General features: G+C 60.3%; 56 protein-coding genes, 1 tRNA gene and 1 pseudogene (2 of these 58 cut by a window edge). 29 read left to right on the top strand and 29 right to left on the bottom strand.

Annotation, left to right across the window (positions count from 1 at the left end; genetic code table 11):
• From NL123_RS07935 to sctC, 3 genes are all read right to left on the bottom strand, one after another.
• Nucleotides 1-24: the beginning of a winged helix-turn-helix domain-containing protein gene (locus NL123_RS07935; protein ID WP_248483652.1), read on the bottom strand. 381 nt of this gene lie to the left of the window's left edge; the window shows 24 of its 405 coding nt (coding positions 1-24); the start codon lies at nt 22-24; the stop codon falls past the left edge of the window.
• Nucleotides 25-179: 155 nt separating this feature from the next.
• Nucleotides 180-404, bottom strand: coding sequence for a FliM/FliN family flagellar motor switch protein (locus tag NL123_RS07930; RefSeq protein ID WP_248483654.1), 225 nt, complete (start codon nt 402-404; stop codon nt 180-182).
• A 15-nt stretch (nt 405-419) separates the two neighbouring features.
• On the bottom strand, nt 420-1,847 hold the full coding sequence (gene sctC, locus NL123_RS07925; protein ID WP_248483656.1) for a type III secretion system outer membrane ring subunit SctC: 1,428 nt from the start codon (nt 1,845-1,847) through the stop codon (nt 420-422).
• Between the two features lie 274 nt (nt 1,848-2,121).
• On the opposite strand from sctC, the gene NL123_RS07920 reads away from it, so the two are divergent.
• The 5 genes from NL123_RS07920 to cobA all read left to right on the top strand — a co-directional run bounded on the left by NL123_RS07920 (nt 2,122) and on the right by cobA (nt 7,746).
• On the top strand, nt 2,122-3,348 hold the full coding sequence (locus tag NL123_RS07920) for a CmpA/NrtA family ABC transporter substrate-binding protein (RefSeq protein ID WP_494357538.1): 1,227 nt from the start codon (nt 2,122-2,124) through the stop codon (nt 3,346-3,348).
• Between the two features lie 13 nt (nt 3,349-3,361).
• On the top strand, nt 3,362-3,937 hold the full coding sequence (locus tag NL123_RS07915) for an ANTAR domain-containing response regulator (protein ID WP_248483660.1): 576 nt from the start codon (nt 3,362-3,364) through the stop codon (nt 3,935-3,937).
• A 157-nt stretch (nt 3,938-4,094) separates the two neighbouring features.
• Nucleotides 4,095-5,306 carry a nitrate/nitrite transporter gene (locus NL123_RS07910; RefSeq protein ID WP_494357537.1) on the top strand — a complete coding sequence of 404 codons (1,212 nt, stop codon included), beginning with the start codon at nt 4,095-4,097 and terminating at the stop codon, nt 5,304-5,306.
• Nucleotides 5,306-6,976, top strand: coding sequence for a bifunctional protein-serine/threonine kinase/phosphatase (locus NL123_RS07905; RefSeq protein ID WP_494357536.1), 1,671 nt, complete (start codon nt 5,306-5,308; stop codon nt 6,974-6,976). The genes NL123_RS07910 and NL123_RS07905 overlap by 1 nt, the downstream gene beginning before the upstream one ends.
• A 26-nt stretch (nt 6,977-7,002) precedes the next feature.
• Nucleotides 7,003-7,746 carry a uroporphyrinogen-III C-methyltransferase gene (gene cobA / locus NL123_RS07900; RefSeq protein ID WP_494357535.1) on the top strand — a complete coding sequence of 248 codons (744 nt, stop codon included), beginning with the start codon at nt 7,003-7,005 and terminating at the stop codon, nt 7,744-7,746.
• A 61-nt stretch (nt 7,747-7,807) separates the two neighbouring features.
• Here the strand turns inward: cobA and NL123_RS07895 are convergent, their stop codons facing one another.
• The 8 genes from NL123_RS07895 to ppsA all read right to left on the bottom strand — a co-directional run bounded on the left by NL123_RS07895 (nt 7,808) and on the right by ppsA (nt 15,905).
• Nucleotides 7,808-8,788: an OmpA family protein gene (locus tag NL123_RS07895; protein WP_015885346.1), complete on the bottom strand. Its 981-nt coding sequence runs from the start codon at nt 8,786-8,788 to the stop codon at nt 7,808-7,810.
• A 107-nt stretch (nt 8,789-8,895) separates the two neighbouring features.
• Complete coding sequence (sigX, locus tag NL123_RS07890; RefSeq protein ID WP_010208495.1) at nt 8,896-9,486, bottom strand: RNA polymerase sigma factor SigX; 591 nt, start codon at nt 9,484-9,486, stop codon at nt 8,896-8,898.
• A gap of 87 nt (nt 9,487-9,573) precedes the next feature.
• Nucleotides 9,574-10,398 (bottom strand): mechanosensitive ion channel family protein, encoded by an 825-nt coding sequence (locus NL123_RS07885; protein ID WP_003175519.1) that lies wholly within the window; start codon nt 10,396-10,398, stop codon nt 9,574-9,576.
• Between the two features lie 2 nt (nt 10,399-10,400).
• Complete coding sequence (locus NL123_RS07880; RefSeq protein ID WP_494357534.1) at nt 10,401-10,646, bottom strand: CrfX protein; 246 nt, start codon at nt 10,644-10,646, stop codon at nt 10,401-10,403.
• Between the two features lie 86 nt (nt 10,647-10,732).
• Nucleotides 10,733-11,728: a zinc transporter ZntB gene (locus NL123_RS07875; RefSeq protein ID WP_248483666.1), complete on the bottom strand. Its 996-nt coding sequence runs from the start codon at nt 11,726-11,728 to the stop codon at nt 10,733-10,735.
• Between the two features lie 24 nt (nt 11,729-11,752).
• The gene (gene rraA, locus NL123_RS07870; protein WP_248483668.1) at nt 11,753-12,244 is read right to left on the bottom strand and encodes a ribonuclease E activity regulator RraA; all 492 of its coding nucleotides are present in this window, start codon (nt 12,242-12,244) and stop codon (nt 11,753-11,755) included.
• Nucleotides 12,245-12,433: 189 nt separating this feature from the next.
• Nucleotides 12,434-13,423, bottom strand: coding sequence for an alpha/beta fold hydrolase (locus tag NL123_RS07865; RefSeq protein ID WP_248483670.1), 990 nt, complete (start codon nt 13,421-13,423; stop codon nt 12,434-12,436).
• Between the two features lie 106 nt (nt 13,424-13,529).
• Nucleotides 13,530-15,905 carry a phosphoenolpyruvate synthase gene (gene ppsA, locus NL123_RS07860; protein ID WP_025854225.1) on the bottom strand — a complete coding sequence of 792 codons (2,376 nt, stop codon included), beginning with the start codon at nt 15,903-15,905 and terminating at the stop codon, nt 13,530-13,532.
• Between the two features lie 178 nt (nt 15,906-16,083).
• On the opposite strand from ppsA, the gene ppsR reads away from it, so the two are divergent.
• The gene (ppsR, locus tag NL123_RS07855) at nt 16,084-16,902 is read left to right on the top strand and encodes a posphoenolpyruvate synthetase regulatory kinase/phosphorylase PpsR (protein WP_003193298.1); all 819 of its coding nucleotides are present in this window, start codon (nt 16,084-16,086) and stop codon (nt 16,900-16,902) included.
• A gap of 128 nt (nt 16,903-17,030) precedes the next feature.
• Here ppsR and NL123_RS07850 read toward each other — a convergent pair whose 3' ends face one another.
• Nucleotides 17,031-18,455 (bottom strand): aminotransferase-like domain-containing protein, encoded by a 1,425-nt coding sequence (locus NL123_RS07850; RefSeq protein ID WP_248483672.1) that lies wholly within the window; start codon nt 18,453-18,455, stop codon nt 17,031-17,033.
• 160 nt (nt 18,456-18,615) lie between these two features.
• Between NL123_RS07850 and NL123_RS07845 the strand changes: the two genes are divergently transcribed.
• Genes NL123_RS07845 through NL123_RS07825 form a run of 5 tightly spaced genes read left to right on the top strand, consistent with a single transcriptional unit; the run spans nt 18,616 to nt 24,089 of the window.
• Nucleotides 18,616-19,509: a DMT family transporter gene (locus tag NL123_RS07845; RefSeq protein ID WP_166794313.1), complete on the top strand. Its 894-nt coding sequence runs from the start codon at nt 18,616-18,618 to the stop codon at nt 19,507-19,509.
• Between the two features lie 26 nt (nt 19,510-19,535).
• On the top strand, nt 19,536-21,398 hold the full coding sequence (gene moeB / locus NL123_RS07840) for a molybdopterin-synthase adenylyltransferase MoeB (RefSeq protein ID WP_494357533.1): 1,863 nt from the start codon (nt 19,536-19,538) through the stop codon (nt 21,396-21,398).
• 15 nt (nt 21,399-21,413) lie between these two features.
• Nucleotides 21,414-22,328, top strand: coding sequence for a PLP-dependent cysteine synthase family protein (locus tag NL123_RS07835; RefSeq protein ID WP_071491545.1), 915 nt, complete (start codon nt 21,414-21,416; stop codon nt 22,326-22,328).
• Between the two features lie 37 nt (nt 22,329-22,365).
• Complete coding sequence (locus NL123_RS07830; protein WP_248483676.1) at nt 22,366-23,358, top strand: serine O-acetyltransferase; 993 nt, start codon at nt 22,366-22,368, stop codon at nt 23,356-23,358.
• Nucleotides 23,359-23,360: 2 nt separating this feature from the next.
• Nucleotides 23,361-24,089: an alanyl-tRNA editing protein gene (locus NL123_RS07825; protein WP_494357532.1), complete on the top strand. Its 729-nt coding sequence runs from the start codon at nt 23,361-23,363 to the stop codon at nt 24,087-24,089.
• Nucleotides 24,090-24,159: 70 nt separating this feature from the next.
• Here NL123_RS07825 and prpD read toward each other — a convergent pair whose 3' ends face one another.
• The 6 genes from prpD to NL123_RS07795 all read right to left on the bottom strand — a co-directional run bounded on the left by prpD (nt 24,160) and on the right by NL123_RS07795 (nt 32,609).
• Nucleotides 24,160-25,644, bottom strand: coding sequence for a 2-methylcitrate dehydratase (prpD, locus tag NL123_RS07820; protein ID WP_248483678.1), 1,485 nt, complete (start codon nt 25,642-25,644; stop codon nt 24,160-24,162).
• Between the two features lie 199 nt (nt 25,645-25,843).
• Entirely contained in the window at nt 25,844-27,034 is a 1,191-nt protein-coding gene (gene prpF, locus NL123_RS07815; RefSeq protein ID WP_494357531.1) for a 2-methylaconitate cis-trans isomerase PrpF, read from the bottom strand.
• 9 nt (nt 27,035-27,043) lie between these two features.
• Nucleotides 27,044-29,638 carry a Fe/S-dependent 2-methylisocitrate dehydratase AcnD gene (gene acnD, locus NL123_RS07810; RefSeq protein ID WP_494357530.1) on the bottom strand — a complete coding sequence of 865 codons (2,595 nt, stop codon included), beginning with the start codon at nt 29,636-29,638 and terminating at the stop codon, nt 27,044-27,046.
• Between the two features lie 198 nt (nt 29,639-29,836).
• Nucleotides 29,837-30,964, bottom strand: coding sequence for a bifunctional 2-methylcitrate synthase/citrate synthase (gene prpC / locus NL123_RS07805; protein WP_310863377.1), 1,128 nt, complete (start codon nt 30,962-30,964; stop codon nt 29,837-29,839).
• 41 nt (nt 30,965-31,005) lie between these two features.
• Nucleotides 31,006-31,899, bottom strand: coding sequence for a methylisocitrate lyase (gene prpB / locus NL123_RS07800; protein ID WP_021491517.1), 894 nt, complete (start codon nt 31,897-31,899; stop codon nt 31,006-31,008).
• Nucleotides 31,899-32,609: a GntR family transcriptional regulator gene (locus NL123_RS07795; protein WP_058427390.1), complete on the bottom strand. Its 711-nt coding sequence runs from the start codon at nt 32,607-32,609 to the stop codon at nt 31,899-31,901. Before NL123_RS07795 ends, prpB begins: the two co-directional genes overlap by 1 nt.
• 270 nt (nt 32,610-32,879) lie before the next feature.
• On the opposite strand from NL123_RS07795, the gene rloA reads away from it, so the two are divergent.
• From rloA to pabB, 4 genes are read left to right on the top strand one after another with little or no spacing between them, the layout of a single operon-like run.
• Nucleotides 32,880-33,416 carry a retropepsin-like aspartic peptidase RloA gene (rloA, locus tag NL123_RS07790; protein ID WP_248483688.1) on the top strand — a complete coding sequence of 179 codons (537 nt, stop codon included), beginning with the start codon at nt 32,880-32,882 and terminating at the stop codon, nt 33,414-33,416.
• Nucleotides 33,417-33,421: 5 nt separating this feature from the next.
• On the top strand, nt 33,422-34,954 hold the full coding sequence (gene rloB, locus NL123_RS07785; protein ID WP_058427392.1) for an osmotic stress tolerance membrane protein RloB: 1,533 nt from the start codon (nt 33,422-33,424) through the stop codon (nt 34,952-34,954).
• Complete coding sequence (locus tag NL123_RS07780) at nt 34,954-35,940, top strand: alpha-L-glutamate ligase-like protein (protein ID WP_071493892.1); 987 nt, start codon at nt 34,954-34,956, stop codon at nt 35,938-35,940. Before rloB ends, NL123_RS07780 begins: the two co-directional genes overlap by 1 nt.
• The gene (gene pabB, locus NL123_RS07775) at nt 35,941-37,284 is read left to right on the top strand and encodes an aminodeoxychorismate synthase component I (RefSeq protein ID WP_494357529.1); all 1,344 of its coding nucleotides are present in this window, start codon (nt 35,941-35,943) and stop codon (nt 37,282-37,284) included.
• A 123-nt stretch (nt 37,285-37,407) separates the two neighbouring features.
• On the opposite strand, the gene thrH is transcribed toward pabB, so the two are convergent.
• Nucleotides 37,408-38,025, bottom strand: a complete 618-nt coding sequence (gene thrH, locus NL123_RS07770) for a bifunctional phosphoserine phosphatase/homoserine phosphotransferase ThrH (RefSeq protein ID WP_102592290.1) — start codon at nt 38,023-38,025, stop codon at nt 37,408-37,410.
• 152 nt (nt 38,026-38,177) lie between these two features.
• Between thrH and NL123_RS07765 the strand changes: the two genes are divergently transcribed.
• The 3 genes from NL123_RS07765 (at nt 38,178) to NL123_RS07755 (ending at nt 41,636) form a co-directional block, all read left to right on the top strand.
• A complete protein-coding gene (locus NL123_RS07765; RefSeq protein ID WP_494357528.1) occupies nt 38,178-38,912 on the top strand; it encodes a phosphoadenylyl-sulfate reductase in 735 nt (244 codons plus the stop codon).
• Between the two features lie 467 nt (nt 38,913-39,379).
• Nucleotides 39,380-40,906: an NCS1 family nucleobase:cation symporter-1 gene (locus tag NL123_RS07760; protein ID WP_248483692.1), complete on the top strand. Its 1,527-nt coding sequence runs from the start codon at nt 39,380-39,382 to the stop codon at nt 40,904-40,906.
• A 13-nt stretch (nt 40,907-40,919) separates the two neighbouring features.
• Nucleotides 40,920-41,636: an aspartate/glutamate racemase family protein gene (locus NL123_RS07755; RefSeq protein WP_248483694.1), complete on the top strand. Its 717-nt coding sequence runs from the start codon at nt 40,920-40,922 to the stop codon at nt 41,634-41,636.
• Here NL123_RS07755 and NL123_RS07750 read toward each other — a convergent pair.
• Nucleotides 41,617-42,546: a LysR family transcriptional regulator gene (locus NL123_RS07750; RefSeq protein WP_058427399.1), complete on the bottom strand. Its 930-nt coding sequence runs from the start codon at nt 42,544-42,546 to the stop codon at nt 41,617-41,619. The two genes, NL123_RS07755 and NL123_RS07750, sit on opposite strands and share 20 nt — an antisense overlap.
• Nucleotides 42,547-42,671: 125 nt before the next feature.
• Between NL123_RS07750 and NL123_RS07745 the strand changes: the two genes are divergently transcribed.
• Nucleotides 42,672-43,418 carry a 3-oxoacyl-ACP reductase family protein gene (locus NL123_RS07745; RefSeq protein ID WP_058427505.1) on the top strand — a complete coding sequence of 249 codons (747 nt, stop codon included), beginning with the start codon at nt 42,672-42,674 and terminating at the stop codon, nt 43,416-43,418.
• 84 nt (nt 43,419-43,502) lie between these two features.
• Here the strand turns inward: NL123_RS07745 and NL123_RS07740 are convergent, their stop codons facing one another.
• Nucleotides 43,503-44,192 (bottom strand): HAD-IA family hydrolase, encoded by a 690-nt coding sequence (locus NL123_RS07740; protein ID WP_248483696.1) that lies wholly within the window; start codon nt 44,190-44,192, stop codon nt 43,503-43,505.
• A gap of 257 nt (nt 44,193-44,449) precedes the next feature.
• Here NL123_RS07740 and NL123_RS07735 point away from each other — a divergent pair.
• Nucleotides 44,450-44,701 (top strand): annotated as a pseudogene (locus NL123_RS07735) (type II toxin-antitoxin system RelE family toxin); the annotation flags it as partial.
• Nucleotides 44,655-45,011: a helix-turn-helix domain-containing protein gene (locus NL123_RS07730; protein WP_071491428.1), complete on the top strand. Its 357-nt coding sequence runs from the start codon at nt 44,655-44,657 to the stop codon at nt 45,009-45,011. The pseudogene NL123_RS07735 and the gene NL123_RS07730, both read left to right, overlap by 47 nt.
• A 114-nt stretch (nt 45,012-45,125) precedes the next feature.
• On the opposite strand, the gene NL123_RS07725 is transcribed toward NL123_RS07730, so the two are convergent.
• Entirely contained in the window at nt 45,126-46,094 is a 969-nt protein-coding gene (locus NL123_RS07725; protein WP_494357527.1) for an NAD(P)H-binding protein, read from the bottom strand.
• A gap of 93 nt (nt 46,095-46,187) precedes the next feature.
• Between NL123_RS07725 and NL123_RS07720 the strand changes: the two genes are divergently transcribed.
• The 4 genes from NL123_RS07720 (at nt 46,188) to NL123_RS07705 (ending at nt 48,798) form a co-directional block, all read left to right on the top strand.
• The gene (locus tag NL123_RS07720) at nt 46,188-47,072 is read left to right on the top strand and encodes a LysR family transcriptional regulator (protein ID WP_248483700.1); all 885 of its coding nucleotides are present in this window, start codon (nt 46,188-46,190) and stop codon (nt 47,070-47,072) included.
• Nucleotides 47,073-47,126: 54 nt separating this feature from the next.
• Nucleotides 47,127-47,705, top strand: coding sequence for a DUF4337 domain-containing protein (locus NL123_RS07715; RefSeq protein ID WP_071493905.1), 579 nt, complete (start codon nt 47,127-47,129; stop codon nt 47,703-47,705).
• Between the two features lie 70 nt (nt 47,706-47,775).
• A complete protein-coding gene (locus NL123_RS07710; RefSeq protein WP_179040733.1) occupies nt 47,776-48,435 on the top strand; it encodes a M24 family metallopeptidase in 660 nt (219 codons plus the stop codon).
• Between the two features lie 9 nt (nt 48,436-48,444).
• On the top strand, nt 48,445-48,798 hold the full coding sequence (locus NL123_RS07705) for a gamma-glutamylcyclotransferase family protein (protein ID WP_494357526.1): 354 nt from the start codon (nt 48,445-48,447) through the stop codon (nt 48,796-48,798).
• A gap of 49 nt (nt 48,799-48,847) precedes the next feature.
• Here NL123_RS07705 and NL123_RS07700 read toward each other — a convergent pair whose 3' ends face one another.
• Entirely contained in the window at nt 48,848-49,309 is a 462-nt protein-coding gene (locus NL123_RS07700; RefSeq protein ID WP_494357525.1) for a DUF2442 domain-containing protein, read from the bottom strand.
• Nucleotides 49,310-49,312: 3 nt separating this feature from the next.
• Nucleotides 49,313-49,546, bottom strand: coding sequence for a DUF4160 domain-containing protein (locus tag NL123_RS07695; RefSeq protein WP_248483709.1), 234 nt, complete (start codon nt 49,544-49,546; stop codon nt 49,313-49,315).
• A gap of 437 nt (nt 49,547-49,983) precedes the next feature.
• Between NL123_RS07695 and NL123_RS07690 the strand changes: the two genes are divergently transcribed.
• Nucleotides 49,984-50,253: a short-chain dehydrogenase gene (locus NL123_RS07690; protein WP_248483711.1), complete on the top strand. Its 270-nt coding sequence runs from the start codon at nt 49,984-49,986 to the stop codon at nt 50,251-50,253.
• 155 nt (nt 50,254-50,408) lie between these two features.
• Here NL123_RS07690 and NL123_RS07685 read toward each other — a convergent pair whose 3' ends face one another.
• The 3 genes from NL123_RS07685 to NL123_RS07675 all read right to left on the bottom strand — a co-directional run bounded on the left by NL123_RS07685 (nt 50,409) and on the right by NL123_RS07675 (nt 51,562).
• Nucleotides 50,409-50,660, bottom strand: a complete 252-nt coding sequence (locus tag NL123_RS07685; protein WP_494357524.1) for a hypothetical protein — start codon at nt 50,658-50,660, stop codon at nt 50,409-50,411.
• A 29-nt stretch (nt 50,661-50,689) separates the two neighbouring features.
• Nucleotides 50,690-51,220, bottom strand: a complete 531-nt coding sequence (locus NL123_RS07680) for a hypothetical protein (protein WP_494357523.1) — start codon at nt 51,218-51,220, stop codon at nt 50,690-50,692.
• Between the two features lie 252 nt (nt 51,221-51,472).
• A tRNA-Ser gene (locus NL123_RS07675) sits at nt 51,473-51,562 on the bottom strand.
• A gap of 320 nt (nt 51,563-51,882) precedes the next feature.
• On the opposite strand from NL123_RS07675, the gene NL123_RS07670 reads away from it, so the two are divergent.
• From NL123_RS07670 to NL123_RS07660, 3 genes are all read left to right on the top strand, one after another.
• Nucleotides 51,883-52,575, top strand: coding sequence for a crotonase/enoyl-CoA hydratase family protein (locus tag NL123_RS07670; protein ID WP_071493919.1), 693 nt, complete (start codon nt 51,883-51,885; stop codon nt 52,573-52,575).
• Between the two features lie 212 nt (nt 52,576-52,787).
• The gene (locus NL123_RS07665; RefSeq protein WP_248483717.1) at nt 52,788-53,510 is read left to right on the top strand and encodes a lysophospholipid acyltransferase family protein; all 723 of its coding nucleotides are present in this window, start codon (nt 52,788-52,790) and stop codon (nt 53,508-53,510) included.
• A 132-nt stretch (nt 53,511-53,642) separates the two neighbouring features.
• Nucleotides 53,643-54,614 carry a magnesium and cobalt transport protein CorA gene (locus NL123_RS07660; RefSeq protein WP_071493921.1) on the top strand — a complete coding sequence of 324 codons (972 nt, stop codon included), beginning with the start codon at nt 53,643-53,645 and terminating at the stop codon, nt 54,612-54,614.
• Here NL123_RS07660 and NL123_RS07655 read toward each other — a convergent pair.
• Both NL123_RS07655 and NL123_RS07650 read right to left on the bottom strand, forming a co-directional pair.
• On the bottom strand, nt 54,611-55,336 hold the full coding sequence (locus tag NL123_RS07655; protein WP_248483721.1) for an amidotransferase: 726 nt from the start codon (nt 55,334-55,336) through the stop codon (nt 54,611-54,613). The genes NL123_RS07660 and NL123_RS07655 overlap by 4 nt on opposite strands.
• A gap of 83 nt (nt 55,337-55,419) precedes the next feature.
• Nucleotides 55,420-55,486, bottom strand: partial view of a 3-hydroxyacyl-CoA dehydrogenase NAD-binding domain-containing protein gene (locus tag NL123_RS07650; RefSeq protein WP_494357522.1) — the final stretch only. The gene runs 2,081 nt beyond the window's last position; 67 of the gene's 2,148 nt are visible here — the last part of the coding sequence; its start codon lies beyond the right edge, outside the window; it ends in the stop codon at nt 55,420-55,422.

Raw genomic sequence — 55,486 nt, 5'->3', positions numbered from 1 at the left:
CCCTCCATCATCCATGACAGCCATGATTACCTCGGCATCCGACTACTGACATTGAAGTCCTCATTTGCATTACGGGTTCAAGTGCCCCTGTCACGACTATAAAAACCTGCCTCAGGGCTCACGCTAGGACAAAGCGCAGACATCCCGCGTTTTTTGGAACCACGCTGTAAGACGTTTCTCTACCCATCAGCATCAGGTAGCCATGCGTGGTAAACCTCGTGCAGCTCAACCCCCAACCGGTCTTCCAACTGCACCAACTCACCCAAGGCCAGTAATTGCCCGTTAACCCGAACCTCCACGCAATGGATTATCTCCGGCATCAACGGCAACACCTTGCCGGGCGCAAACGCTGCCAGGCGCCGGCGGCTGATCAATTGTTCCTGAAGAAGAATTTCCAGATGCATCGGCTAACACCTTGTTCACGGTGAGACATCGCGCTCAGGCCGTACAAACGCACGTTGAACGCGCTCGTATTGTGCTGCTGTCAAAGGCGGCGGCCCTGCCCCCCCACCCGGCCCCAGCGCCTCGCTGCCCACGGCCCTGGCCTGAATCACAAACAGACGCACTTGATCCGGGCGAGCAGCCGCCCGCCCTTCTGCCTCTCGTTGAAACGCGCCCAGCCACAGACGCCTGCCCTGGGGCACACGCACCACACTGTTGACCCCCACCTGCGCCACCGCCGTGTTTTTTTCACGCCGACCCTTCTCACTCCTCTGGTGCCCCTCCTCAATCTCAAGGCGCATTTCGATCTGGTTAGCTTCGGAAAAACGCGGCAGTACGCTGACCTGAGTGCCATAGCGCACAGGTTTCCAGTCAATTCGGTCGTTTCCCGGGGGCGGTAGATAAAAGGTATGGCTATCCTGAAACACCGCCGGAACGTTCTCCTGAGTGAGAATCACGGGCAGTGTCACCACCTTCGCCCGTCGACGACGCTCCAATGCAGCGATCCTGGCCATCACGCGGTTGTCATCCCGAGGCGCAAAGATTCGCGTGGTCGACGTCTTGGCGTCTTCGTCCCTGCCCAGGCCCAGCTTCTCCAGTTCAGTGCGCTCCACATCCACCAGCCACAGCGACACTTCGATCGGTCGCTTGGGTATGTCGAGTTCCGCCACCAGTTTCTGGATGAAACTCACCTGGGCCGGCTTGCCCTTGATCAGCAGGCTGTTGCTGTCCGGGTAGGCGATCACACCAAGGCTCTTGTCGGACAGCAACCCCTTGTGCTCGCTGGCCAGCAGGGTCTTGATCATCGACGCCATCCCCGGCACGGTTACCGGGTTGTCACGTGTGCCGTACTGACGGTCCGCCACATCGGTGTTGAGCACTTGAACCACACCAAAGGCTTGCGCGCCCACACGCAAGTCGGCTCTTTGCCGGTCCATCAATTGGGCCAGGCGCATCACTTGGTCGACGTAATTCGGTGGGCCGGACACATAGAAAGTGCGCGCTCCACTTTCACGCAGGGGGTGGCGTGACTCATCGAGGCCCGAGCGGCGCATGAGGCCACGCAACTTGTCGACGGTAATATGCCGCAAGGTCACCGCAGAGCTCTTTGCCTCGTCGGCATCGTAGATATGCAGCGCTTGCCCGTCGCCGTGCCAGATCAACCCCTGTTCGAGCGCAAGCGCTTCCAGCGCCTGTTGCGGCGCATCGAAATCCAGCGCAGTGCTGAGACGTTTGCGCGCCACCGCCTGACTGACAACGATGGGCACCCCCAGCGGCTCCGACAGCGCAGTGAACACGGTATACAGGCTTTCATCCCGAACCTGGTGAAGCTCGGCCCCAGCCAGCGCACTTACCAGCCACAGCCCGGCAAACCACAGCCAACGGTGGAACCGGAGGCGGGGCATCGTTAAAAGGGATTCGGCGTGCACCGTGAGGGTTCCTGGGCAGTCTGGCGTTGAGAAAGCGGCAATACTGAAAGCCCGCCCGGTTTCAATCTTGATGGAAAGTTGACGGCCAGTCGGGCCTCACCGCCCGTGGCATGTGCCTTGCTATGAACTCTGCATCAGAGCACGCGCCAACGGCGGAGCGCGCTACGGACAAAGGCGTCGTTACCCGCATTGGCTTACATCGCCATCTGAGGGAACGACGCTTTTTTTTTGAAAGAAAAGGTAGGTGTTGATGAACGATTCGGTCGGCAACAGCCCGATGAACGACCCGCTGGCCTGGGTCAACGGCAGTGATGCCCCGGAAAAGAGCAGCCTTGACCTGGGTTTCATGGCCCTGAGCGACTGCGCCTCGATGGTCGTAGCGGCCACCCAGGGCTTCGCTCAACCCTACGGCCTGACCCTGAACCTCAAGCGCCAATCGTCCTGGGCCAACCTGCGCGACAAACTGGTCAGCGGCGAACTGGACGCCGCCCACAGCCTGTACGGGCTGATCTATGCCGTGCACCTGGGCATCGGCGGTGTCGCGCCCACCGACATGGCCGTGCTGATGGGGCTCAACCAGAACGGCCAGAGCATCAACCTGTCCCACGGTTTGCAGCAACAAGGGGTGGTCACTCCTGAGGCACTGGACCGCCACGTGCACCAAAGCCGAACAAAACTGACCTTCGCCCAGACCTTTCCCACAGGTACTCACGCCATGTGGCTCTATTACTGGCTGGCGAGCCAAGGTATTCACCCTTTGCAGGATGTGGACAGCGTGGTGGTCCCGCCGCCGCAAATGGTTGCGCACCTGCAAGCCGGACGCATCGACGGGTTTTGTGTCGGTGAGCCCTGGTGCGCCAGCGCGGTCAAGCAGAACCAAGGGTTTACCCTGGCGACCAGCCAGGCGATCTGGCCGGATCACCCGGAAAAAGTCCTCGGCTGCACCCGTGCGTTCGTCGACCAGTACCCCAATACCGCGCGCGTGCTGGTGATGGCGATCCTGGAGGCCAGCCGGTTTATCGAAGAAAGCACCGAAAACCGCCGCTCCACCGCGCAATTGCTCAGTGGCCGCGAGTACCTCGACGCTCCGCTCGACTGCATCGAACCGCGCCTGCTGGGAGCCTATGACGATGGCCTGGGCAATCAATGGCAGGACCCCCACGCCCTGCGTTTTTTCGCTGATGGTGCGGTGAACCTGCCCTACTTGTCCGACGGCATGTGGTTCATGACCCAGTTCCGGCGTTGGGGCCTGTTGCGTGAGGACCCCGACTACCTGAGCGTTGCCCGCCAGGTGCAGCAACTGGCGCTGTATCGCCAGGCGGCAGGTGCGCTGGGGCTCCCGGTGAAAGCCCAGGACATGCGCAGCAGCCAACTGATCGACGGCAAAGTCTGGGACGGTTCCAACCCCACCGAGTATGCCCGCAGCTTCCGCCTGCATGCCCTGGCCGATGATTCCAACCGCCAGGCCTTGCGCTGACAGGAGAACCCCCATGCTGCGAATCCTGTTGATCAATGACACCCCGCGCAAGGTCGGCCGCCTCAGGACGGCGCTGATCGAGGCCGGCTTTGACGTCATCGATGAGTCAGGCCTGACCATCGACCTGCCCGCACGCGTCGAAACGGTGCGCCCGGACGTGATCCTGATCGATACCGAGTCACCGGGCCGTGATGTGATGGAGCAGGTGGTATTGGTCAGTCGCGACCAACCCCGGCCCATCGTGATGTTTACCGACGAACATGACCCGAACGTAATGCGCCAGGCGATCAAGTCCGGCGTCAGCGCCTACATCGTCGAAGGCATCCAGGCCCAGCGCCTGCAGCCGATCCTCGATGTGGCCATGGCGCGCTTCGAAAGCGACCAGGCCTTGCGCGCCCAGCTCCAGGCGCGTGACCAGCAATTGGCCGAGCGCAAGCGCATCGAGCTGGCCAAGGGCATGCTGATGAAAATGAAGGCCTGCAACGAAGAAGAGGCCTACACCCTGATGCGCCGCCAGGCCATGAGCCGCCAGCAAAAGCTGATCCAGGTGGCGGAGCAGATTATCGCCATGAGCGAGCTGCTCGGCTGATCTGGCTCAGCTCTTGCTAAGTATTGCGCACAGGTAGCCAACGGCGGTTGCCCCTCCCCGACAAAGACGTCGCACACCCGGTTTGCCTTCACAAACCCGGTGGCGGCGTTTTTTCGTTTTGGCCTTCTTACAAGACTCCCAACCGTTGAGGTGCGTGATGAAATCAAGCTTCTGGAAATCCGGGCACACCCCGACCCTGTTTGCCGCATTCCTGTATTTCGACCTGAGCTTCATGGTCTGGTACCTGCTGGGGCCACTGGCGGTACAGATTGCCGCCGACCTGCACCTGACCACCCAACAACGCGGCCTGGTGGTGGCGACGCCGATCCTGGCGGGCGCGGTACTGCGCTTCCTGATGGGCATGCTGGCGGACAAGCTGTCGCCCAAGACCGCCGGGCTGATTGGCCAAGTGATTGTGATCTGTGCCCTGTTCGGCGCCTGGAAGCTGGGCATCCACAGTTACGAACAAGCGCTGCTGCTGGGGCTGTTCCTGGGCATGGCCGGTGCATCCTTTGCTGTTGCGTTGCCACTGGCCTCCCAGTGGTATCCGGCGGAACACCAAGGCAAAGCCATGGGGATCGCGGGTGCGGGCAACTCCGGCACGGTGTTCGCCGCGTTGCTGGCGCCTGTGTTGGCGGCCGCCTTTGGCTGGAGCAATGTGTTCGGCTTCGCTTTGATTCCGCTGGTACTGACGCTGATCGTGTTTGCCTGGCTGGCGCGCAATGCGCCTGAACGGCCAAAAGCCAAATCCATGGCCGACTACTTCAAGGCCCTGGGCGACCGTGACAGCTGGTGGTTCATGTTTTTCTACAGCGTGACCTTCGGCGGCTTTATCGGCCTGGCAAGTGCCCTGCCCGGTTACTTCAACGACCAGTACGGCCTGAGCCCGGTGACCGCCGGCTACTACACCGCGGCCTGCGTGTTCGGCGGCAGCCTGATGCGCCCACTGGGCGGCGCGCTGGCGGACCGGTTCGGCGGGATTCGTACGTTGCTGGGCATGTACAGCGTGGCGGCGATCTGCATCGCAGCAGTGGGTTTCAACCTGCCAAGCTCTTATGCGGCGCTGGCCCTGTTCGTCTGCACCATGCTTGGCCTGGGCGCCGGTAACGGCGCGGTGTTCCAACTGGTGCCGCAGCGTTTCCACCGTGAGATCGGCGTGATGACCGGCCTGATCGGCATGGCCGGCGGCATTGGCGGTTTCGCCCTGGCGGCGGGTATGGGGGCGATCAAGCAAAGCACCGGCAGCTATCAGATGGCGCTGTGGCTGTTCGCCAGCCTGGGCGTATTGGCCTGGTTCGGCCTGCATGGCGTGAAACGTCGCTGGAGAACCACCTGGGGCTCGGCCGCCGTGACGGCTGCGCGGGTCTGATGAGCCTGCAACTGAGCATCGCCCAGGCCAGTGCCATCGGCCCTCGGGCGGAAAACCAGGACGCGCTGCGGGTGGTGACCCCCGTGGCCGAACTGGCGGCGAGCAAAGGCTACTTGTGCGCCATCGCCGATGGAGTGAGCCAGTGCGCCGACGGCGGCCTGGCCGCCCGCTCGACCTTGCAGGCGCTGGCCCTGGATTACTACGCCACGCCGCAGACCTGGAGCGTGGCCCAGGCTCTGGAGCGTTTGCTGCTGGCCCAGAATCGCTGGCTGCAGGCCAATGGCGGTGGTCAGCCGTTGCTGACCACCCTGAGTGCCCTGGTGTTTCGCGGCCAGCGCTTCACCCTGGCGCATGTCGGCGATTGCCGGGCGTATCGCTGGCTGGATGGGGAACTGCAACGCATCAGTGAGGATCACGTGTGGGAGCAGCCGGGCATGCAGCATGTACTCAAGCGTGCCCTCGGCCTGGATCAACACCTGGTGGTGGATTTTCTCGACGGCCAGTTGCGCGAAGGCGAATGTTTCCTCCTGCTCAGTGACGGTGTGTGGGCAACCCTGGGCGATCACAGCATCCGTTCGATTCTGCGCGAGCAAACCGACCTGGAGCGGGCAGTCAACACCCTGGTGAACGCCGCGCACCTGGCGGGCAGCCAGGACAATGCCAGTGCCCTGCTCGTCCGCGTCGACGCCCTTGGCGCAGCCACCCTCGGCGATGCCCTGGTGCAGTTGCAGCAGTGGCCGCTGCCACCCCCGCTGAAAGCCGGGCAACACTTTGAAGGCTGGCAGGTGCAAAGCGTATTGGCGCAAAGCCGACAGTCATTGTTGTACCGGGTGTGGGATGCCCAGCAGCAACCCTGGCTGCTGAAAACCCTGCCGCTGAGCCGCGATGATGACGGCGATGCCGGCCAGGCCTTGCTCGCGGAAGAATGGTTTCTACGGCGAGTCGCCGGCCGGGCGTTTCCTGAAGTCCATGCCGCCAGCGGGCGCCAGCATCTGTACTACGTGATGCGGGAATACCCCGGCCAGACCCTGGCCGAACTGTTCCAGCAGCACGGACCATTGCCCCTGGCGCAATGGCAGTCGATCGCCGAGCGCTTGCTGCGGGCGGTGGGCATGTTGCACCGGCGACAGATCCTGCACCGCGATATCAAGCCGGAAAACCTGATGCTGGGGGATGATGGCGAACTGCGTGTGCTGGATTTCGGCCTGGCGTACTGCCCAGGCCTGTCGGAAGACCGCGCCCATGCGCTGCCGGGCACGCCAAGCTTTATCGCGCCCGAGGCGTTCAGTGGCGACCGGCCTACGGCCCAGCAGGATTTATACAGTGTCGGTGTCAGCCTCTATTACCTGCTGACCGGGCACTACCCCTACGGTGAAATCGAAGCCTTCCAACGGCCCCGGTTCAACCAGCCCGTCAGCGCCAGTCGCTACCGCCCCGATCTGCCGGATTGGCTGCCCCTGAGCCTCGAACGGGCAGTGGCGGCCCAACCGGCGCATCGTTACGAAACTGCCGAAGAATGGTTGCGAGTGCTGGAACAGGCGGACCGACAGGAACTGAGCATCCGCCCCAAGCCCTTGCTGGAGCGTGAACCCTTGAAGGTCTGGCGCACTCTGGCGCTGCTTTCGTTGTTGATCAACCTGGTGCTGTTGTACGCACTCTTTCACCGCTGACGTCATCCCTGGACGAGGAACAATTTATGAACGCAAAAGTCTGGCTGGTGGGCGCAGGCCCCGGTGACCCGGAGCTGTTGACCCTCAAGGCGGTACGCGCCTTGCGTGAGGCCGATGTGGTGCTGATCGATGACCTGGTCAACCAGGCAGTACTGGAACACTGCGTCGGAGCGCAGGTGATCACCGTGGGTAAACGCGGTGGCTGTCGCTCGACCCCGCAGGACTTTATCCATCGCCTGATGCTGCGCTATGCACGCCAGGGCAAATGCGTGGTGCGGCTCAAGGGCGGTGACCCGTGCATTTTCGGGCGCGGCGGTGAGGAAGCCATGTGGCTGCGTGAAAGGGGCGTGGAGGTAGAGTTGGTCAACGGGATCACGGCGGGGCTGGCGGGCGCGACAAATTGTGCAGTTCCGCTGACGCTGCGCGGAGTGAGCCGTGGCGTGACCCTGGTGACGGCGCATACCCAGGACGACAGCAGCCTGAATTGGCGGGCCCTGGCCGAGGGCGGGACTACCTTGGTGGTGTACATGGGCGTGGCGAAGCTGGAGGAGATTCGCCAACAATTGCTGGACGGCGGGATGGCGGCGGATATGCCGGTGGCGATGATCGAAAACGCATCGCTGCCTCAGCAACGGGAATGCCGCAGTGAACTGTCACGAATGTATGCAGATGCGCAGGCATTTGCCTTGAAAAGCCCGGCCATCCTGGTAATTGGCCATGTCGCAGCCCCAGGACAAGTCGCTTGCCTCGCTCAAGCCGCCAGCGCCTGAGACAAATTACAGGCGAAAAAAAAGCCCGGCCTGAGCCGGGCTTTTTTCTACCACTCAGTAATTACTGAGCTTGAGCTTCAACCGACGCTTCTACGCGACGGTTAACAGCACGACCAGCTTCAGTTGCGTTGTCAGCAACTGGGCGGGATTCGCCGTAACCTACTGCGGTGATACGGCTAGGAGCAACGCCGTCTTTAACCAGGACTTGCTTAACAGCGTCAGCACGACGCTGGGACAGCTTCTGGTTGTAAGCGTCTGGACCTACGGAGTCAGTGTGACCAGCAACTTCTACGTTGGTAGCTGGGTACTGAGCCATGAAGTCGGCCAGGTTTTTCACGTCGCCGTAGCTGTTAGGCTTAACAACCGACTTGTCGAAGTCGAACTTAACGTCCAGCTCAACACGTACAACCTGAGCAACTGGAGCTTCTGGCTCTGGAGTTGGCTCTGGAGCTGGTGCTGGGGTAGGAGCTGGAGCAGCTGCGCCAGCGTTACCGCCGAAGTTCACGCCCAGGCCGACCAGTGCGGAGTAGTCCCACTTGCCGTTGTCCAGACCGTAGTCAGCTTCAACACCGGCACGAGCGTACAGGTTGTTGGTGAAGTAGTACTTCACGCCAGTACCAACGGTAGCGAAGGTAGTCTGGTCGCGACCGCTGTGGCCGTCAGCCTGAACGTTGGTACGGCTCTGGTGGCCGAAACCGCCTTCTACGTATGGACGCAGGCTGTCTACGCCAGCTTGACCGAAGTGATACTGGGCAACCAGGCTGCCGGTATCGCCTTTGATCTTCTGGTTACCAGTACCGTCGTTCGAACGGGTGTGGTTGGTCTTGTCGTAGGACAGGTTCAAGGACAGGTCGTCGGTCAGGAAGTAACCGATGCGAGCGCCAGGATTGAAGCCGTCTTCGATGTGCTTGACGCTATCGTTGTACTGCTTCTTGTAGAACAGCTCGCCTTCAACTGCGCCTTGGCCTTGTGCCAGAACGCCGAAAGAAGTAGCGGCAATAAGAGAACCAATGGCCAAGCCCAAGGTGTTTTTCAGTTTCATCCGTTAAATCCCCATCTGGTGATTGTAAAGCAGTCCCACAAACCGGGGGACAACTCGGCGACAAGTCTAACAGAACTTGCCTACACGTAAGAGATATTTGCCACGCACTAAGTTTCAGTCTCGCCCGCAAATTTCTCACGTAATTTATCAAGAGCACGTTTGTAACGCATTTTTGTAGCACTCAAACCCATGTGCATGATGTCAGCGATTTCCTGGAATTCCAGCTCTGCGACAAATCGTAGCACCAGAATTTCCCGGTCAATCGGGTTCACATACACCAACCAGCGGTCAAGTCCGCCCTTCTCCTCGGGTGCCGGCGCCTTTTCTTCAGACGCCTCCTCAAGGGGGTCAAGACTCAACGCGTCCATCAAGCGACGCTTGCGCCGTTCCTTCCGATACTGCGTGATGCACTCGTTGTACGTGATGCTGTACAGCCATGTCTTGAACTTCGATTTGCCCTCGAAGTTCTTCAGCCCGTACAGCACCTTGAGCATCACTTCCTGACAGACATCGTCCGCATCTCTATCGTTCCCTAAATACCTTGAACAAACGTTGAACAGAGTGCGTTGATATCTGCGCATCAATTCTTCGTACGCGCGAGTTACGTGAAACAGCTCCGTGTGCGAGCGCGCGACCAACTCCTCATCAGAGAGCTCACGGGGGTCATAGCGCGTGGACAGCGTTTGGGCTTTATTCAAAACAAGTCGTGCCGACAGTCAGGTCAATGTCCGCCACAGCCCGATCAGCCGGGTTCGCGGCGGCGTACATTAGCAGGGTTTGCCGGGTTAGCGGCTACTGACCTGCTGTTCCAGGAGAATCCGATTGGACAACGACACCAGATCGCCGTCATCGGTCAGCACCGTCGTCTTGACTGTGCCGATCTCCTCGATTTGCCCTTCGACCTCGCCCACACGCACCTGTTGCCCTACCTGATACAGCTCACGCACATAGATTCCCGCAAGAATCTGGCCGGCAATTTCCCGGCTTCCCAAGCCCATGGCCAGCGCAACGGCCAGACCAACGGTAATCAAAACGATCACAATCACATGGTTGAGCAGGTCAGTCTTGACCTCCAACTGGCTGATCGCGACCGAAATACTGATGATGATCACCAGGCCCTGGGCAATTCGCCCCAGGCCGGCAGCATAGTCCAACCCCACGCCTTCGGCGGCGCCGCGCACCAGCCCATTGGCCAGTTGCGCCAGCAAAACGCCTACCAGCAGCACCAGCGCGCCGCCGAAAACCTTCGGCAAATACAGCGCCAGCATGTCGAGCGTAGCTGAAACTCGCTCAAGTCCAAGGGATTGAGCCGCAGAAACCAGGAAAATCAGCAAAACAAACCAATAAACGATCTTGCCGATCAATGTCGAGATCGGCACTTGCAGCCCGGCACGTCCCAACAGCTTGGTCAGGCCGGTGCCCGCCATCAGGCGGTCGAGGCCCAGTTTCGCGAGCAGTTTGGACAGCAGGGTGTCGAGCAGCTTGGCCACGACAAAGCCCAGCAGCACCAGCACCAAGGCACCAAACAGGTTGGGAATGAAATTCGCCACCTTGGTCCACAATGCGGTCATCGCGGTGACCAGGCTCTGGGTCCAGAGATCAAGTTCCATATTCAATCAGCCTTATCAGCAGTGCGAGCAAGAGGTTTACAACGGGAAACCGGTGAGACATGGGCCGAACCGTTGTTCAGGGCCATCATCAACGCCGGCACCCAGCGCCCGAGCAGACCGAACAGATCACCCGCGCCTACCTGACGGTTGGCGGTTTTCAGCACGCGGCCCAGGCAGGCATCGTCGTCCCGGTTGGACGGCGAAGCATTGAGCATGTCACGCAAAGACTGTTCGAACGGATCGTGCATAAGGACCTCTCGCAAGTGATTTAAAAGACGAGGGTTAAATTCTTGGGGTCACATAGGACCCTTCCTACGTTCAGCTCATATTCAGGTCAAACCCAGCGTAATCGTCGAAAAAGCCACCATTGTCCAAGCGCCACCGAGACCATCAACAGGCACGCAATCATGAATCCATAGGGGCTGGCAGAGAATGGAATCCCGCCCACATTGATACCCAGCAAGCCGGTGAGAAAACTCATCGGCAGGAAGATCCCGGTGATGATTCCGAAGCGGTACATGGTGCGGTTCATACGCACGCTCAAACGCCGGTCTTCGGCCTCCAGCACAAGCCCCACGCGCTCTCGGGTCAATTCGAGCTCTTCCAGATAACGGGTGAGGCTGTTGTTCAATTCGTTCCAATAGTCGGCATCGTCGTCACAGAACCACGGCAATTTGATGCGCGTGAGCTGGGCAAAAATATCCCGCTGCGGCGCCAGGAATCGCTTGAGCCCGGCCGCCCGTCGACGGATCTGCAAAACGCTGCCATGTTCCGGGGTATACCGTTCGTCGGTATCGAGTTTTTCTTCCTCTATGTCGACGATTTCGGACAGGTCGGAGACCAGATCCTGCACTTTATTGGTGAGGTACTGAGCCATATAAAGGATGAGTTCAGAGGCGGTCTTCGGCCCCTTGCCGTCCGCCAATTGCACCAGCAGTTCGTCGGTGGCGCGCAACGGGCGCAACCGCAGGGAAATCACCCGGCTGGCCGCAGCAAAGATGCGCACCGAGACCATGTCCTCCGGTTCAGCACCGGGGTTGAGGTTGACCCCTCGCAAGAACAGCAGCAATTGCGAGTCCGGCAGCGGCAACAGGCGCGGGCGGGTGTTCTCCTCCAGCAACAGGTCACAGGCGAACTCGCTCAGGCCACTGGATTTGCGCAGCCAGGTCTGGGTTTGCGGATGACTGCGATCCCAATGCAGCCACAGGCTTTCCTGGGGCTGCAGTTGCAAGTCGTCGAGCTCTGTCCGTGCAATCGAACGCGCACCGCCTTTACCGTCCAGCACCAGGGCATGCACCAGGCCCCATTGCGCGTTTTCTTCCTCGAACATCCTCACCCCGTCGGTTATTGCAGTTTATTCAGGCATTTTCAGCGGGCTGGGCGACACGATCACGCCGTTGTTGTCGGCATAGATGTACTCGCCCGGACGGAACGTCACCCCGGCAAAGGTGACCACCACGTTCAAGTCGCCGATGCCACGCTTGTCGGTCTTCATCGGGTGGCTGGCCAGGGCCTGCACGCCCAGGTCGGTCTGGGCAATGACGTCGACATCGCGGATGCAGCCGTAGATCACCAGCCCTTCCCAGCCGTTTCTCGCGGCCTTCTCGGCGATCATGTCACCCAGCAGCGCACGGCGCAGGGAACCGCCACCGTCAACCACCAGCACCTTGCCGGCGCCAGGCTGGTCTGCCTGTTCCTTGACCAGAGAGTTATCTTCGAAGCATTTGATGGTGACAATCTCGCCACCGAAGGAATCTCGGCCGCCGAAGTTGCTGAACATCGGCTCAAGCACCTGCACCAGCTCCGGGTACGCGTCGCACAGGTCGGGGGTCACGTAATGGTTCATTGAACAATTCCTTTCCGTCAAAGAAGCGTCTTTCAAAAGAAGCGCCAGCCCAAGCAGGTGCGAAACATCCCATCCACTTCGCCGCAACGCAATAGCCACTGCGCGACTGAATATGACCAGAAGCGTTTAACGCGTCATATCTTAGCCGCAACCACACACGAGTGAAACGCCCTTGGCAGAGCCCTGCCCTCAACCCGTGGCCAGCACCTCGGGCTGCACGCCGAACAAGGGTGTGAGCGGGTCGTTCAGCCATTGCACCACCAGCGGCCACACTTCGGCCTGGGCAGCTTTGCTGACGAGCATTTCAACGTGCCCGAAATCTTCGGTAAACCCTTGCTGGCGGCCCAGGCACAGGTATTGACGGTGCTCGGAGCCGACCTGCTCGAACAGCTTGCGACACGCCCAGTCAGGGTCCTGATGGTCGCCGGCGGCACTGACCGCCAACAACGGCACATCCACGTCTGCCAGGCCTTTCCACCAGTCGTTCTTGCCTTCGCCAAAGCGGCCAAACAGGCCGTTCCAGCGCATGGCTTCGATCATCACACCTGCCGGCTCGTCCTCCGGGCCACGCTTGAGGCGCGAGCCAGACACTTCGCCGAAGCGTTTCAAGAGCAAGCGCCCCGTCCACTCCACCGGTGGCAGTTTCAACGGCCAGTGGGTGCGGCTGACCTGGCAGCCAAACAACGCTACAGAAGCCACGGCTGGCGCGCCAAGGTGCTTCCCGCCAAGCGCTGCAGCCAGGCTGGTGCCGCCCAGGGAATGGCCGATCCAGTGGGGAACCTGCCCGCTTTGCTCGCGCACAAACGCGCCAATGGCCGGCAAGTCGTAGCGCGCATAGTCAGCGACGCGGTTGCGTGCGTAGTCATGATTGCGCTTGGACAAACCATGACCACGCATTTCCGGGATCCACACATCAAACCCCTGACGGGCCAGGTAAGCCCCCAGGCCGATGCCTTTGGGCGAATACCAGAAGCGCCGATTGGAAAAACTGCCATGCAATAAAATAACCGCAATGCCCCGGTTTTCCGGGACATCGGCCAGGCCCAGACGGGTAACCGCCAGCTCGACGGTGCCGTCGGGGCTGTTACCGGGTTTGAGGCGGTAAACATCTTCACTCAGGTCGCCACGACGTTCAGCGCTGATCAGGGCGACGGGAAACAGTTTGCTGCTGCTTTGCATAATGCTCTTGCACAAAAAAGGGCGGCGTCCGGAAGGAGTTCCGCCCTGCACAGATAAGAATGCCGGTCACCCTTATCGGGTGACCGGCACTTTTGACATGACGATCTTAGGCGGACGCTTGGCCTTCCGCCAGGAAGAACCAGGTTTCCAGCACGGAATCGGGGTTCAACGAGACACTTTCGATGCCCTGTTCCATCAGCCATTTGGCCAGGTCAGGATGGTCGGAAGGGCCTTGGCCGCAGATGCCGATGTACTTGCCGGCCTTGTTACAGGCCTGGATGGCATTGGCCAGCAGCTTCTTGACCGCAGGGTTTCGCTCGTCGAACAGGTGGGCGATGATCCCGGAATCGCGGTCCAGGCCCAGGGTCAGCTGGGTCAGGTCGTTGGAGCCGATGGAGAAACCGTCGAAGAACTCCAGGAACTCTTCGGCCAGGATGGCGTTGGACGGCAATTCGCACATCATGATCACGCGCAGGCCGTTTTCGCCACGGGACAGGCCGTTTTCCGCCAGCAAGTCCACCACCTGGCTCGCTTCGCCCAGGGTGCGCACGAACGGCACCATGATCTCGACGTTGGTCAGGCCCATCTCGTTGCGCACGCGTTTGAGGGCGCGGCATTCGAGTTCGAAGCAATCACGGAACGCTTCGCTGATGTAACGCGAGGCGCCACGGAAGCCCAACATCGGGTTTTCTTCTTCCGGCTCGTAGAGCTTGCCACCGATCAGGTTGGCGTATTCGTTGGACTTGAAGTCCGACAGACGCACGATGACCTTTTTCGGGTAGAACGCCGCCGCCAGGGTGCTGATGCCTTCCACCAGCTTCTCGACATAGAAGCCCACCGGGTCGTTGTAGCCGGCGATGCGCTTGTCGACGCTTTCCTTGATGTCCAGCGGCAGGCCGTCATAGTTCAACAGGGCCTTGGGGTGCACGCCGATCATGCGGTTGATGATGAATTCCAGGCGGGCCAGGCCCACACCGGCATTCGGCAATTGCGCGAAGTCGAAGGCACGGTCAGGGTTGCCGACGTTCATCATGATCTTGAACGGCAGGTCCGGCATAGCGTCGATGGAGTTCTGCTTGATGTCGAAGCCCAGTTCACCTTCGAAGATGAAACCGGTGTCGCCTTCGGCGCAGGACACGGTCACGCCCTGGCCGTCCTTGAGCAGTTGGGTGGCGTTGCCGCAACCGACTACCGCAGGGATCCCCAGTTCACGGGCGATGATCGCCGCGTGGCAGGTACGCCCGCCACGGTTGGTGACGATGGCGCTCGCGCGTTTCATCACCGGTTCCCAGTCCGGGTCGGTCATGTCGGAGACCAGTACGTCACCTGGCTGGACCTTGTCCATCTCGGACACGTCCTTGATGATCCGCACCTTGCCGGCGCCGATGCGCTGGCCGATGGCACGGCCTTCCACCAGCACGGTGCCGGTTTCTTTGAGCAGGTAGCGCTCCATGACATTGGCCGACGTGCGGCTTTTCACGGTTTCCGGACGGGCTTGCACGATGTACAGCTTGCCGTCGTCACCGTCCTTGGCCCACTCGATGTCCATCGGGCACTTGTAGTGCTTTTCGATGATCATCGCTTGCTTGGCCAGCTCGCTGACTTCAGCGTCGGTCAGGCAGAAACGCGCGCGTTCGGCCTTGTCGACTTCAACGGTTTTCACCGAACGACCGGCCTTGGCCTCGTCGCCGTAGATCATCTTGATAGCCTTGCTACCCAGGTTACGGCGCAGGATGGCCGGGCGGCCCGCTTCGAGGGTGCCCTTGTGTACGTAGAATTCGTCGGGGTTGACCGCGCCCTGTACGACGGTTTCACCCAGGCCGTAGGCGCCGGTGATGAACACCACGTCACGGAAGCCCGATTCGGTATCGAGGGTGAACATCACGCCGGCAGTGCCGGTTTCCGAACGCACCATGCGCTGCACACCGGCAGACAAGGCCACCAGCTTGTGGTCGAAACCCTGGTGCACACGGTAGGAAATCGCGCGATCGTTGAACAGCGAGGCGAACACTTCCTTGGCTGCGCGGATAACGTTTTCCACGCCGCGAATATTCAGAAAGGTCTCTTGCTGGCCGGCGAAGGAGGCGTCCGGCAGGTCTTCGGCGGTGGCCGAGGAGCGCACGGCGACGGCCATGTCCGGGTTGCCGGCCGACAGGGTGGCGAAGGCGGTACGGATCTCTTCGTTGAGCTTCTCGGGGAACTCGGCTTCCATGATCCATTGGCGGATCTGGGCGCCGGTCTTGGCCAGGGCATTGACGTCATCGACGTCCAGGGCGTCCAGCGCGGCGTGGATCTGAGCGTTGAGGCCGCTCAGTTCGAGGAAATCGCGGTAAGCCTGGGCCGTGGTGGCGAAACCACCGGGCACCGACACACCTGCGCCTGCAAGATTACTGATCATCTCGCCGAGGGATGCGTTCTTGCCCCCCACGTGCTCTACATCATGGACGCCGAGCTTATCGAGGGAAACTACGTACTCTACCAAGGTGATCTCTCCACTTTCTGTGTTGGAAAAGCTCAGGACGCCGGCTGCTCAGTAGGAGCATTCGCCAGCGCTTGTGGCCTGGACCTGGAAAATAAGTGAGAATGCGGCCCACTGCGGGACGGCAAAATCGCGCCTATCATATCCAAGATTCGCCATCAGCTTAAGGCCCAGGGCTCAAATGAAACGATCTGCTTTCTTTATCTCCGACGGCACCGGCATCACAGCCGAAACACTGGGTCAAAGCCTGCTCGCGCAGTTCGAAAACATTACCTTCGCCAAATTCACGCGGCCGTACATCGACAGCGTGGATAAAGCGCGGGCCATGGTACAACAAATCAATCTGGCGGCTGAAAAAGACGGGTTCCGCCCGATCATTTTCGACACCATCGTCAATCAAGACATCCGTGAGATTCTCGCAACGTCGAATGGTTTCATGATCGATATTTTCTCGACCTTCCTGGCGCCATTGGAGCAGGAGTTGAGTGAACACTCCTCCTATTCGGTCGGAAAGTCCCATTCCATTGGGCACAACTCCAACTATATGGAGCGTATCGAGGCGGTGAACTTCGCCCTCGACAACGACGACGGCGCCCGTACGCACTACTATGACAAGGCCGACCTGATCCTGGTCGGCGTGTCGCGCTGCGGCAAAACGCCCACCTGCCTGTACATGGCCATGCAGTTCGGGATTCGCGCGGCCAATTACCCGCTGACCGAAGACGACATGGAGCACCTGACGCTGCCGGCGGCCCTGCGCGCGCATTCGCACAAGCTGTTCGGGCTGACCATCGATCCGGACCGCCTCACCGCAATCCGCAATGAGCGCAAGCCCAACAGTCGCTATTCGAGCTATGCCCAGTGTGAGTTTGAAGTGCGCGAAGTAGAAAATCTGTTCCGCCGGGAGAATATTGCGCACATCAATTCCACGCATTTCTCGGTGGAAGAGATTTCCGCGAAGATTCTGGTGGAGAAAGGCGTGGAGCGCAGGTTCAAGTAAGGGTGGCGCCTGGACTGGCCTCTTCGCGGGCAAGCCCGCTCCCACAGTTGACCGAGTTCCAGCTCTGGAATGCGGTCAAAATGTGGGAGCTGGCTTGCCTGCGAAGAACGATAACGCGGTGAACCTGCCTACAGCTGAAACCTTCCTCCCCCCTGCCCCAGCGCCGTGGCCAGCGCATCAAACCCCGCCCGCAACAACTGATCATCCCCCGACGTATTGCAGATACTCGCCCGGATAAACTGCGGCACCGCCGTCTGCCCCACGGCAAAGGCCTCGGCGGTGGCGATCAGGTAATTATTCTGCTTGAGCTCGGCCTCGATCTCCGACGCCCGCCATGGCTCCGGCACTTCTATCCAGAAGTGCGGGCTGTTGAGATGGGTGCGGTATTCCAGGCCCGCCAGCAGGTCGCGGACCAGCGCCTTGCGGCGGCTGATCTCGTTGATCTGCTGGCGCAGCAGGTATTCCGCCGTGCCGTTCTCGATCCACTGGGTCGCCAGCTCGAGGGTGACGGGCGTGGCCATCCAGCAGGTCGAACGCAGGGCCGCCGAAATACGGCTGACCAGTGCGGGCGGCGCATGCACATAGCCCACACGCAGCCCGGCGGACACCGCCTTGCTCAGGCTGCTGATCAAAATCGTACGCTCAGGGGCGAAATGGCTGAGGGGCGGCGGCCGATCCTCCACCAGTACACCGTGGGCTTCGTCCTCAAGAATCAGCAGATTGTGTTCGCGACAGACTTTGACCAACGCTTCGCGACGCGCCACCGAGAGCACAGCGGTGGTGGGGTTCTGGATGGTGGGCGTGCAGTACAGCGCTGAAATCCGGTGATTACGACAGACTTCGTCCAGCGCGCTCGGCAGCACGCCTTCTTCGTCCATCTCCAGACCGATCAGCCGGATACCCAGCATGCGCGCGGCGGTGATCAGGCCGGGATAAGTCAGCTGTTCAGTGACCACCGTATCGCCAGCCCGCAACAGTGCCATCATCGAGCAGAGCAAGCCGTGCTGGCCGCCGTTGACGCAGATGACCTGCTCGGGGATCGGATGAAAATCGCGCTGCACCAGCCATTGCGCACCGGCTTCACGGTAGCGCGGCAGACCAGCGTCTGGCGTGTAGGCACTGATGTCCTGGAGGAACTTGGCGTTGGTCGACAGGGTTTGGAAGCTCTGGGCCAGGAACACCGTCTCCTGCCCCGGGATGTGCATGTTGCGGCTCATGTCGAAGTACTGGCGCGGTTCTTCGCTGAAGTTGCGAAAGCCTTCATCGCGCTGGCGCTCCATCCCACGCTTGCGCACGAAGGTACCGTCACCCACCCGCGCCACCACCAGCCCCAGGCGTTCCAGTTCGCCGTAGGCACGGCTGATGGTGCCGATCGTGACGCCAAGATTGTCGGAAAGTACCCGATGGGGCGGCAGTTTTCTTCCTGGCTCAATCAAGCCTTCAAGGATGCCCCGTTCCATGACATCGGACAGTCGCTTGTACTTCACGCCCTGACCGTTGGACAACCCCTCACGCATAATTGACACCATGTCAATATTTGTTTTGACAGCCATCTTTCGCCCTAATAGTGTGCTTTTACGGGTTCAATCGCCGAATTTTACAACTCATTACAAGCTCAATATAGAGTTCAATTCCGGCTCAGGGAAGCAATAAACGATGCCAATGTCCGCCGTTCTCGAAAACACCGCCAAGACCAAAACCCAAAAACAGTGGCTGGCCGGGCTGATCACCAGTGTGATGTTCCTGATCGTGTGCCTGAGTTGGGGCACCACCTGGCTGGGTATCAAGATTGCCGTGGAGAGCGTGCCGCCGCTGACCTCCGCCGGCCTGCGCTTCCTCATCGCCTTCCCGCTGTTCCTGTGTTTTGCCATGGTGCGCCGCGAACCGATCCTGTTTCCCCGCGAGAGTCGCTGGTTCTTCGTGTTCGTGACCCTGTCCTACTTCAGCGTGCCCTACTACCTGCTCAACTACGGCGAGATGCATGTCTCGTCCGGCCTCACCGCGCTGCTGTTCAGTTGCATGCCGGTGTTCATCCTGATTTTCTCCGCGCTGTTCCTGCGCGAACGCATCTACTTTTCCCAGGTGGTCGGTATCGGTATCGGCTTCGGCAGCCTCTACATGATCATCAAGAGCCAGGGTCTGCACCTGGACCACGCCGAGTTCTTCGGGGTACTGGCGATTCTGACCGCCGCGATCATGCATGCCTTGTGCTACGTCATCACCAAGCAGAAAGGCAGCGCCATCAGCGTAATCACCTACAACACCCTGCCCATCGGTATTGCCGGGCTGATGCTGTTCGTCGCCGGGCTGTGGTTTGAAGCGCCGACCTTCGAAGCCATCACCCTACGGTCGTGGGGTGCGCTGTTCTACCTGGGGCTGGTGGCCTCGGTGGGTGGGTTCATCGTGTATTTCATGCTGCTCAAGCGCTTGAGCCCGATCATCCTGTCGTTCGTGTTTATCATCTTCCCGGTGTTCGCGGTGATCATCGGCGCCTGGTACGAAGGCGTGTCGATTTCCCGCGACCTGATGCTCTACTCGGCCATCCTGCTGGCCGGCTTTGCGATCACCAAGTTGCCGGTTGAAAAACTCTTGGCCAAGAAAAATTGACCCTCCTACCACCACGCGAGAGAAACATGGACGTCCTCCGCCCCGAAGCCCTGGAACAGATCTACGCCCACGCCAGCCGCAGCTACCCCGAGGAGTGCTGTGGTTTTGTCTTCGCCGACGGCAGCGTGTACCTGGGCAGCAATATCCAGAACGAGCTGCACCGCAAGAACCCCGAGATGTACCCGCGCAGCGCCGCCAACGGCTACACATTCTCGGTGGCCGACACCCTGCTGCTGAGCAAGGCGTTTCGCAGCGACAACCCGGTGGTGGTGATCTATCACTCCCACCCGGATGTCGGCGCCTATTTCAGCGACGAAGACGAGGACAAGGCGCTGTTCATGGGTGAACCGATCTACCCCGTCAGCTACCTGGTGGTCGACGTTCGCCAGGGCCAGGCCCTCGGTTCCAAGCTGTTTGCCTGGGATGGCAAGCATTTCGCCCTTCAACCTTTCAACGACCTGCACACGGAGTTGTCCATGAACGCTGTCTCTTTCCCCGACATTCTGGTTCGCGTGGCCAAGCTGCCGGAATCGACCCTCGAGGGCGCCGGAACGACATTGCGCGAAGTCATTGAAAACCTCTGCAGCAGCCACCCGCAGTTACGTCCCCACCTGTTCCACGAGAAGAACAACCAGCTCAAGGAACACTTCCTGTTTACCGCCGAGGAAGAGTTAGTGGGCGCCGACGACCCACTACCGGAAAAAGCCCGGATCGAAGTGCTGCTCGCCACGTCGGGCGGCATGGATGTCGACGCACTGAGCAATGAAGAAGTCCAGCGCTACGTGCGCCACATCACCCTGCCCGGCGTCGGCCGCGAAGGCCAGTTGAACCTCAAGAAAGCCAAGGTGCTGATCATCGGCACCGGTGGCCTGGGCTCACCGATCAGCCTGTACCTGGCAGCAGCCGGCGTCGGCACCCTGGGGCTGGTGGACTTCGATGTGGTGGAAAGCAGCAACCTGCAACGCCAGATCGTCCACGGCAACAGCACGCTGGGCATGCCCAAGGTCGAGTCCGCCAAGCAACGTCTGCAAGACCTCAACCGTCATATCCAGATCAATGCCCACGACACCGCCCTGAATGCCGATAACGCCCTGGAACTGGTGGGCGCATACGACCTGGTGATCGACGGCACCGACAATTTCGACACCCGCTACCTGGTCAACGACGCCTGCGTGCAGCTGGGCAAGCCGTTGGTATACGGCGCCATCTACCGCTTCGACGGGCAGATCAGCGTGCTCAACTATAAAGGTGGGCCCTGCTACCGCTGCCTGTTCCCCAGCGCGCCGCCCGCCGAACTGGCGCCCAATTGCAGCGCCGGTGGCGTGATCGGCGTGTTGCCCGGTGTGGTCGGGATGATCCAGGCCACCGAGGCCATCAAGCTGTTGATCGGCATTGGCGAACCGCTGTCTGGCCGCTTGATGCGCTTCGATGCGCTGGCGATGAAGTTCAGCGAGATCCGCTTCAAGCGCCGTGCCGACTGCCCGTGCTGCTCCGAACTGCGCCATAACGAAAGCGTGGCACCGGCTGTCTGTGCAGACGCCATGCCCAGCCGACCGTCCCTGGCCGAGGAGCGCTACATAAAGCCCCGTGTACTCAAGCAATTGCTCGAACACCCGCGCAGCGTCGATGTGTTGCTGGACGTGCGTGATGCCAGCGAACTGGAGGTATGCAAATTGCCAGGTGTGGTGCATATCCCCCTGGCCGAACTGGACGATCAGCTCGACCGCCTCAGCCGGGACAACACCCACTACCTGATCTGCTACGCCGGCACCCGCGCCGAGCAAGCCGCCAGTACCTTGCTGGCGGCGGGTTTCGCCAATACCAAAGTCCTGCAGGGCGGCATGAAGCATTGGGTTCGCGACGTCGAACCCGACATGCCCTTGTATTGAGCCGAGGACTGAATGATGTTGCACAACTCGATTCTCGAGGTGATCGGCCAAACGCCGATCGTGCGCCTGGCGCAGTTCTCCGAAGACCTCGGCATTGAGGTCTACGCCAAGCTCGAATCCCTCAACCCGGGCGGCAGCCACAAGGCGCGCATCGCCCTGGGCATGATCCTCGACGCCGAACGCCGGGGCGTGCTGATCCGTGACTCCGGGCAAACCATCATCGAGCCCAGCGGCGGCAATACCGGTATCGGCCTGGTCATGGCCGGCAATGTGCTGGGCTACAAGGTCGTGCTGGTGATCCCCGACAACTACAGCCCCGAAAAACAGAAGCTGCTGCGCCTGTACGGGGCCAAGGTGGTGCTGTCGGACAGCCGCCTGGGCAACAACTCCCACGGCGAAAAGTGCATGGAATTGCAGCTGGAAAACCCCAGCTACGTGATGCTCAACCAGCAACGCAACGGCGCCAACCCACAGACCCATCGCGACACCACCGCACCGGAAATCCTGCGTGCGTTCGGCGAGCGTCGCGCCGACTACTTTGTCAGCGGAATCGGCACCGGTGGGCATATCACCGGGATTGGCGAAACCTTGAAAGCCGCCTGGCCGGGGCTGCGCGTCATGGGGGTGGAGCCGGAAGAATGCGACCTGCTGAAAAACCAGCATGCGCCGCACCATATCCAGGGCCTGTCGATCGGCCTGATCCCGAGCATCCTCAACCTGGACGTGATCGACGGCATGCTCAAGGTCTCGCGCCAGGACTGCATCGACATGATGAAACGCATCATGCGCACGGATGCCATCAGCCTGGGCTTGTCTTCGGCCGCCAACATGGTGGCCGTCGCCCAACTCGCCCCGGAACTGCCGCCCGAAACGGTGGTGCTGACCATGGTCTACGACAATGCCGACAGCTACCTGCCCAGTTTCGAATAAACGGTCTTCCAACCAATCAGACGACGGGGGTGCCTCAATGGGTGGCTTTATCGACATGCAACAGTTGCACGATGAGTTGCTGACTCACCTCATCAAGACGCTCACGCCGGCACAGATGAAACAGCTGGAGCCGCATCTGGCGCCGCTGGTACAGAATGCCGCCCAGGCGGTGGCCGAGGATTTGATCGCCTACGCCTACCGCGACCCGGCATCCCGTGGGCGCGGTGAGCTGATCCTGGAGTCCTACGCGTCGTTCAAGGCGGTGCTGTATTACCGGCTGGCGCACCTGGTGTGGCATTTCCCCGACCGCACCAACGGCGTCTTCTCGCGTATCGCCCTCAAGCTGAGCAACCAGGGCAAGGTGCTTTCCGGCGCCGAGATCCACCCGGCGGCGCGCATTGGTCGGCGCTTTGTACTGGATCACGGCTACGGCACCGTGATCGGCGAAACGTGTGAGATCGGCAACGACTGCTACATCCTCTGCGGCGTGACCCTGGGCGCCCGTGGCATCGCCAACAACCCCGACGGCAAGCGCCACCCACGCCTGGGCAATAACGTCGAGGTTGGTTCCGGCGCCCGCGTGCTCGGCTATGTACTGATCGGCGACAACGTGTTTATCAGTCCCTCCTGTGTGATCACCCAGGATGTGCCCGCCGGCACCAAAGTGAAGGTGGTGAACCAGATCCAACTGCAAAAAAACGACGAGTCGGACCACAGCAATTACCTCGGCGCCTTCGCCCTGGATGAGCGTCTGCACGTGGTCGGCGAGATCAATGCGAGCCACAAGGTCACGGTGCTGGACGCCGACTTCCATCCCTTGCCCGGGCTGATGCTGGAGCCCACGGTGAAGGAGCGTCACCACCTGCAATTTCGCCTGCACCGCATCGAGTCGGGCAACCCCCTGCCACGCCTGCCGCTGAACCTGAAGGTCTGCGGCCCGGAATTTGAAATCACCCTGCTTTCCCCGCCTGGCTTGAGTGCGATGGTGCGTTCCCTGTTGCAAGCCAGCCCATTGATCGTTGGAGGTTGAACATGTCCGTGCACACCATGGAAACCCTGGCGCTGTTCGACAGCGCGCCCTACCAGAACGCCTTCAGCGCCCGGGTGATTGCCGTCAGCGAACACGGCGTCGCCCTGGAACACACGTTGTTCTACCCCACCGGGGGCGGGCAGCCAGGCGACACGGGGCACCTCACCCTGGCGGACGGTACGCGGGTCGAAGTGACCGGCACAGTGCGCGACCCGGTGCAGCGCTCGATCATCTGGCACCAGGTGGAACACTGCCCCGAGCAATTGACCGCCGGAGTGCAGGTGGACGCCGGCCTCGACTGGGACCGGCGCTACCAGCACATGAAGATGCACACCTGCCTGCACCTGTTGTGCTCGATCATCGACGCGCCGGTCACCGGATGCAGCATCAGCGCAGACAAAGGCCGCCTGGATTTCGACCTGCCGGAAATGACCCTCGACAAAGACCGCATCACCCGCGACCTCAATGCGCTGATCGAACAGGCCCACCCGGTGAAAACCCTGTCGATGCCGGCCACCGAGTACGCCACCCTGCTGCAGATCACCCGCACCCAAGCGGTGGCACCGCCGGTGATTCAGGGTGCGGTGCGGGTGATTGAAATCGCCGGCATCGATATCCAACCGTGCGGCGGCACCCATGTGCTCAACACCGAAGAAATCAGCCGGGTGTTCTGCGAGAAGATCGAGAAGAAGAGCAAACACAACCGCAGAGTCATACTGCGATTCGAGTGAACACGGTGAACTGTGGGAGCCCCCCCCTCCCACATTCATTGGGTTTCCACAGATAAATACAGGGTGTCTGCTAGATCACGAAAAGATCAACAAACCGGTTTACCGGCGTCGCCTCAAGCCGCGCCTGATCTTTGCACAACGCAAAAATCTCGGCGCTGCGCTGCGCGGTAAACCGTGTGGCCAGGTTGGCCTTGAACTTGTCTTCCAATAACGGAATGCCATCCACCCGGCGACGGCGATGGCCGATCGGGTACTCCACCGCCACCTGCTCGGTGCTGCTCCCATCCTTGAAGAACACCTGCACCGCGTTGGCGATGGAACGCTTGTCAGCCTCCAGGTATTCGCGGCTGTAGCGTGGGTCTTCGACGATGACCATTTTGTCCCGCAGCGCGTCGATGATCGGATGGGCGGCGTGGAATTCGTCTTCGTACTGCTCCGCCACCAGATTGCCGAACGCCAACGGCACGGCGGTCATGTATTGCAGGCAATGGTCACGGTCCGCGGCGTTGGCCAGTTGGCCGACCTTGGAAATGATGCGAATCGCCGACTCATGGGTGGTGATGACGATACGTTCGATTTCCTGCAGGCGATCCTTGACCAATGGATGCAAGGTCACCGCCGCTTCGCAGGCTGTTTGCGCGTGGAACTCGGCGGGGAAGCTGATCTTGAACAGCACGTTTTCCATCACATAGGTGCCGTAGGGCTGGGACAGGCTGAACCCGCGCTTGTCCTGCGGCTTGAGCGCCAGGTCCTTGTTGGTGTGGCTGAACAATACGTCGTAGAACCCCCACTGCGGTGCGCTTAATACACCGGGGATGCCCATTTCGCCGCGCATCGCGATATCCGCCAGGCGCACACCCCGGCTGGAGGCATCACCCGCCGCCCAGGATTTGCGCGAACCGGCATTCGGCGCATGCCGGTACGTACGCAACGCCTGCCCATCGACAAATGCGTGGGACAAGGCCGCGAGCAGTTGCTCACGGTTGGCGCCCATCAGCTTGGCGGTCACCGCCGTGGAGGCGACTTTTACCAGCAGCACATGGTCGAGGCCGACACGGTTGAACGAGTTTTCCAGGGCAATCACGCCTTGGATTTCGTGGGCCATGATCATCGCTTCCAGCACCGCGCGCAGGGTCAGCGGTGTGTCACCGTTGGCCACGCGCTTTTGCGACAGGTGGTCGGCCACGGCGAGAATGCCGCCGAGGTTGTCCGACGGGTGGCCCCACTCGGCGGCGAGCCAGGTATCGTTGTAGTCGAGCCAACGTACGATGCAGCCGATGTCCCACGCCGCCTTGACCGGATCCAGCCGGAACGAAGTGCCCGGTACACGAGCGCCGAACGGCACCACCGTGCCCTCGACCACCGGCCCCAGGTGCTTGGTGCACTCCGGGAAACGCAGGGCCAGCAGGCCGCAGCCCAGCGTGTCCATCAGGCAGTTGCGGGCGGTGTCCAATGCGGCCTGGGAATCGATCCGGTAAGTGAGGACATAGTCGGCGATGTCCTGCAGGACCTGGTCGTACTCGGGACGGTTGTTCTGGTCGACGTTGGCGCTCATGGCAGTACTCCAAAAAGGGGTTGGGGTCAGTCCTCGGGCTCACGGTTATTGAGGGCAGATCTAAGGTGTCCGCCTTGGAATAAAGATCACCTGTGGGAGGGGGCTTGCCCCCGATGGCAGTGGATCGGTGGATGAATCTGTCGACTGGAACACCGCTATCGGGGGCAAGCCCCCTCCCACATTGGATAGAGGAGGACCTTTAGAAAGCATCGCCGGGGATGCGTACGAAGCCTTCCATCAGCACTCGGGCGCTGCGGCTCATGATGGCTTTTTTTACCACCCATTCGCCCTCCACCTGGGTGGCTTCAGCGCCGACGCGCAAGGTACCGGACGGATGCCCGAAGCGCACCGCGTTGCGCTCAATACCGCCCGCCGCCAAGTTGACCAACGTCCCGGAAATCGCCGCCGCCGTGCCGATTGCCACCGCCGCCGTGCCCATCATCGCGTGGTGCAACTTGCCCATGGACAGCGCACGCACCAGCAGGTCCACATCACCCGCCTTGATCGCCTTGCCACTGGACGCCACGTAGTCGGCCGGCTTGGCCACAAACGCCACCTTCGGCGTGTGTTGGCGTTGGGCGGCTTCGTCCAGGTGCTGGATCAGGCCCATGCGCAACGCGCCATAAGCCCGCACGGTCTCGAACATTGCCAGGGCTTTCGGGTCGCTGTTGATCGCGCCTTGCAGCTCGGTGCCGGTGTAGCCGAGGTCTTCGGCGTTGATAAAGATGGTCGGGATACCGGCGTTGATCAGCGTTGCCTTGAAGGTGCCGACGCCAGGCACTTCCAGGTCGTCCACCAGGTTGCCGGTGGGGAACATCGAACCACCGCCGCCCTCTTCATCCGCTGCCGGGTCCATGAATTCCAACTGCACTTCGGCGGCCGGAAAGGTCACGCCATCCAGTTCGAAGTCGCCAGTTTCCTGTACCGCGCCGTCAGTGATCGGCACGTGGGCAATGATGGTCTTGCCGATGTTGGCTTGCCAGATACGCACCACAGCCACGCCGTTGTGGGGCAGGCGTGCCGGATCGACCAGGCCGGCGCTGATGGCAAAGGAACCGACCGCCGCCGACAGGTTGCCGCAGTTGCCGCTCCAATCAACGAAGGGTTTGTCGATGGAGACCTGGCCGAACAGGTAATCCACGTCATGATCGGCGCGAGTGCTTTTGGCCAGGATCACGGTTTTGCTGGTGCTCGAGGTGGCGCCGCCCATGCCGTCGATTTGCTTGTCGTAGGGGTCGGGGCTGCCGATTACCCGTAACAGCAAGGCGTCACGCGCAGCCCCCGGCACCTGCGCCGGTTCGGGCAGGTCCGTGAGGCTGAAAAACACACCCTTGCTGGTGCCGCCACGCATGTAGGTGGCAGGGATCTTGATTTGCGCTACGTGTGCCATGGTGTCCTCTCAGGCTGTCGCCGCCGATTCCAGGAAGTCCTGGGCAAAACGCTGCAACACGCCGCCCGCCTCGTAGATCGACACTTCTTCGGCGGTGTCGAGGCGGCAGGTCACCGGCACCTCGACACGTTCGCCATTCTTGCGGTTGATCACCAGGGTCAACTGCGCGCGCGGAGTGCGCGCACCGACCACGTCATAGGTCTCGCTGCCATCAATCTTCAGGGTGTGGCGGTCGGTGCCCGGCAGGAACTCCAGCGGCAGCACGCCCATGCCCACCAGGTTGGTGCGATGGATGCGCTCGAACCCTTCGGCGGCAATCGCCTCCACACCGGCCAGGCGCACGCCCTTGGCCGCCCAGTCGCGGGACGAGCCCTGGCCGTAGTCGGCGCCGGCAATGATGATCAGCGGCTGCTTACGCTCCATGTAGGTCTCGATGGCTTCCCACATCCGCGTGACCTGGCCTTCCGGCTCGATGCGCGCCAGGGAACCCTGCTTGACCTTGCCGTTTTCCACCACCATTTCGTTGAACAGTTTCGGGTTGGCGAAGGTTGCGCGCTGCGCGGTCAAGTGGTCGCCACGGTGGGTCGCGTAGGAGTTGAAGTCGACTTCCGGCAGGCCCATTTTCGCCAGGTATTCGCCGGCGGCGCTGTCGAGCATGATCGCGTTGGACGGCGACAAGTGGTCGGTGGTGATGTTGTCCGGCAGCACCGCCAATGGGCGCATGCCCTTGAGCGGACGGGCACCGGCCAGGGCGCCTTCCCAGTACGGCGGACGGCGGATGTAGGTGCTTTGCGGGCGCCAGTCGTACAGCGGCGCGACTTTCGGGCCGGTGTCTTCGTGGATGGCGAACATCGGGATGTAGACCTGGCGGAACTGCTCCGGCTTGACCGAGGCCTTGACCACTGCGTCGATCTCTTCGTCGCTCGGCCAGATGTCCTGCAGGCGGATTTCCTTGCCGTTGGCGTCGAGGCCGAGCACGTCTTTTTCGATGTCGAAGCGGATGGTGCCGGCAATCGCGTACGCCACCACCAGCGGTGGCGACGCGAGGAATGCTTGCTTGGCGTAGGGGTGGATTCGCCCGTCGAAGTTGCGGTTGCCCGACAGCACAGCGGTGGCGTACAGGTCGCGGTCGATGATTTCCTGCTGGATCACCGGGTCGAGTGCGCCGGACATGCCGTTGCAGGTGGTGCAGGCGAACGCCACCACGCCGAAGCCGAGCTTTTCCAGCTCATGGCCCAGGCCGGCTTCTTCCAGGTACATGGCCACGGTTTTCGAGCCGGGTGCCAGGGACGATTTGACCCACGGCTTGCGCGTCAGCCCCAGCTTGTTGGCGTTGCGCGCCAGCAGGCCTGCGGCGATCACGTTGCGCGGGTTGCTGGTGTTGGTGCAACTGGTGATGGCGGCGATGATCACCGCGCCGTCAGGCATTTGGCCGGGCACTTCGTCCCACTGGCCGGAAATACCCTTGGACGCCAGATCGCTGGTCGCTAAACGAGCATGCGGGTTGCTCGGCCCGGCCATGTTGCGCACGACGCTGGACAGATCGAAGGTCAGCCCACGCTCGTACTGCGCGCCCTTGAGGTCATCGGCCCACAGACCGGTGTGGCGAGCATATTGCTCCACCAGGGTGACTTGCTCGTCTTCACGGCCGGTGAGTTTCAGGTAGGCGATGGTCTGCTGGTCGATGTAGAACATCGCCGCGGTCGCGCCGTATTCCGGGGCCATGTTGGAGATGGTTGCACGGTCGCCAAGGGTCAGTGCCGAGGCGCCTTCGCCGAAGAACTCCAGCCAGGCGCCGACCACCTTCTGTTGACGCAGGAACTCGGTCAGCGCCAGCACCATGTCGGTGGCGGTGATGCCGGGTTGCAGCTTGCCCGTCAGTTCAACGCCGACGCTTTCCGGCAGGCGCATCCACGAGGCGCGACCGAGCATCACGCTCTCGGCTTCCAGGCCGCCGACACCGATGGCGATCACGCCCAGGGCATCCACGTGGGGTGTGTGGCTGTCGGTGCCAACGCAGGTATCGGGGAAGGCCACGCCGTCGCGCACCTGGATCACCGGGGACATTTTCTCCAGGTTGATCTGGTGCATGATGCCGTTGCCGGGCGGGATCACGTCGACGTTCTTGAAGGCCTTCTTGGTCCACTCGATGAAGTGGAAACGGTCTTCGTTGCGACGGTCTTCGATGGCGCGGTTTTTCTCGAATGCGTCCGGGTCGAAACCGCCGGCTTCGACGGCCAGGGAGTGGTCGACGATCAGTTGGGTCGGCACCACCGGGTTGACCTGGGCCGGGTCACCGCCTTGCAGGGCGATGGCATCACGCAGGCCGGCGAGGTCGACCAGGGCGGTCTGGCCGAGGATGTCGTGGCAGACGACGCGGGCCGGGAACCATGGGAAATCGAGGTCACGCTTGCGTTCGATCAACTGGCTCAGGGATGCATTGAGGGTGGCCGGGTCACAACGGCGCACGAGGTTTTCCGCAAGCACGCGGGAGGTGTACGGCAAGGTGGCGTAGGCACCGGGGGTGATTGCCTCGACAGCCGCGCGGGCGTCGAAGAAATCCAGGCGGCTGCCGGGGAGCGGTTTGCGAAATTCAGTGTTCATCGTCAGGACTCGGTCACGGTGATAACAAAGGGAGGACCTGCACCGATCCAGAATTGAAATGCGGTCAAATGTGGGAGGGGGCTTGCCCCCGATGGCGGTGGGTCTGTGCCAGCTGCATCAACTGACAGACTGCAATCGGGGGCAAGCCCCCTCCCACATTTGATCCGGTTAACAATTCGGGATGGTCGGCATTCCCATTCAGCGACGTTCGATTGGCACGAACTTGCGCTGCTCAACGCCGGTGTATTCGGCGCTTGGACGGATGATGCGGTTGTTGGCGCGCTGTTCGAACACATGCGCCGCCCAGCCCGTCAGGCGCGAGCACACGAAGATCGGGGTGAACAGCTTGGTCGGGATGCCCATGAAGTGGTACGCCGAGGCGTGGTAGAAGTCGGCGTTGGGGAACAGCTTCTTCTGTTCCCACATGGTCTTGTCGATGGCTTCGGAGACCGGGAACAGCACCTTGTCGCCCACCTCGTCCGCAAGCTTTTTCGACCAGCCCTTGATCACTTCATTACGCGGGTCGCTGTCTTTGTAGATCGCGTGGCCGAAGCCCATGATCTTGTCCTTGCGCGCCAGCATGCCGAGGGTGCCTTCGACCGCTTCTTCAGCCGACGAGAAACGCTCGATCATCTCCATCGCCGCCTCGTTGGCGCCGCCGTGCAGCGGGCCGCGCAGCGAGCCGATGGCGGCGGTGACGCAGGAATACAGGTCGGACAGGGTCGAGGCACACACCCGGGCGGTGAACGTCGAGGCGTTGAATTCGTGTTCCGCGTAGAGGATCAGCGACACGTTCATCACCTTGACGTGCAACTCGCTGGGCTTCTTGCCGTGCAGCAGGTGCAGGAAGTGGCCGCCGATGCTCGGCTCGTCGGTCACGCAGTCGATGCGCTTGCCGTCGTGGCTGAAGCGGTACCAGTAGCACATGATTGCCGGGAACGCGGCGAGCAGGCGGTCGGTAACGTCGCGCTGCACGCTGAAGTCTTTTTCCGGCTCGATATTGCCGAGGAAGGAGCAACCGGTGCGCATCACGTCCATCGGGTGCGCATCGGCGGGGATGCGCTCCAGCACTTCCTTCAGCGCTTGCGGCAGGTCGCGCAGCTTGCCCAGCTTGGCGCTGTAGGCGGCCAACTCGGTCTTGGTCGGCAGCTCGCCGTACAGCAGCAGGTAGGCGACTTCTTCAAATTGCGCATCAGCAGCCAGTTCGCGCACGTCGTAGCCGCGATAGGTCAGGCCGGCACCGGCCTGGCCCACGGTGGACAATGCGGTCTGCCCGGCCACCTGGCCACGCAGGCCGGCCCCACTCAATACTTTTGCTTCAGCCATGTCTGTTCTCCAATCTTGAATTTATTTGGGAGTGCGCCGGGTTATTTTTTCGCGGCAAACAGCGCGTCGAGCTTCTGCTCGAAGGTGTGGTAGTCGATGCGATCGTAAAGCTCCATGCGGGTCTGCATGGTGTCGATCACGTTCTGTTGGGTGCCGTCGCGACGGATCGCGGTGTAGACGTTCTCGGCGGCCTTGTTCATGGCGCGGAAAGCCGAGAGCGGGTACAGCACGATGGAAACATCGGCAGATTTCAACTGTTCGGTGGTGTACAGCGGCGTGGCGCCGAACTCGGTGATGTTGGCCAGGATCGGTGCCTTCACGCGGGAGGCGAACAGTTTGTACATCTCCAGCTCGGTGATGGCTTCCGGGAAGACCATGTCGGCGCCGGCCTCGATGCAGGCGGCGGCACGTTCCAGCGCGGATTCCAGGCCTTCGACCGCCAGCGCATCGGTACGCGCCATGATCACGAAGCTGTCATCGGTGCGCGCATCCACGGCGGCCTTGATACGGTCGACCATTTCCTGCTGGGACACGATTTCCTTGTTCGGGCGATGACCGCAACGCTTGGCGCCGACCTGATCTTCGATATGGATAGCCGCCGCGCCAAACTTGATCATCGACTTGACGGTGCGCGCCACGTTGAACGCCGAGGAGCCGAAGCCGGTGTCCACATCCACCAGCAACGGCAGGTCGCACACGTCGGTGATGCGGCGTACGTCGGTCAGTACGTCGTCCAGGCCGGTGATGCCCAGGTCCGGCACACCCAGGGAGCCAGCCGCCACCCCGCCACCCGACAGGTAGATCGCCTTGAACCCGGCACGCTTGGCCAGCAGTGCGTGGTTGGCGTTGATTGCGCCGACCACCTGCAGCGGGTGTTCACTGGCGACCGCGTCACGGAAACGCTGGCCTGGAGTCGTCTTGTTATTGGAACTCATCATTCACCTCGTGATGGGGGAGTGCCGTCCGGGAAGTGACGGGCAATATTGCGTTTGGATGCGCCGATATGCCGGCGCATCAACAGTTCGGCCAGTTCACCGTCGCGATCGGCAATCGCGTCAAGAATGCGGTGGTGCTCGGCAAAGGCCTGGCGTGGACGATTGGGGGTGGCGGAAAACTGGATGCGGTACATGCGCACCAATTGGTACAGCTCGCCGCAGAGCATCTGCGTCAGGGTGCGGTTACCAGCGCCCTGGATGATTCGGTAGTGGAAGTCGAAGTCGCCCTCCTGCTGGTAATAGCCGAGGCCGGCCTGGAAGGCTTCGTCGCGTTCATGGGTGTGCAGCACCTGGCGCAGTTCTTCGATTTCCGCGTCGGTCATGCGCTCGGCGGCCAGGCGACAGGCCATGCCTTCGAGGGATTCGCGGATTTCGTAGAGTTCGATCAGTTCGTCGTGGCTCAGCGACACCACCCGGGCGCCAACGTGGGGCACGCGCACCAGCAGGCGCTGGCCTTCCAGGCGGTGGATCGCCTCACGCAGCGGGCCACGGCTGATGCCGTAGGTGCGCGCCAGCTCTGGCTCGGAGATCTTGCTGCCGGGCGCGATCTCCCCCTTGACGATGGCGGCCTGGATACGTCGGAAGACGTTCTCGGACATGGTCTGTGAATCGTCTTGCGCCACCACTGGGGATTCCAGCTGATCCAGCATATTGTCGACACCTTTAAAAGCAATGCCGCAAAAACTAGCCAATCAGCCCAGGATAGTCAAAGAATAAATCCATATTGTCGACAATCGTCTAATAACCAGGGTTGCACCCAATAGGGGCATGGCCGCCTGCCAGCGCTGGCGCCAAAAAAGCATCATGTTAGAATGCCCGGCACTTTTGCCTGACATCATTGGATGAAACGGCGTACGAGGGAGTTTGCGCAGCAATGCCAGTCGCCTTGAATTGAACATCGCACTGCCGCCTCGGGATCTATGAGACTCAAACCCTTCCTTCTATTAATGTGCCTGTTAACCGCACCCGGCCTCGGCGCTGCCGCCGAGAAGACCGTCTATGGCCTCAACGAATACGCCCAACTGGCCGGTATCGACCTGGAAGTCGCGGCCAAACTGGATACCGGGGCCAAGACCGCCTCGCTCAGTGCCCGTGATATCAAGCGCTTCAAGCGCAACGGCGAATCCTGGGTGCGCTTCTACCTAGCCATCGACACCGCCCATTCCCATCCCATCGAGCGTCCCCTGGCCCGCGTCAGCAAGATCAAGCGCCGCGCCGGTGACTACGACCCCGATGAGGACAAGAACTACACCGCCCGTCCGGTGATTGCCCTGGATATCTGCATGGGCACTGCTTTACGCAGCATCGAAGTGAACTTGACTGACCGCAGCGCATTCCAATACCCGCTGCTGATCGGCTCCGAAGCGCTGAAACGCTTTGATGCGCTGGTCGACCCCAGTCTTAAATACGCAGCAGGCAAACCCGCCTGCGCCGCCGACGCTCATACCGCCGAGTAAACCGAATGCGCTCTCTGACCCTGCACCTGAAGATCCTGATCACCATCCTGGTGGTTTTGGGTATTTCGGTCACCGCTTATCAGATCTTCGTGCTGGGGATCCCCGTCACCGAGGACGCCACCGACGACTTGTGGAACATCGACGCCAAGGTCGAATTCGTCGCCAACCCGAAAGACCCGGTGAAGATCCAGATGTTCGTGCCGCCCTTGAGCCGCGACTTCGTCAGCCTCAACGAAAGCTTCATCTCGAATAACTATGGGGTGAGCGTCAACCGCATCGACGGCAACCGTAAGGTCACCTGGTCGGCCCGCCGCGCCAAGGGCAACCAGACCCTGTATTACCGCCTGGTGCTGACCAAGCGCTACAGCGGCGAAAAAGTCAAAGTGAAGGGCCCCACGTTCCGCGACAGCATTGCCGTGGAAGGCCCGGAAAAAATCGCCGCCGAAGCGCTGCTGGCACCGATCCGCCAGCACTCGGCCGACGTCGAGACGTTTATCACCGAAGCGATCAAGCGCACCAACAACCTCAACGACGACAACGTGAAGCTGCTGCTGGCGGGAGACCCGTCGACGCCGCACAAAGCCAAGATCGTCGAATTGCTGCTGTCCATCGCCCATGTGCCGGTGGAAAAAGTCCACACCATCCGCCTGGTCGCCGACCAGCCGCAAACCCCGGAGCTGTGGCTGCGCAGCTTCAACGGCAATGACTGGTTGTACTTCAACCCGGAAACCGGCGAACAGGGCCTGCCCGCCGACCGCCTGCTGTGGTGGACCGGTGATGAAAACCTGATCACCGTCGACGGCGGCAAGAAGGCCATGGTGACCTTCAGCCTGAACAACAGCGAGATGAACGCGATTCGCCTGGCCAAGTTGACCGACGAGAACACCGACGCCAACTTCCTCGAATACTCGCTGTACGGCTTGCCGCTGCAAACCCAGCAGACCTTCATGATCATGGTGATGATCCCGATCGGCGTCCTGGTGATCCTGATCCTGCGCAACCTGATCGGCCTGCAGACATTAGGCACGTTCACCCCGGTGCTGATCGCCCTGGCGTTCCGCGAGACGCAACTGGGCTTCGGGATTGTGCTGTTCACGATTATCACGGCGCTGGGGCTGTCGCTCAGGTCGTACCTGGAACACCTGAAATTGCAGATGCTGCCGAGACTTTCGGTGGTGCTGACCTTCGTGGTGGTGCTGATTGCGGCCATCAGCCTGTTCAGCCATAAATTGGGGCTGGAGCGCGGGCTGTCGGTGGCGCTGTTCCCGATGGTGATTCTGACCATGACCATCGAACGCCTGTCGATCACCTGGGAAGAACGCGGCGCCAACCATGCGCTGAAAGTGGCGATTGGTACGCTGTTCGCGGCGTCCCTGGCACACCTGATCATGAGCGTGCCGGAACTGATCTACTTCGTGTTCACCTTCCCGGCGATCCTGCTGATCCTGGTGGGTTTCATGCTGGCCATGGGGCGTTATCGCGGTTACCGCCTGACCGAGTTGGTGCGTTTCAAGGCCTTCTTGAAGGCTGACCAGTAATGTTCGGCTTCTGGAAGACCTGGAAAGCCCTGGAAGCGCGCGGGATCATGGGCATCAACCGGCGTAACGCCGACTACGTGCTCAAGTACAACAAGCGCAGCCTTTACCCGATCGTGGATGACAAGATCATCACCAAGGAACGCGCGTTGGCGGCCGGCATCCACGTGCCGGAAATGTACGGGGTGATCAGCACCGAGAAGGAAATCGACAAGCTCGACGAGATCATCGGTGGGCGCAGCGACTTCGTGATCAAGCCGGCCCAGGGCGCTGGCGGTGACGGCATCCTGGTGGTCGCCGACCGCTTTGAAGGACGCTACCGCACGGTGTCCGGCAAGATCATCAGCCATGAAGAAATCGAGCATCAGATTTCTAGCATCCTCACCGGCCTGTACTCCCTGGGCGGCCACCGTGATCGTGCGTTGATCGAGTACCGCGTGGTGCCCGACCAGATCTTCAAGAGCATCAGCTACGAAGGCGTGCCGGACATCCGCATCATCGTGCTGATGGGCTACCCGGTGATGGCCATGCTGCGCTTGCCGACCCGCCAGTCGGGCGGCAAGGCCAACCTGCACCAGGGTGCCATTGGCGTGGGTGTGGACCTTGCCACCGGCCTGACCCTGCGCGGCACCTGGCTGAACAACATCATTACCAAACACCCCGACACCACCAATGCGGTGGATGGCGTGCAATTGCCCAACTGGGATGGGTTCATGAAGCTCGCCGCCGGCTGCTATGAGTTATGCGGGCTGGGCTATATCGGCGTGGACATGGTGCTGGACCAGGAGAAAGGCCCTTTGATCCTGGAGCTGAATGCGCGGCCTGGGCTGAATATCCAGATTGCCAATGACTGCGGTTTGACCCTGCGTACCCATGCAGTGGAAGCGCGGTTGGAGGAGCTGAACGCCGCTGGCGTGACGGAAACGCCGGAGGAGCGGGTGAAGTTCGTTCAAGAAATGTTTGGGCATATTCCACCGGTTGAAGGCTAAATGCTGACCTGCTCTGTACACCCGCTGCCCTATCGAGCCAACCCCGCCGAGTATTTCGCGGCGATTCGCCATGCGCCTGGCGCGGTGCTGCTGGACAGCGGCCGGCCGGCGGCTGAGCGTGGCCGGTATGACCTGCTGAGTGCCTGGCCGAACGTCACGTTGACAGTATCGCCCGATGAAAGCGGTGGCGAGTTCTTGCAACGTTTGCGGAAAAATCTCACGCAGCTAGGTGAAGCAAATCTGCCCGCCGGGTATGAGCTGCCGTTTGCCGGTGGACTGATCGGCTACCTGAGCTATGACTTTGGTCGGCATCTGGAGCAAATGCCGCATCTGGCAACGGACGACCTGCACCTGCCGGATGCGCGCTTTGGCCTGTATGCCTGGGCGTTTACCAGTGATCACCAGGCGCAGACCAGCCAGTTGGTGTTCCATCCCACCCTGGCCGAGCACGAACGGCAGCGGTTGATCGCGTTGTTCAGCCATGACGTTGCCGACACATCGGCGACGTTCAAACTCCAGGGCCCCATGACGCCGGACCTCACCGCCGAGGCTTACCGTCAGGCCATTGTGCGTATCCAGGATTACATCCAGGCCGGAGACTGTTACCAGGTCAACTTCGCCCAGCGTTTCCGCGCGCCGTGCAGCGGTGATCCATGGGTCGCTTACTGCGCCCTGCGCGAAGCCTGCCCGACGCCGTTCTCCGGATTCCAGAGCCTGCCGGACGAGGGTGCGGTGCTGAGCCTGTCGCCAGAGCGTTTCGTGCACATCAGCAAACGCCAGGTCGAAACCCGCCCGATCAAAGGCACCCGCCCACGCGGCCTGACGCCTCAGGAAGACGCGGCCAACGCCGCCGAACTGCTGGCCAGCCCCAAGGACCGCGCCGAAAACCTGATGATTGTCGACCTGCTGCGCAACGACCTCGGTCGCACCTGCCGCACCGGCTCGGTCAGCGTGCCGGAGTTGTTCAGCCTGGAAAGCTATCCCAACGTGCACCACTTGGTGAGCAGCGTCATCGGCGAGCTGGCCGACGGCAAGGACGCGCTCGACCTGATCGCCGGCAGCTTCCCAGGCGGCTCCATCACCGGCGCGCCGAAGATCCGCGCGATGCAGATCATCGACGAGCTGGAGCCGACTCGCCGTGGGTTGTACTGCGGCTCGCTGGTGTATCTGGATGTGCGCGGCGAAATGGACAGTTCCATCGCCATTCGCAGTTTGCTGGTGAAGGATGGCCAGGTTTGTTGCTGGGGCGGCGGCGGGATTGTCGCGGACTCGGAATGGGAGGCGGAGTACCAGGAGTCGCTGACGAAGGTGCGGGTGTTGTTGGAGACACTGGACGGTTTGTAGTGACTGGGCTGGCCTCTTCGCGGGCAAGCCCGCTCCCACATTTGACTGCATTCTCATGATGGAACTCGGTCAAGTGTGGGAGCTGGCTTGCCTGCGAAGAGGCCATCAGCCGCGCTGAAAGCCTTACAGGCTCAACGACCGATTCGAGGCCTTGATGAACTCTTTCTTCAAATCCTCAAACGTATGCACCGCCGGGAACTGCGGGAATTCGCGGATCACGTTTTCCGGCGCATGGAACAGAATCCCACGGTCGGCTTCGCCCAGCATGGTGGTGTCGTTGTAGGAGTCGCCGGCGGCGATCACGCGGTAGTAGAGGGTCTTGAAGGCCAATACCGACTGGCGCTTCGGATCTTTCTGGCGCAGTTGGTAACTCACCACACGGTCAGTTTCGTCGGTAATCAGCCGGTGGCACAGCAGGGTCGGGAAACCCAGCTGACGCATCAGCGGCTGGGAGAATTCGTAGAAGGTGTCGGACAGGATCACCACCTGGAAGCGCTCGCGCAGCCAGTTGACGAACTCGACGGCGCCATCCAGCGGTTTGAGGGTGGCGATCACTGCCTGGATGTCGGCGAGCTTGAGCCCGTGCTCGTCGAGGATGCGCAGGCGCTGCTTCATCAGTACGTCGTAGTCGGGAATGTCCCGGGTGGTGGCGCGCAGGGATTCAATACCGGTTTTTTCGGCGAAGGCGATCCAGATTTCCGGAACCAGTACCCCTTCCAGGTCGAGACAGGCAATTTCCACAAGACACTCCCTTATAGATGTTGTTGGTTGAGCGAGCAAAAGGACTGCCGAACTCTAGCGATTCATGCTCGCCGCCGCAACGCAGGGCGGATTTTGATACCATCGCTCCCCTATAGAGCGCTCAGCGCCACTGACCTGTAGGAACCGTCCTGATGAACCAAGCCTTCGACGTCGCTGAACTCGCCGCGACTTATGCCAACAAATCCGCCCAGGACATTCTCAAGCTGGCCTTCAACCAGTTCGGTGATGACCTGTGGATTTCCTTCAGCGGCGCCGAGGACGTGGTGCTGGTAGACATGGCCTGGAAGCTGAACAAGAACGTCAAGGTGTTCAGCCTCGACACCGGGCGCTTGCACCCGGAGACCTATCGGTTCATCGAGCAGGTGCGCGAGTTCTACAAGATCAATATCGAGTTGATCTCGCCGGACCAGAGCAAGCTGGAGCCCTTCGTCAAAGAGAAAGGCCTGTTCAGCTTTTACAAGGATGGCCACGGCGAATGCTGCGGCGTGCGCAAGATCGAACCGCTGCGCCGTAAACTCGCCGGCGTCACAGCCTGGGCCACCGGCCAGCGCCGCGACCAGAGCCCAGGCACCCGCAGCCAGGTGGCGGCGCTGGAAATCGACACGGCCTTCTCGACACCGGAACGCACCCTGTACAAGTTCAACCCGCTGGCACAGATGACCAGTGAGGAAGTCTGGGGTTACATCCGCATGCTGGAGCTGCCTTACAACAGCCTGCATGAGCGCGGCTTCATCAGCATCGGCTGCGAGCCCTGCACCCGCCCGGTGCTGCCGAACCAGCATGAGCGTGAAGGTCGCTGGTGGTGGGAAGAAGCCACGCAGAAGGAATGCGGGCTGCATGCCGGGAATATCATCAGCAAGGCCTGAAGTTGCGCTGTAAAAAATGTGGGAGGGGGCTTGCCCCCGATAGCGGTGGGTCAGCCAGATCAATGGTGACTGGCAGTCCGCAATCGGGGGCAAGCCCCCTCCCACATTTGATTTGTGTTGGCCACTGAACGTGTACACACACATGTAACTATCGGTGCCATTTATGTGTGCAATCCATCTTGTGGCGCACCATTACGTAACACCTCTCCCCACCTGTCTTTTGTCTTTGCAAATCGCCCGGTTCCCACCAAAAAATAAATAACTGTTCAAACGGTCAATTTATATCGCTTTAAATTCAGCTAGTTATTTCATGAACCTAAAAAAACGAAATTACCCAAGGTTTTCATAGATCAAAAACTGGCACGCAAGTGGCTTAAGGTGAAATACGCTTTGTATACAATAAATACAAAACCTACATACACTTTGCCATCCGCGGCCTGGCTGCCGATGCGCTGGAGCCTGCCGGAATGCGTACAAGCCTCTCGAATAACATCGCACTGGATCTGCCCTCCTCCCTGAAGCCCGAAGCCATCGAGCCCAGCCCTCTGGTGCTGAGCCCACGCCTGCACAACAAGGACCTGGCGCCCACCAAGGTTGAAGGCCGGCGCTGGGGTCGCTATAGCATCTTTGCGCTGTGGACCAATGACGTACACAACATCGCCAACTACTCGTTTGCCATTGGCTTGTATGCACTGGGCCTGGGCGGCTGGCAGATTCTGTTGTCCCTCGGTATCGGTGCGGCACTGGTGTATTTCTTCATGAACCTGTCGGGCTACATGGGGCAAAAGACCGGTGTGCCGTTTCCCGTGATCAGCCGTATCAGCTTCGGCATTCATGGCGCGCAGATTCCGGCGTTGATCCGCGCGGTGATTGCGATTGCCTGGTTCGGCATCCAGACCTACCTGGCGTCGGTGGTTTTCCGCGTGTTGCTGACGGCGATTCATCCGGGCTTTGCCGAATACGACCACAATTCGATCCTGGGCCTGTCGTCCCTCGGCTGGGTGTGTTTCGTGGCGATCTGGCTGGTGCAACTGGTGATCCTGGCCTACGGCATGGAAATGGTACGCCGCTACGAAGGCTTCGCCGGGCCGGTAATTTTGCTCACCGTGGCGTCGTTGGCCGGTTGGATGTATTTCCAAACGGGCGGCAACATCGCCTGGTCGATCCGCGAGCCGCTGAGCGGCGGCGAGATGTGGCGCAATATCTTTGCTGGTGGCGCGCTGTGGCTGGCGATCTACGGCACGCTGATCCTCAATTTCTGTGACTTCGCCCGCTCCTCGCCCTGCCGCAAGACCATTCAGGTCGGTAACTTCTGGGGCCTGCCGGTGAATATCCTGGTGTTTGCCGCGATCACCGTGCTGCTGTGCGGCGGGCAGTTCCAGCTCAATGGCCGGGTCATCGAAAGCCCGACCGAAATCATCGCCGCCATCCCGAATACCTTCTTCCTGGTGCTGGGCTGCCTGGCGTTCCTGATCGTCACCGTGGCGGTGAACATCATGGCCAACTTTGTCGCACCGGCCTTTGTACTGAGCAACCTGGCGCCCAAGTACCTGAACTTCCGTCGCGCCGGATTGATCAGCGCCACCGTGGCGGTGCTGATCCTGCCGTGGAACCTCTACAACAGCCCGCTGGTGATCGTGTACTTCCTCTCCGGCCTGGGCGCGCTGCTGGGGCCGCTTTATGGGGTGATCATGGTCGATTACTGGTTGATCCGGAAAGGCCAGGTCGACGTGCCGCAGTTGTACAGCGAAGACCCAAGCGGCGCTTATTACTACAGCCGTGGAGTCAATTTGCGTGCGGTGGCAGCGTTTGTTCCTGCAGCGGTGATCGCCATTCTCCTGGCTTTGTTACCGGGTTTCGCCAGCGTCTCACCGTTTTCCTGGATGTTTGGCGCCGGTATTGCAGGGCTGCTGTACTTGCTGATCGCCAAGCGCCAGCCGTTCTACGCCGATGTCAGTGGCGAAAGCATTGCCGTCGATAACGTCAGTCATTAATCAAGGACCTTCCATGCGTATCCTCGTGGTCAACGTCAACACCACCGAATCCATTACCGAAACCATCGCCCAGCAGGCGCGCGCCGTGGCTGCGCCGGGCACAGAGATTGTCGGGCTCACGCCGTACTTCGGCGCCGAATCGGTGGAGGGCAACTTTGAAAGCTATCTGGCGGCCATCGCGGTGATGGACCGGGTAATGGCCTACGACCAGCCGTTCGATGCGGTGATCCAGGCCGGCTATGGCGAGCATGGTCGTGAAGGCTTGCAGGAATTGCTCGACGTGCCGGTGGTGGACATCACCGAAGCCGCCGCCAGCACCGCGATGTTCCTCGGCCACGCCTATTCGGTGGTGACCACCCTGGACCGCACTGTGCCGCTGATCGAAGACCGCCTGAAACTGGCCGGCCTGTACCAGCGCTGCGCCTCGGTACGCGCCAGTGGCATGGCGGTGCTGGAGCTGGAAGAAAACCCGTTGGCGGCGATGGAAGCCATCGTGCGCCAGGCCGAGTTGGCCATCAGCGAAGACAAGGCCGAGGTGATCTGCCTGGGTTGTGGCGGCATGGCCGGGCTGGATGAGCAGATTCGCCAGCGCACCGGCGTGCCGGTGGTGGATGGGGTGACGGCGGCGGTGACCATTGCCGAGTCGCTGGTGCGGTTGGGACTGTCGACGTCGAAGATCAGGACTTATGCGACGCCGAGGGCGAAAAAAGTCATCGGTTGGCCGCGCTGAAGCGTTGGTTCAACTGCTGCTCGGCGAATTGCTCAATGATGAAATCCACAAACGCGCGAGTCTTGCCGGGCAGCAGTTTGTGTTCGGCGTAGTAAATGGAGATGTTGCCGTCGTCGACGTACCAGTCGGGCAGCACCCGCACCACCGCGCCGCTGTCCAGGAATGGCACGGCCATAGGCATGCTCACCAAGGCGATGCCCAGGCCTTGGGCGCTGGCGCAGCAGGCGGCTTCGGAGTCGCTCATGGTCATGCTCGGCTTGAGTACCAGAGGGCGGTGTTCACGCTCGATACTGGTCAATTGCCAGGACCGTATACGACCGGTCTGCGGTGAACGGATGAGGATCCCGTGGCAACGCGCCAAATCTTCGGGCACCCGCACCGAAGGACGCTGCGCCAGGTAGTCCGGGGACGCCACCAGCACTCGATGGGCCGGCGTCAACTTGCGCGCCACCACCCCCTGAGGCAGCTCGAAGCCACCACCAATGGCGGCATCGAAGCCCTGGCCGATCAGGTCGACCTGGCGGTTATCGAAATGCCAGTCCGGGCTGATGTCCGGGAAGCGACGCATAAACGCGCCCAACAGTGGCATCACGTAGCGATTGCCAAATACTGTGCCCATGCTCACTTTCAAGGTGCCCACCGGCCGCCCTTCGGCGCTGGCCAGGTTGGCCACGGCGTTCTGGATGGTGGTGAGGCTGCCGCTGACCTCTTCGAGGAACAGCTTGCCGGCTTCAGTGAGGGTGAGGCGCCGAGTGCTGCGCTGGAACAGGCGTACACCCAAGCGCGCCTCTAGCTTGGCGACACTTTTGCCCACCGCCGCCGGTGTCAGGCTCAGGTGCCGCGCCGCTTCGGCAAAGCTGCCACCTTCGGCGCTGCGCACGAAACATTCGATACTGCCAAAGCTTTCCATATCGCCCACTCTAAACTTTTGGTTTACACAGACTATAGCAATCCTGGTCTACCGGGAGGGGCTGGCGAGGTCGATACTCGGTTCCAACAACAAGGCATCCCGCCTTGAACAGCTTGGAGATCGACATGACCACACAAAACCTCAGCGGCAAAGTCGCCTTGATTCAAGGCGGTTCTCGCGGCATCGGCGCCGCCATCGTCAAACGTCTTGCCGCACAGGGCGCAGCCGTTGCCTTTACCTACGTCAGCTCGGCCGCCAAGGCCGAAGAACTGCAGAACAGCGTGATCAGCGAAGGCGGCAAAGCCCTGGCGATCCACGCCGACAGCGCCGATGCCGATGCGATACGCAATGCGGTCAACGCCACCGTCGAAGCCTTTGGGCGACTGGACATCCTGGTGAACAACGCCGGCGTACTGGCCATTGCGCCGCTGGAGGATTTCAAGCTGGAAGACTTTGACCAGACCCTGGCGATCAACGTGCGCAGCGTGTTTATCGCAACCCAGGAAGCGGCCAAGCATATGGGTGAAGGCGGCCGCGTGATCAATATCGGCAGCACCAACGCCGAGCGCATGCCGTTTGGTGGCGGTGGCCCGTATGCGATGAGCAAGGCGGCGCTGGTGGGGTTGACCAAAGGCTTGGCGCGGGATCTGGGGCCACGTGGGATCACCATCAATAACGTGCAGCCTGGGCCGGTGGATACCGATATGAACCCGGCCAACAGTGATTTTGCCGAGAGTTTGATTGGGTTGATGGCGGTCGGGCGGTATGGGCATGTGGAAGAGATTGCCAGTTTTGTGGCTTACCTCGCTGGGCCGGAAGCGGGCTACATCACCGGTGCAAGTCTGACCATCGATGGTGGCTTCAGCGCCTAGGATTTGCGGAACACCGCAAATCAAATGTGGGAGGGGCAAGTCGAATCGTCGCACCGCCCCTCCCACATTTTTAACCGCGATCAATCAGGCTCGAGGTGGCAGGCCGTAGGCCGCCAGGTCGAAGTCCGCGAGCTTGCGGATGATCTGGTCGGCGTGGTGATACTTGCTGTCGGCCATGGCTTCGTCCGGCACGGCGATGGCGGTCATATGGGCGGCTTTCGCAGCAGTGACGCCGAAGGGTGAGTCTTCGAACACCAGGCAATCCTGCGGTGCCACGCCCAAGCGGCGGGCGGCAGTGAGGAAGATGTCTGGCGCGGGTTTGGCGGCGCCGACTTCCGGGTCGTCAGCGGTGACAATGGTGTCGAACAGGCCAAACCATTCGCGGTGCAAGGTGGTCTTGTGGCCAAACGAATTGCGCGACGAACTGGTACCCACGGCAATCGGGATATTGTGCGACTTCAGGTGCCGCACCAAGGCCTCAGCGCCGGGCATGCCCAAGGCCTTGGGGAAACGCTCGCTCATCAGCGGTTCCCGGATCTTGAGGAATTCGGCCGGCGTGATCGGCAAATCCAGCGCCTTCACCACATACTCCGCCAGGTCCTGGGCACCGCGCCCGATAATGTGCTGCTTGATGCCCCAGTCGTAGGTGCGACCGTAGCGTTCAGCGATGATCTGCGTGACTTCTGTGTAGATGCCTTCCGTGTCCAGCAACAACCCGTCCATATCGAAAATCACGGCCTTGATCGGACCGACTGCGGTACGCGGTGCATTCATCGCTACAACCCAAGGGAAAGACTAAAAGGATTCAGCACAATAGCGGGGCGGGTCTCATACAGGCAACCTCCACGACTTTGTATCGACTCGACTCCCCAGTTGATGGCCCTTCACATCAATGCCTCATACCTGGAAACAGTTATACCGGTCGGTGTGAGCGGCGAGCGTCTACGGTTTGTGAGGGCAGCGCGAACAGCCACTGGCCCGCGTCTGAAAATATCGCTTGATAACCTTATAAAAGACTTATTAACCTTCCAATGAACTCCATCCACTGGACTAGAAAATCCGTAAAGCAACTGCTTCGGTTGCATACGTATCATCAGCAACAGGTACGCGATGCTGTGTCAGCGCTCGAGCGCATGCCCGAGGCAGCCAACGTCAAGGCATTGGTCAATTACCCCCATGGTTATCGCTTGCGCGTGGGGAATTACCGAGTCCTTTTCGATTGGGATCGCGATATCCATGTGGTCAGCATTGAAGAGGTCAAGAAGCGTGACGAGCGAACCTACTGCCGTACAGATCATCCACAATACGGAGGGCAAGCCAGCCTTTGTGGTGATTCCCTATGAACATTATCTGGCCCGGCAGAACGATCCAAATCTGATTCCCCATGCGGTGGTAAGCCGCCTGGTGGATGGGGCAACCCCTATCCGTGCATGGCGCGAACACCTGAACCTGACCCAGGAAGAAGTTGCCAAACGCCTGGGCATTTCCCAATCCGCATTTGCCCAACAAGAGTCGGTGAATAAACCTCGCCGTGCAACGCGGGAAAAAATTGCCAAGGCGTTCGGCATCAACGCCAGTCAACTGGAGCTATAGAGCGTTACGCTGGAAATCTGCCCCCTCAGTCCCCTCACTTAAGGGCTTCCACCTGGATCCGCGCATGGGCCAGTGCCGTAGAGGCCGATGCTACAGGCCCTTTAGTGCCAAACTTCACACTGCCCGAGGCAGGCAACCCATGCCGGCCAGGGTCGTCTCCACCGCTTCATCCAGCGGCGTGCAAGGTTCAACGCCCAATACCGCAACCAGCCGCGTGTTATCGAGCAGCACAGGGGTTTGCCACAGGTAACGCATCTCCAGCATTTCACGGAAGGTGACGACAAAAGGCGAAGCTATTTTCAGCAGCCACCAGGGGAACATCCTGACGACAGGCCGTTGCCCCGTCCTACGCAGCACCACGCGCTGGATCGCCCGGCTCACCTGTGTGCCATCCGTGTCCACCTGCCCCGCCATATGAAAACGCGCGAACGCCTCCAGGGTTTCACGGCGCTCGAGCAGTTCAACCATCGTACGCGCCACATCGGGCAGGTACGCCCACTGATGGGCAACACCTGGCGCCCCCGGATAGTTGACGCTGCGCACGAGGTTGCCAGGTTTGACCAAGCCCTGGGAAAACCAGCTGTTGGCCGCCTGCGCGCCGAAAAAATCACCGGCGCGCACGATCAGCACCCGCGCTCCGTTGCCTGAAGCTTCGTATAACCGTTGCTCCAGTTGCACACGGATCGCGCCCTTGCGGGTTTGCGGGTGTTGAGGGGAGTCTTCGTGCAGTACGGGAAACGCGTCTGGCCCAAAGTTGTAGACGGTACCGGGCAACACAATGGTGGCGCCTTCAGCAACGGCCGCCGCAATGGTGTTGTCGATCATCGGCAGCACCCGCTCGGCCCAGTGCCGATAGCCCGGCGGGTTGACCGCGTGCACGATCACTTCACAGCCTCGGGCTGCGGCAAGTACGTCATCGCGGTTGAGTGCATCACCCTCAAGCCAGTCAAATGCGGCGTTCTGGCCACGGGCCTTGTCGGCATCACGGGTCAACGCGCGCACCTGCCAACCCGCCGCCAGCAGTTGCCGTGCGACTTCGCCACCAATGCCACCGGTTGCACCCAACACCAATACTGTATTCATCACACGCTCCCACGCTGGTTGATGGGGACATTTTCTGCGCGGCCAGGCTATAGAGGAATTGTCGAAGACCATTCAGGCGCTATACATTTATGCATGGCAACGAATATTGGTTGGGAGCTTTACCGGTCGTTCCTTGGCGTGTTCCGGGAAGGATCGCTGTCGGGGGCCGCACGGCAACTCGGCATTACACAGCCCACGGTCGGCCGGCACATCGCCGCGCTGGAAACGGCGCTGGGCGTGGTGCTGTTTACCCGTTCACCCACCGGCTTGTTGCCCACGGCCGTGGCCCACACGCTGCGCGCCCACGCCGAAACCATGGAGCGCACAGCGGCGGCACTTGAGCGTGCAGCGTCTGCCCAGGGTGATGAAGTGCGCGGCGTGGTGCGCGTGTCCGCCAGTGAAGTGGTCGGCGTGGAAGTGCTGCCGCCGATCCTCACGCAAGTGCGCCGGGCACACCCGCACCTCAAGGTCGAACTGGTGCTGACCAACCGCCTGAGCGACCTGTTGCAACTGGAAGCCGACATCGCCGTGCGCATGGTCCGCCCCAGCCAGGAGCAACTGCTGGCGCGACGCATCGGCCTGATCGAAGTAGGCCTGCACGCCCGCGACGATTACTTGCAGCAACACGGCACGCCCCTGTTGATGCAAGACCTGGCCGGTCACTCAGTGATCGGTTTCGACCAGGAAAACGCATTTATCCGCAGCCTGGCCATCAAGGGTTTCGAGCGCAGCGCCTTTGCCCTCAGCAGCGACAGCGACCTAGCCCAACTGGCACTGATCCGTGCCGGTGCCGGTATCGGCGGGTGCCAGGTCCAATTGGCCAAGCGCGATCCCCGCCTGCGCCGGGTCCTGCCGGAAGGCTTTGCACTCAAGTTGGACACCTGGGTGACCATGCACGAAGACCTGCGCAGCAGCCCGCGCTGCCGCGTGATGTTCGACGCGCTTGTCGAAGGTTTGCAGCGTTACGTACAGGATTGAGACAGCTTCACTGGTGAAGAATCAGACTCCCTCAGTCCCTTCACAGACGCCCCCATGTCCGAAGCCTTCGAAGTCCCCAGCCCCCACGAAAAACACATCGAACACACCACCGAACATGCCCACGGCCGCGGTGACAACTTCGCCAGCCGCATCGCCGTGATGACCGCGCTGATGGCCACCCTTGGCGCCATGCTCAGCTACCAGGCCGGCTCCACCGAAAGCGAAGCGGCAATGGACAAGAACAACGCCGCCATCTTCAAGACCGAGGCCGCCAACCAGTGGAACTACTACCAGGCCAAATCCAGCCGGCAAAACCTGGCAGAACTGGCCACCCACATCCCCGGTGTGGATGCGGTGCATTACAAGGAAGAGATCGAGCGCTATAGAAGCCAGAAGGAAGACGTGCGCAAACAGGCCGAAAAGCTTGAGGCCACCTCAAAGGAATGGGATGAAAAGTCGGAACAGGCGCTGCACCAGCACCATCGCTGGGCCCAAGCGATGACCGCGATTCAGATCGCGATTTCGTTGGCGGCGATCACCTTGCTCACCAGGCGGGAATGGTTGAAGCGCCTGTCGTATACGGCAGGCGGAGCAGCCGTGATATTGGGGAGCCTGGCCTGGCTGCATTTATAAAAAATCCCCTTGGGCGCCAGAGTCTTACCGCTATATAGTAAAAAGCATAACGAAACCCAAGGAGATACCGGTGTCCGCACAACCCAAGGAAGCTGTGGGCGCCGCCTACAGCATCGACGCCATGCGCTACGCCCAAGGCATGACCTGGCAAGCCATCGAACACCTCGCCCAACGCATCCGCCCCGGCATGCTCGAATCCGAAGCCCGCGAACTGGGCAAACACGTCCTCGCCGAACTCGACATGCAGCGCATCTGGCACCCACTGCTGGTGCGCTTTGGCGCCAACACCCTCAAGACCTTCAAACAACGCTCCGACGGCGATCCGATGCTGGGCGACAACGACATCTTCTTCATCGACATGGGCGCCGTCTGGCAGGGTCACGAAGGTGACGCCGGCGCCACCTTCGCCATCGGCAACGACCCGGACATGCACGCCTGCGCCAGCGCCGCCAAAGCACTGTTCGACCGCGTGCAAGCCCGCTGGAAAAACGACCAGGTCGTCGGCCAGGAGCTTTACCGCTACGCCGAAGCACAAGCCCTGGCCATGGGCTGGCAACTGAACCTCGACATCAAGGGCCACCGCGTCAGCGACTTCCCCCACGCCATCCACCGCGGTGGCGACCTGGGTGACTTCGAGCACTACCCGAACGCCGGCCTGTGGATCCTGGAAATCCAGATCGCCCATCCGAGCAAACCCTATGGGGCTTTCTACGAAGACCTCCTCGCTTAAGGAACGCAAATGAACCGCGCCACCGAACACCTCGTGCTGTTATTTTCCTACGGCACGCTGCAGGACAAATCCGTACAACTGGCCAACTTCGGCCGTGAGCTGACCGGCCAGCAGGATGCGATGCTGGGCTATTCACAGAGCTGGGTGGAGATCACCGACCCGGATGTGCTGGCGAGTAGTGGCAAGACGCATCATCCGATTGTGGCGCCGAGCGCTGAGGCAGGCGCCAGGATTGAGGGGATGGTGTTCCGGATTACGGAGCAGGAGCTGGCGGCGGCGGATGCGTATGAAGTGTCGGACTACAAGCGGGTGGAGGTGGGGTTGGCTTCGGGGTTGAGGGCTTGGGTGTATGTGCGGGCGTGATATGAACAAGGGCGGCTGAATTGGCCGCCCTTTCGAGAGAGTACCGAGCCTACTTGCACACCATTGACACTTGAGTTTGGTGCTCATACTCCCACCCTCTACACGCCAACCCTACGTGCTTGGGAATCAAAGCAGCACCACTACTATAGGCCGTGATAGTCCTACGTGAGAAGCCCAATTCGACCGCAGCGGCGGACAGGGAAAGATTGTTGCTGAGCATCCACTTTCTGAAATCCTGCGTGAGCATAACCTCGCCGGACTGCTCCAGTGCCAGGCGGTGCAAGGTCACGGCAGACAGCTCAAGGTCATTGCCCCATGTCACATCAAAGCCCCATTCACCTACAGCTACTTGGCTGAAGAGCCCCAGGTCCATAAGCGGCTTGAGGATGGGGAAAGTTTTTATATGATCGATGAGATCGACGGTATGTTGCTTACCATTGTTCCACTCGATTTCTAGAGCATGCTTGCCGGCAACTGGTTGCACAGCAGAAATGCGAAGCTTGCTGGTCATAAGTCAGTTCCTCCGGTTTTGTTCATCCCATACCCGATGAAGATCAGCGATATGAGCTTTTGCCCAATTCAGGGCGGCTTTCAAGGCCTTTGTTTCGGCACCTGCGCCAAGCACGACAAGCCCTTCTATCTGAACCAAACACTCGCCATCCGGGGTCTGCACGTGAAAGTGCGGTGGCGCGTGGTCGTCGGGATAGATTTTTATTTTCCAGTTTCGTTCACTGTGAAGAGTAGCCATGAGGTCAGATGCTAGAGAAATATTTTCCCTAGCACAACTCGATTTTCTTACCTCGATAGTCCCGAGACCTTAGCTTTCTGGAAACCTATAGCAATTGGTTGCTGGCACCTTGAGCAACATCACAAGTTTGCGAAATGTTCTACGCGCTTTCCGGAAGCGCCACTCTCCCACCTCATCATCTCCATGCCTATAGTCACCGGGTCGCTCGAAGAGCGATTGGGTTTAGCGACCCGACTACAAGACGGCAGAAGCCTCCCGGCAGATTTGCGGGATGCCCCTGTACGCAATAAGCTGCTCCATGGTGGCTGTGCGTGGGAGACCTTCGGGTCTGCCGGTCTTTGTCCGTTCTTGTCCCGGTTCGCCAACCTGCGTACAGCTGCCACCTTTTGTTTGGCGACAAATGCGTGGCTCCCCCCCTAAGTGAACGGACTTAACGCATGAACCAATACATGGCCCTCACCAGCAACGACAGCACCACACCCGCCCTTTTTGTCGACACAACCGTCCCGCTTGAAATCCTCCTCGACGCTGCGAACTATCGACTTCGTGCTGTGACGCAGGTGCTTGAGAACCTTGCGCTGCGTAGTGAGATAAGCAGCGATGCGGTGGTACTCAGCGACTTTGCTTTACTGTGCTCTATCCCGTTGCGGGATGGGTGTGACTTGCTGGATATCATAGAGCGGCGAATGGATGTATCGCAGCCTTAGAAGATATTGCATGCCGCTTTAGGACTATAGCTGCCAGTTTCCCTTGGTTCGGTATACCAATCCAAGGGGTGCTGGTTTCCGAGGGCCGTGAAAAGGCCCCCACACTTGGCACAGATGTGGGGGGCCATTGAACATAAGCGGCGTTATTGGTAATCCTACAGGTCTAAACCTTTATGGATTTCATCTAGGGTCACATCCAGCTCTTGGTTCAACTGGTCATGTACGGCTTGGCTGACTAACCCATGAGTCAGCAGCGCAGCCAGATAGCCCAGCGTGTACATCGCAAAGCCGTGCCGCTTCGCCGGTTCGTTCTTGACCCTTTCGATGTTTTCTTTCAAGAGGATGAATTTACTACGCGCTTCGGCAATGGTGCGCGGGCTGTCTTTTTCGGTTGGGAGCATCGGCATAGCGGGGATTCCTTTCTGTTCGTAAAGCCTTATTGAAAGGCTTGCCACAATTGATAGCAGAAAATCCACATTAACAGAGAGCCTGCAGCCAAACCGCTTAGCACTGAAGGGACCAAAAAAAACCACCATACCCTCTGTGACCGAACTTGAAATAACTGACTTGATGCGATGAACCGCTGGATAAGTTCTGGCCCACTCATGTTTTGTATCATCGCGCTCGTTCGAGACATATGGATGTTGCTCCATATCATCTTGATGACCTCCCAAGCTATAAATAACACCAGAGAAAGCACAGCAAGAAGCCCACAGAGGGCATACAACCGAGGCGGTAGCTTCGGGGAAAGTGTGGACCAAAGCCCAAAAAACCCTGCATAGCCTGCTACTAAGATGAGGTTGATATAGGTTCCTGCACTAGCCATCTGCCTTTCGTGCATCTGTATCAGTGCGTTAGCGCCCTTATCTCCTTCCAGATGAAGCTGAAATTCTTTGAGTTCATCAATAGCTTCCGAGTGCGTATTCACCACGGTTTCCACCTGCTCGTTCCATTGCTGCTGATTCATCTCGTTCCGCTCCTTTGGAGAGTTATTACAGATGGGCTCGTGGACGCAAATATCGACCGGCGTCGAGCCCAATATGCGCCAGATGATTTGGCGTGAAAACCACCCTAAGCTCCCGGGTTCCGCACGCTCCGTTTTTCGCACCAATATAGAGCACCAGTCCCATGGTGGTCCCATGAGGCTATTTTTTGGACGCCAAAAACCACAAACCCCCGACTTTCTCTAGGAAAATCAGGGGTTTGCGTTTTCGTAATTTGGCGGTGAAGGAGAGATTCGAACTCTCGATACAATTTCTTGTATACACACTTTCCAGGCGTGCTCCTTAAGCCACTCGGACACTTCACCGTATCTCGTCAAACCAGTTCAGTCTGTCGAGGCGCGCTAATGTAGTCGAAAGCCTTTCTGATGGCAAAGGTTTTTTTCAGAATATTCATGCGCTTAGCCGGTTATGCCGCTCACCGCCCGGCAACGGGCGGTGATTGTGCCATTCTCAGGCATCGGCGGTAGACGCCTGGGGCGGCGATTGCGCCCTGCGCCAGGCATTCCGATGCGCTGTGCAGGGCAAAAGCCTGACCGGCCAGTCAGTCACAGCGCTTTACCGGGGCGGGCGTGGTGGGTAACGTCTGCTGCATTCTTCTATAACAAGTCCTACAAGGAACCGCGTCATGAGTGAGTTGATTGCCTACCACCTCGAAGACGGTATCGCGACCCTGACCTTGAGCAACGGCAAGGTAAATGCCATTTCTCCGGCGGTGGTCAGTGCCTTTAATGAAGCGCTGGACCAGGCGGAGAAGGACCGGGCGGTGGTGGTGATCACCGGCACGCCGGGGATTTTGTCGGGGGGTTATGATTTGAAGGTGATGACCGCCGGCCCCAAAGAGGCCATCGGTCTGGTGACGTCCGGTTCAACGTTGGCGCGTCGCCTGTTGTCGCACCCGTTCCCAGTGATTGTGGCGTGCCCAGGACACGCGGTGGCCAAGGGCGCCTTTTTGCTGTTGTCGGCGGACTATCGGATTGGGGTGGATGGCCCGTTCAGCATTGGCCTGAACGAGGTGGCGATTGGCATGACCATGCACCACGCCGGTATCGAGTTGGCGCGGGATCGCCTGCGCAAGTCGGCGTTTCATCGTTCGGTGATCAATGCCGAGATGTTTGACCCGCAGGGCGCGTTGCAAGCCGGCTTCCTCGACAAAGTGGTGGCACCGGAAGAGCTGCACGCGGCGGCGCTGGAAGCGGCGCGTCAGTTGAAGAAGCTCAACATGAACGCCCACAAGCACACCAAGTTGAAAGTCCGTAAAGAACTGTTGGAAGCCTTGGACGACGCCATCATCCAGGACCAGGGGCATATCCTGAGTTAAGCCCTACGCGTGATGTACCAAAGCCCGACCTTGAGTCGGGCTTTTTCTTACAACCAATTCCGAATCATCTTCAGCCGCTCTAGCTTGCCCGTATCGACAGATGTTGAAACATGCGCTTAAACATCGCCTATCTCCTACCTCTACCGGGGTAATTGCCGAATACAGTGCACAACCGTACACTGCGCCACCTTTTGTGCCGGTGGGCCGTGTCGATGCTTTTCCTGTTGCGTATGTTGTTGATGGGCCTGCACTTTATGCTTGCCGGCGTGCTCGGCGTGCTGGTTGGTGTGTGCCGGCCGTTCAACCCGGACAACAGTCGCCTGTGCGCACGCCTGTACGCGCTGCCGGCCATGTGGATCCTGCGGCTCAACGTGAAGGCCGATGTGGACTCGCTGCGCAACAAGCCCGGCACCTGCGTGATCATCGCCAACCACCAGTCCAACTATGACCTGTTTGTGTTCGGCACCGTAGTGCCCTACCGCACGGTGTGCATCGCCAAGAAAAGCCTGAAGTGGGTGCCGCTGTTCGGCCAGTTGTTCTGGCTGGCGGGCAATGTGTTGATTGACCGGGGCAATGCGCACAAGGCACGCCGGGCGATGCTTACCACCACCCACACGTTGCAGCACGAAGACACTTCGATCTGGGTGTTTCCGGAGGGCACGCGCAACCTGGGCCAAGGGTTGCTGCCGTTCAAGAAGGGCGCGTTCCATATGGCGATTGCGGCGGGTGTGCCGATTGTGCAGGTGTGTGTCAGTAACTACGTGACACATATGCAGCTCAATCGCTGGAACAGCGGGGGTGTGCTCATACGGTCGTTGCCGCCGATTCCTACCGTTGGCCTGACTTCGGATGACATCCCGGCGTTGATGCAGGCGTGTCATGCGCAGATGGAAGCCTGTATTGACGAGATGGACCGCGAGTTGCGGGCTGCCTGAACACTGCTGGGGGGCGCTTCGCCCCCCAGCGCGAGCAAGCTCGCTCACCACAAAATGCTCGATGCAACGACGGAACGCCATTCAGGCTAAGCTGCCCAACACCTGTCATCCCAATAAGAAGCGATCAGCACCATGGGTAGAGTTGTTGCGGCCGCCGTCTACAGCGCCGGTAAGAAAGTTTCGGATATCACCCTCGATGAAGGCGCGGCCTGGGCCGCCAAACCCGACCACTTTGTGTGGATCGGCCTGGAAGAACCCAACGCCCAGGAGCTGGCCAACCTGCAACGCCAGTTCAACCTGCATGAACTGGCCATCGAAGACGCCCTGGAAAAACACAGCCGCCCCAAGCTGGAAACCTTCGGCGATGCGCTGTTTATCGTCACCTACTCACCGGTGCGCGAGAACGGCAAGCTGGAGTTTATCGAAACCCATATTTTTGCCGGCAACGGCTACATCATCACCGCCCGCAATGGGCACTCGGCGTCCTACGGCTTTGTGCGCCAGCGTTGTGAGGCGCGGCCGCTGTTGCTGGAGCATGGGGAAGATTTCGTACTGTATGCGCTGCTGGATTTCGTCACCGAGAACTACCAGCCGGTGAGCGAAGCGATCCACGCCGAGATCGATGAACTGGAGCGCAACGTGTTGTGCAGTTCGTTGAGCGAGCGCGATATCCAGAACCTCCACGGTTTGCGCCGCGATGTGCTGCGGCTCAAGCGTTACGTGGCACCGATGGTGGAGATCAGCCAGGAGCTGCAGAAGCTCAGCTTCCCGTTCATCGACAAGAACATGCGCCCGTACTTTCGTGACGTGCAGATTCACGTGACGCGGCAGATGGAAGACCTCACCACCCTGCGCGATATCGCCAGCCAGACCATCGAAATCGGTGTGTTACTGGAGGCTTCGCGCCAGAGCGTGGTGCAGCGCAAGTTCGCCGCATGGGCGGCGATCCTCGCATTCCCCACCGCGGTGGCGGGGATTTACGGGATGAATTTCCAGAACATGCCCGAGCTGCAATGGCACTACGGCTATTTTGCGGTGCTCGGGTTTATTGCGACGGGTTGCACGGGATTGTGGGCCAGTTTCAAACGGTCGGGTTGGCTTTAAACCTGAGCTTCGGACTTGTGCGCCACAAACCGCATCATCCATTCCGCCACGGTTGCACCGTGGTGGTCGCGCTCAAGGCTGGCTACGCCGTTTGTGTAGACCTTTTCGCCCAAGGTTGTCTGAAGAATCTCCAGCAACTCGCGGGAATAATCATGGACAAATTCCGGATGGCCCTGGAAGCACAACACTTGGTCACCGATGTGGTAGGCCGCGAACGGGCAAAACGCGCTGGAGGCGATGACGGTGGCATTCTCCGGCAACGTGGTCACCTGGTCCTGATGGCTGATCAATAGGGTCAATTCCGGTACTTCAGGGCTCATCCACGGGGCCTTGGCATCCAGCTGGTAGTCGTGAATGCCCATGCCCCAGCCCTGGCCGGCGCGCTCGGTCTTGCCGCCCAGCAACAGTGCCAGCAATTGATGACCGAAGCAGATGCCGAGCAGCTTGTCGCCACGCTCGTAACGGTCGAGCAGGTAGGTCTTGAGAGTCTGGATCCATGGGTCAGTGCCGAAGGAGTCGGCCTTGCTGCCGGTGACCAGGTACGCGTCGAACACTTCGTCGTCCGAGGGGTATTCACCGTTCACCACGTTGTACACCACGAACTCGGCGGGAATCGGCTGCTTGGCGAACAGGCGCTTGAACATCTGCCCGTACCCTTGGTATTGATCGATCAAGCCTGGACGCAGGATATCGGTTTCCAGGATACAGACGCGTAGCGACATAAAAAATACCTGACACGGTGATGGGAATATTGCACACCCCAGAGCCTGCCTTGAAATACCCCTTCAAGGCAAGCCCCCCAGCTTCACCGGAACACTTCACCCTGCGCCGCTTTCTCCAGCAACAACCCCGGCGGCGTGAAACGTTCGCCA

It is taken from the genome of Pseudomonas sp. FBCC-B1565, from assembly GCF_059133265.1.
The sequence above is the reverse complement of the archived record's forward strand: the minus strand, read 5'-3'. Positions and strand labels throughout refer to the sequence as shown.

Excerpts from the sequence above, each read along its gene's own strand:
- NL123_RS07930 (WP_248483654.1), bottom strand. The coding sequence starts at position 404 with ATGCATCTGGAAATTCTTCTTCAGGAACAATTGATCAGCCGCCGGCGC.
- sctC (WP_248483656.1), bottom strand. The coding sequence starts at position 1,847 with ATGCCCCGCCTCCGGTTCCACCGTTGGCTGTGGTTTGCCGGGCTGTGG.
- NL123_RS07920 (WP_494357538.1), top strand. The coding sequence starts at position 2,122 with ATGAACGATTCGGTCGGCAACAGCCCGATGAACGACCCGCTGGCCTGG.
- NL123_RS07915 (WP_248483660.1), top strand. The coding sequence starts at position 3,362 with ATGCTGCGAATCCTGTTGATCAATGACACCCCGCGCAAGGTCGGCCGC.
- NL123_RS07910 (WP_494357537.1), top strand. The coding sequence starts at position 4,095 with ATGAAATCAAGCTTCTGGAAATCCGGGCACACCCCGACCCTGTTTGCC.
- NL123_RS07905 (WP_494357536.1), top strand. The coding sequence starts at position 5,306 with ATGAGCCTGCAACTGAGCATCGCCCAGGCCAGTGCCATCGGCCCTCGG.
- cobA (WP_494357535.1), top strand. The coding sequence starts at position 7,003 with ATGAACGCAAAAGTCTGGCTGGTGGGCGCAGGCCCCGGTGACCCGGAG.
- NL123_RS07895 (WP_015885346.1), bottom strand. The coding sequence starts at position 8,788 with ATGAAACTGAAAAACACCTTGGGCTTGGCCATTGGTTCTCTTATTGCC.
- NL123_RS07885 (WP_003175519.1), bottom strand. The coding sequence starts at position 10,398 with ATGGAACTTGATCTCTGGACCCAGAGCCTGGTCACCGCGATGACCGCA.
- NL123_RS07880 (WP_494357534.1), bottom strand. The coding sequence starts at position 10,646 with ATGCACGATCCGTTCGAACAGTCTTTGCGTGACATGCTCAATGCTTCG.
- NL123_RS07875 (WP_248483666.1), bottom strand. The coding sequence starts at position 11,728 with ATGTTCGAGGAAGAAAACGCGCAATGGGGCCTGGTGCATGCCCTGGTG.
- rraA (WP_248483668.1), bottom strand. The coding sequence starts at position 12,244 with ATGAACCATTACGTGACCCCCGACCTGTGCGACGCGTACCCGGAGCTG.
- NL123_RS07865 (WP_248483670.1), bottom strand. The coding sequence starts at position 13,423 with ATGCAAAGCAGCAGCAAACTGTTTCCCGTCGCCCTGATCAGCGCTGAA.
- ppsR (WP_003193298.1), top strand. The coding sequence starts at position 16,084 with ATGAAACGATCTGCTTTCTTTATCTCCGACGGCACCGGCATCACAGCC.
- NL123_RS07850 (WP_248483672.1), bottom strand. The coding sequence starts at position 18,455 with ATGGCTGTCAAAACAAATATTGACATGGTGTCAATTATGCGTGAGGGG.
- moeB (WP_494357533.1), top strand. The coding sequence starts at position 19,536 with ATGGACGTCCTCCGCCCCGAAGCCCTGGAACAGATCTACGCCCACGCC.
- NL123_RS07835 (WP_071491545.1), top strand. The coding sequence starts at position 21,414 with ATGTTGCACAACTCGATTCTCGAGGTGATCGGCCAAACGCCGATCGTG.
- NL123_RS07830 (WP_248483676.1), top strand. The coding sequence starts at position 22,366 with ATGGGTGGCTTTATCGACATGCAACAGTTGCACGATGAGTTGCTGACT.
- NL123_RS07825 (WP_494357532.1), top strand. The coding sequence starts at position 23,361 with ATGTCCGTGCACACCATGGAAACCCTGGCGCTGTTCGACAGCGCGCCC.
- prpD (WP_248483678.1), bottom strand. The coding sequence starts at position 25,644 with ATGAGCGCCAACGTCGACCAGAACAACCGTCCCGAGTACGACCAGGTC.
- prpF (WP_494357531.1), bottom strand. The coding sequence starts at position 27,034 with ATGGCACACGTAGCGCAAATCAAGATCCCTGCCACCTACATGCGTGGC.
- acnD (WP_494357530.1), bottom strand. The coding sequence starts at position 29,638 with ATGAACACTGAATTTCGCAAACCGCTCCCCGGCAGCCGCCTGGATTTC.
- prpC (WP_310863377.1), bottom strand. The coding sequence starts at position 30,964 with ATGGCTGAAGCAAAAGTATTGAGTGGGGCCGGCCTGCGTGGCCAGGTG.
- prpB (WP_021491517.1), bottom strand. The coding sequence starts at position 31,899 with ATGAGTTCCAATAACAAGACGACTCCAGGCCAGCGTTTCCGTGACGCG.
- NL123_RS07795 (WP_058427390.1), bottom strand. The coding sequence starts at position 32,609 with ATGCTGGATCAGCTGGAATCCCCAGTGGTGGCGCAAGACGATTCACAG.
- rloA (WP_248483688.1), top strand. The coding sequence starts at position 32,880 with ATGAGACTCAAACCCTTCCTTCTATTAATGTGCCTGTTAACCGCACCC.
- rloB (WP_058427392.1), top strand. The coding sequence starts at position 33,422 with ATGCGCTCTCTGACCCTGCACCTGAAGATCCTGATCACCATCCTGGTG.
- NL123_RS07780 (WP_071493892.1), top strand. The coding sequence starts at position 34,954 with ATGTTCGGCTTCTGGAAGACCTGGAAAGCCCTGGAAGCGCGCGGGATC.
- pabB (WP_494357529.1), top strand. The coding sequence starts at position 35,941 with ATGCTGACCTGCTCTGTACACCCGCTGCCCTATCGAGCCAACCCCGCC.
- NL123_RS07765 (WP_494357528.1), top strand. The coding sequence starts at position 38,178 with ATGAACCAAGCCTTCGACGTCGCTGAACTCGCCGCGACTTATGCCAAC.
- NL123_RS07760 (WP_248483692.1), top strand. The coding sequence starts at position 39,380 with ATGCGTACAAGCCTCTCGAATAACATCGCACTGGATCTGCCCTCCTCC.
- NL123_RS07755 (WP_248483694.1), top strand. The coding sequence starts at position 40,920 with ATGCGTATCCTCGTGGTCAACGTCAACACCACCGAATCCATTACCGAA.
- NL123_RS07750 (WP_058427399.1), bottom strand. The coding sequence starts at position 42,546 with ATGGAAAGCTTTGGCAGTATCGAATGTTTCGTGCGCAGCGCCGAAGGT.
- NL123_RS07745 (WP_058427505.1), top strand. The coding sequence starts at position 42,672 with ATGACCACACAAAACCTCAGCGGCAAAGTCGCCTTGATTCAAGGCGGT.
- NL123_RS07740 (WP_248483696.1), bottom strand. The coding sequence starts at position 44,192 with ATGAATGCACCGCGTACCGCAGTCGGTCCGATCAAGGCCGTGATTTTC.
- NL123_RS07730 (WP_071491428.1), top strand. The coding sequence starts at position 44,655 with ATGTGGTCAGCATTGAAGAGGTCAAGAAGCGTGACGAGCGAACCTACT.
- NL123_RS07725 (WP_494357527.1), bottom strand. The coding sequence starts at position 46,094 with ATGAATACAGTATTGGTGTTGGGTGCAACCGGTGGCATTGGTGGCGAA.
- NL123_RS07720 (WP_248483700.1), top strand. The coding sequence starts at position 46,188 with ATGGCAACGAATATTGGTTGGGAGCTTTACCGGTCGTTCCTTGGCGTG.
- NL123_RS07715 (WP_071493905.1), top strand. The coding sequence starts at position 47,127 with ATGTCCGAAGCCTTCGAAGTCCCCAGCCCCCACGAAAAACACATCGAA.
- NL123_RS07705 (WP_494357526.1), top strand. The coding sequence starts at position 48,445 with ATGAACCGCGCCACCGAACACCTCGTGCTGTTATTTTCCTACGGCACG.
- NL123_RS07700 (WP_494357525.1), bottom strand. The coding sequence starts at position 49,309 with ATGACCAGCAAGCTTCGCATTTCTGCTGTGCAACCAGTTGCCGGCAAG.
- NL123_RS07695 (WP_248483709.1), bottom strand. The coding sequence starts at position 49,546 with ATGGCTACTCTTCACAGTGAACGAAACTGGAAAATAAAAATCTATCCC.
- NL123_RS07690 (WP_248483711.1), top strand. The coding sequence starts at position 49,984 with ATGAACCAATACATGGCCCTCACCAGCAACGACAGCACCACACCCGCC.
- NL123_RS07685 (WP_494357524.1), bottom strand. The coding sequence starts at position 50,660 with ATGCCGATGCTCCCAACCGAAAAAGACAGCCCGCGCACCATTGCCGAA.
- NL123_RS07680 (WP_494357523.1), bottom strand. The coding sequence starts at position 51,220 with ATGAATCAGCAGCAATGGAACGAGCAGGTGGAAACCGTGGTGAATACG.
- NL123_RS07670 (WP_071493919.1), top strand. The coding sequence starts at position 51,883 with ATGAGTGAGTTGATTGCCTACCACCTCGAAGACGGTATCGCGACCCTG.
- NL123_RS07665 (WP_248483717.1), top strand. The coding sequence starts at position 52,788 with ATGCTTTTCCTGTTGCGTATGTTGTTGATGGGCCTGCACTTTATGCTT.
- NL123_RS07660 (WP_071493921.1), top strand. The coding sequence starts at position 53,643 with ATGGGTAGAGTTGTTGCGGCCGCCGTCTACAGCGCCGGTAAGAAAGTT.
- NL123_RS07655 (WP_248483721.1), bottom strand. The coding sequence starts at position 55,336 with ATGTCGCTACGCGTCTGTATCCTGGAAACCGATATCCTGCGTCCAGGC.